Genomic DNA, 56,461 nt, shown 5'->3' on the forward strand with positions numbered 1-56,461 from the left:
TGGCGTGGGTCGCCACGATCGTCATGTTCTGGTACGTGACCTCGTTCAACGTGCGCAACGGGTTCCTGCCCGCGCCGACGTGGCTGCGGTCGTTCTTCGTTGAGTTCACGTGGGTCCTGCCTGTGCTGCACGTCGGGATCATCGGGATGCTGATCCTGACCCGCTGGTGGGACTTCTGGACCACCTGATACACACATCGGCCGAATACACCGGGCGGGGGAATTTTGCACTGATACCACCTGCCCGGTCGTTACTCCTTTCGCGGTGAACAAGTACCGCGAAGCCCGAAAGGATCCGTGTCCGACATGAAGTCAACTGCCAGAGGGACGCTCGCTGTACTGGCCGGCTGCCTCGCCGCCGTGGGCGCGGGCGCCGCTCCCGCCGCCGCGGGCGAGCAGGTGCCCGTAGCGGTTCCGCTGAACGGTGTGGAGAACGCGTTGCACGTGAAGGCGCCCGAGCTGTCGACCGGGGCGCCGATCCCGCTGCCGGGCAGGCACGACGCCCCGCGCTTCGTGGCCGGGCGGATGCTTCCCGAGCCGCTGCTGCCGGCGGTTCCGCTCAGCAGCGAGCTGCCCGACACGCGGGTCAAGGCGCCGCTTTCCCAGGTGACGGGAGATCACAAGATCGATCACCTGGGCCTGACCACCGCGGGATCCGACGTGCGGACGGCCACCCCCGGGGCGTCGGTGAACCCGCCGCTCACCGGCCCGATCGGCGACCGGTTCGGGCTGCCGGACGTGGCACCGCCCGAGGCCGCTCTCGTCACGCCGCTTCTGACGACGGCGCCGGGAGCGGCGCTCGACATCGCGTGACCCGCACGCGGAGATCCTGAGGTCCGGAAGAGGAGACGCCAGTGGAAGCCGGTACCCCGCCTGTCGGTCTCGGTCCCGCCGGCCGGGGGCTCGTGACGCGCCGGACCGTGATGCGGCGGCTGATCGGGGTCGCACTCGCCGCCGCCGCCGTGCCGGCCGCCGCCCTCGTCGGCCGGGCCTTCCGCCAGCAGGACGACCTGAAGGACGCGGCCGGCGTGGACTTCGAGGAGACCTACCGCGGCCGTCACATCCGCGGGACGCGAGGGCAGGGCTCGATGATGCGCGCGCACATCGGGCAGCGGTCCGGGCGCTGGGACGTCACGGTGGACGGCCGGCCGCTGCATCTGATGCGCCGCGCCGACGGCAGTTATCTGACCATGGTCGACCACTACCAGTCGTATCCCACCCCCCAGGCCGCGGCGAGGGGGGCCGTGGACGAGCTCGGCGACCAGATGCTGCGCCGGCGCGCACTCCGAGCGCCGCGGCACAGCCGAAGTTGAAAGGAGGGGGACGGCGTTGGTCTACACGCGGCAGAACCAGAACGCGCTCACTGCGGCGCAGAAGAAGCGGTTCGTGTCCGCGCTGCTCGCGGTCAAACGCAAGGGGCAGTACGACGAATTCGTGCGCATGCACATGGAGTTCTACGCCGGTGACGGTGACGGCGAGCGGCGGGTCGCGCACATGGCGCCGACATTTCTGCCCTGGCACCGGCAGTTCCTCCTCGAGTTCGAAGGCGCGCTGCAGCGAGTGGATCCCGGAGTCTCCGTCCCCTACTGGGACTGGACGGTGGACCGCTCCCCGACGTCGTCGCTGTGGGGCGAGGGATTCCTCGGCGGGAACGGCCGACGCTCCGACCGAAGGGTGATGACGGGCCCTTTCGCCTACGGGAGCGGGCACTGGCCCATCAAGGAGGGCGTGGCTGAGGGTGAGTTCCTGACCCGGGACTTCGGCCGCCCCCACGATCCGATCAAGCTGCCCACGAAGGACGAACTGGCCTGGGCGATGCGGGATTCGCTGTACGACTCCGCGCCGTGGAACTCGACGTCATCGCGCGGGTTCCGCAACAAGGTCGAGGGCTGGACGTCGGGGGTGGGGAACGCCAAGTTCCGTAACCACAACCGGGTACACCGGTGGGTCGGCGGGCACATGCTCGGGGCGGACTCCGTGAACGATCCGGTCTTCTGGTTCAACCACGCGTTCGTCGATCTGCTCTGGTCACGCTGGCACCGGAAATACCCCGACTCGGCCCCCTATTTGCCGGCCGGAGGGGCGACGGGGACGGGGCGTGTCGTGACTCTTGACGAACCGATGCCGCCCTGGAAAGCGAAGCCGAGTTCGGTGATCGAGCACGAGCATTTGTATCGGTACGCATAATCCGCGTCACTCATGAGAAAAGGCCCCCGCGCATCCGCACCGGGGGCCTTTGTCGGGGTGTCAGCCGCCGTAGCCGCCGTCGTGACCCCCGTCGTGGCCCCCGTCGTGGCCCCCAACGATGGCGCAGGCGTTGCCGAAGGCCGGGTTCAGCAGACCGATGACGTCCACGGTGTCGCCGCAGACGTTGACCGGGACGTGGACCGGGACCTGGACGGCGTCGCCCGAGACGACGCCGGGCGAACCGGCAGCCTCACCCTGGGCGCCGGCGTCGGCCATGGCCAGGCCGGCACCGCTGATCATCACGGCGCCGGTGCCGAGCGCGACAGCGGCGGCCTTCGCGATGCGAGACATCACGTTCTCCTCTTGCTGGACGGATACGGCCGCAAGAACGCGTCCGCATACCGGTTCAACGGACTCGCCCCGCCCAGGTAACGGCTTTAACGGCACGCATCCGACGGACCGCGATTTATGGGGATTACGGCGGAATAGGGCGGCCGAGTTCTGTTGTACACGGCTGCCTGTGCCGAAAACCGTCGGCAATTCGTGGCGCGGATTATGACGGGCGGAGGGCACGAATGGTGGCGCGGTGCCGGACGGATCTTCGTGGCGGTGGCGCAGGAGAAGCATCGCCGCGTCGTCGTGCGGGCCTCCGCCACCGCCGACGGGTACGACACCGCCACCCGCAGCAAGCCGGCGCTGCGCGGCACCGGGCGCAGCAGTACGCGCCGGCCCTTCGCCTCGGTCATACGTCACCCGGCGTGACCAACGGCCCGGTGCAGTGGCGAAAGTTCCCGCAACGGCCTCGCAAAGGGAGGCAAAACCCGGCATCAACGAACAGTAAAGATTGCCGGGATATGGCAATGCGCGCGCTCCGTTCGTGGTGCGAGGATGTGGCCATCACCGAAGGGGGCGGCCGGTACGGGTACGGCCGGAAGGGGGATGCGGTGACGGTTTTTCTGGGGCTCGGCATCGCGGGGCTCGTTCTGCTGGCGCTCGCTCTCGTCTTCGACGGCGTGCTCGAAGGGCTCTTCGGCGGCGCCGGATTCCTCGACGGGCTCTTCGACGGGCTGCTCTCGCTGCCGGTCGTCGCCGGGTTCGTCTCGATGCTCGGCTTCGGGGGCGCGCTCGTGCTCGGCACCACCGGCCTCGGGGCCGGGCCCGCCACCGCCGTGGGGGCCGGCGCGGGCGTCGCTGCCGGGTGGCTGACCTGGCGGCTGAGCCGGGCCCTGATGCGCGATCAGGACGGGGCCGCCCCGCGCGGCGACGACCTCGTCGGCACGGCGGGTTCCGTCGTCACGGCGATCCCGGCGGACGGCTACGGCGAGGTGCTGCTGCGGCTCGCCGGGCAGCCGGTGAAGCTCGCGGCGAAGAGCGCGGGGGCGACGGCCATGGCGCGGGGCAGCGAGATCTGGGTCGAGGAGTCGCTCTCGCCCACGTCGGTCGCCGTGCGGCCCGTCCAACGCTGAGCGTCACCGCCGTCCGCACCCGGTCGGCCGGCGCCATGCGTGGAGCCGTCCACACGTAGCCGCCGGGGCCATCCATACGTAATCGATCCACCCGTCCCCCAGGGGGCAGGAGGGGGGAATCACCATGAGTCCAGTGCTCATCTCCGTCATCGGAGTCGTCGTACTCGTCGTGCTGCTCGCACTCGTCGTCGTGACCCGCTACAAGGTGGCCGGGCCCAGCGAGGCGTTCATCGTCACCGGGCGGCGCGGCAAGAAGGCCACCGACCCGGAGACCGGCCGGGTGTTCACCGACAACAGCGGCCAGAAGGTCGTGGTCGGCGGCGGCGTCTTCGTCGTCCCGTTCGTCCAGCAGAAGTTCACCCTCGACCTGTCGTCGCGGCACATCCCCATCGCCGTGCGCGGCGCGGTCACGCTGCGCGGCGTGAAGGCCAACCTCGAGGGCGTCGCCATCGTCAAGGTCGGCGGCACCGAGGACTCGATCCGGGCCGCGGCCCAGCGCTTCCTCGCCCAGCAGGGCGGCATCGTCGGCTTCACGCAGGAGGTGCTCTCGGGCGCCCTGCGCTCCATCGTCGGCCGGATGTCGGTCGAGGACATCATCCGTGACCGGGCCGCGTTCGCCGGGCAGGTCGCCGAGGAGGCGGAGGCCAGCCTGTCCGGGCAGGGCCTCGTCCTCGACGCCTTCCAGATCCAGGACATCACCACCGAGGGCTCGTACCTGGAGGACCTCGGCCGGCCCGAGGCCGCCCGCGCCAAGCAGGAGGCCGACATCGCCGAGGCGGTCGCGCGGCGCGCCGCCGAGCAGGCCCGTCTGAAGGCGGAGGAAGAGATCGCCATCGCGCAGCGGACCTTCTACCTGAAGCAGGCCGAGATCAAGGCCGAGACCGACGAGGCCGCGGCGCGTGCGGGGGCCGCCGGTCCGCTGGCCGAGGCCGCGCGCCGGCAGGAGGTGCTCGCCGAGCAGGAGAAGGTCGCCCAGCACCAGGCCGCCCTGACCGACCGCGAGCTGGACACCCAGGTCCGTAAGCCGGCCGACGCCGCTCGCTACCGGGCCGAGCAGGAGGCGGAGGCCCGCCGCATCGGACTGGTCAAGCAGGCCAGAGGCCGACGCCGAGCGGGCGCGGTTGACCGGTGAGGGAGAGAAGGCGCACCGTGCGGCGCTCGCCGACGCCGTCCGCCTTGAGGGTGAGGCCGAGGCGGCCGCGATCGGCGCGAAGGGTGCGGCCGAGGCGGAGGCCATGCACAAGAAGGCCGACGCGTTCGCACGGTACGGCGACGCCGCGGTGCTCCAGATGGTCGTCGAGGTGCTGCCGAGCGTCGTCGCGAAGGCGTCCGAGCCGCTGAGCGCCGTGGACAAGATGACGGTGATCTCGACGGACGGCGCGAGCCAGCTGTCGCGTACGGTCGCCGACAACGTCGCTCAGGGCGTCGAACTCCTCAGTTCCACCACCGGGGTCGACCTGGCGTCGCTCCTGAAGGGGCTCACGTCGGGGTCGGGGGCTTCGGCCAAGGGGCAGGTGCCTGCTCCTGTGTCCGCGGCCGGTTCCGCGTCAGCCGCGGAGAACAACGGGCGGATCGAGGTCGCCGGGGAGTAACTCCGCCGGCAACGACATCAGCAGGGCGGCGTCCGCCGTATGCAGGCCCGCGGGGTTCCGGCCTTAAGGATTCCGGTCCTCGGGCGGGTCTACGTCTACGGGTATGGGGCGCTGCCCTGTTTCGTCGCGCCCCTCCCCGTCACCGTGTCGACAGCAGGGGCCGTAGGCGGGTCGTTCTCAGGCGGTCCACCTGTGGGGCGGCCCGGGTCGCGAGTGGGGTGAGCAGGAGGGCCAGGGTGGCGCCCACGGCCAGGCCCACCGCCACGTCGTGCGGGTAGTGCACGCCGATCCACACCCGGGAGGCGCCCATGAGGACCGCCGCCGGGACCGCGATCAGGCCGATCCGGCGGTCGGCGAGCAGCAGCGTGACGGCCGCCGCGGCGGCGATCACCGCGTGGTTGCTGGGGAACGACCAGTCCCCGAGTGCCGGGCACGCCTCCACGGTGGCCATGTGGAGCGTGCGGCACGGGCGCTGTTCGTCGACGACCGACTTGAGTGCGGAGTTCGCGGCGTAGGCGACCACGACGATGACCGGGGACGCGAGGACCCGGGCCATCCGGACGCCGCCCTCGCCTCTCGCGCGCCACCACGCCGCGATCATCAGCACGGCGAAGAGCGCGAGCCCGTAGTCCGACCAGCCGGACACGACGGCGTTCACCGCGTGCGGAGTGCTGTGCGCCAGGTCGGTCACCCACGTGTAGAGACCGCCGTCCACGGACGCGCCGCCGAAGGCGAGAGGTGCGGTCATGATGTGCCCTCCTCCGCGGCGCGGCGCTCGCGTGACCTGGCGCGGGAGCGCCCCACCTCCAGGGCCAGCGGGATCAGGGAGACGATGACGACGAGGGCGACGATCGGCAGGAGGTAACGGTCGACGTTCGGTACCGACGAGCCGAGTCCGTAGCCCGCGAGGACCAGGCCGACCGTCCAGACGAGGCCGCCGACGATCTGCCACACCGTGAAGACCCGCGCCGGCACCCCGAGCGCTCCGGCCAGCGGGTTGAGCACCGTACGGACGACGGGGACGAAGCGGGCCAGGACGATCGCCTTGGCATGCCCGTACCGATCGAGCAGCTCCTCGGCGCGGGCCGCCCCCTCGTGCAGCCGCTTGGCTCTGCTGCGGGCGAGGAGCGCGCGGCCGCCGCGCCGCCCGATCCAGTACCCCGCCTGCGCCCCGGCCAGCGCGCCCACGACGGCGGCGGCCAGGACCTGCGACAGTGAGAGGTGGACGGGCCCGTGCGGGCCGCCGGCGCACAGCAGGCCGGCCGTGAAGAGCAGCGAGTCGCCCGGCAGGAAGAACCCGACGAGCAGTCCGGTCTCCGCGAACAGGACGACGGCCACGCCGAGGGCGCCGAAGGCGCCCAGGAGGGAACCCGCGTCCAGCACGTTCACCGCTTGGGCGGCGGCGAGGACGTCTACGGCCATGGGGCCGCTCCTCTCTCAGTCGTCTCATAATGGGCTGAACGGCGGCCGCGAGTCGGCGCACCGACTGTATGACTACAGTCATGTAGACGGTCTACTCAACTGTAGACGAAGAAGAGCGGAGGATCGTTCCCATGGCCGAGGAGCAGGAACGGCGTCCCGCGGGCGAGCTCGAGGCGAGCGTCCTCGCCGCGCTCTGGGCCGCCGAGACACCGCTCACCCCGGGCGAGGTGCAGCGGGCGCTCGCCGACGGCCTGGCCCGCACCACCGTGACCACGATCCTGACCCGGCTCCACGCCAAGGGGACGGTCACCCGTGACCGCGCGGGCCGCGGCTACGCGTACCGGCCCGCCCAGGACTCGCACGGGCTCACGGCCCGCCGCATGCACGCCGAGCTCGACAAGGACGAGGACCGCGGCACGGTCCTGGCCCGATTCGTCTCCGAGCTGAGCACCGAGGACGAGCAGATGCTGCGCACGCTGCTCGAGGGCGGAGCCGACAGCGGCGCCGAGGGCGGTGCGGACGACGACCGCGGAGGTACCGGCCGATGATCTTCGCCGTCTGGATCCCGCTGCTCATGCCGCTGCTCGCCGTGCCCGCCGCGCGCCGCGCCGCCGAGTGGCTGCCGCCCCGCGCGGCGGCCTGGACGCTGGCGGGCTTCTCCGTCGTCCTCGCCGGATCCAGCACGGCCGCGCTCGGCCTCCTGGCCTCCGCCGGGGCGCTGCGGCTGCCTCCCGTGGCCGCCCTCGGGCATCTGTCGCCACCGCTCCTCGGCGACGGCTCCCCGGTGCTCGTTCCCGCGTCGGTCCTCGCCGCGCTCGCGCTGGCGGCGGGCGCGTTCGCGCTGGTCCGTACGGGGCTGCGGCAGCGGCGCGAGATGCGGGCGGCCCGCGCCGGGTCCGCCGCCGACGAACTCTCCGTACGCCCGGACGAACTCCCGTACGCCTACGCCCTTCCGGGGCGTCCGGACCGGATCGTCGTGACGACGGGGATGCTGCGGGCCCTCGACGCGCGGGAGCGCGAGGTGCTCTTCGCACACGAGCGCGCGCACCTCGCGGGCCGCCACCATCTGTTCCTCGCGACGGCCGAACTGGCCGTCACCCTGCACCCGATGCTGCGCGGACTGCGCGAACCGCTCGCCTACGCGCTCGAGCGCTGGGCGGACGAGTCCGCCGCCACCGCGACGGGCGACCGGGCGCTGACCGCGCGGGCGATCGGCCGGGCCGCCCTCGCCGCGGCCCGCGCCCCGGGGGCCGGGTCACGGCCCCGTACGGCGCTCGCCGTCACGGCGGGTCCTGTGCCACGCCGCGTCACCGCCCTGCTGACCACGAGTGCGGCGGCGGCCCGTCCGCGCAGGGCGCTGCGTCGCGCGCTGGCCGCCGCGCTCCTGGTGTGCGCGGCGCTCTCGGCCGGCGCGGTCGCCGACGCGGCCCACGACCTGCACGCGGGCGTGGAGGTCGCGCAGGGCGAGACCGGCCGCTGAACCGGCCCCCACGCGCGCGGCCGTCACTTGCCCGTCTTCACCGTCCAGCTGACGCTGTTGGACGCCGCCCGGATCGCGGCCGGGTCCCGTAGCGACGCGCTGTTGTCGACGGCGGTCGCGGTGACGGTGTGCGTGCCCTTGCGCGCGCCGAGCTCCTTGCCGGTGACGGTGCGCTCGGCGGCGGCGCGGCGCACCTCGACCCCGTCGACGTACCAGTGCACGCGCACGTCGGACAGACCCTTGGCGAGCGGTGCGAGGTCCACGCGGATGCGGTCCTGGGGGCGCATGGTGCGGGTGGTGGGGGTGCGGGCCGTGAGCACGTCGGCGTCGCGGTAGAAGCCGGCGATCATCGCCTCGCGGCCCACGAGGTTGAACTGCTCGGTGTCCAGGGCGCGCATGATCGAGTTCTGGGTCGGGCGGTAGATCCCGTACTCGTAGTAGCCGCCGCCCTCGTACGCGCCCACGGTCCCACCCGCCGGGTCGCTCTCGCCGAGCCAGCGGTACCACTTGGCCTTGGCGCCGGACATGCCGTCCGCCGTCAGGATGCTGGTGTTGGGCTCGACGGGCTCCGCGCCGGGGTACCTGCCGTAACCCGCGTACTGGTACTCGTCGGCCAGCAGGCCTATGGAGTGGCCCAGTTCGTGGGCACCGATCAGGTACGAGCGGTCGTTGTCGGAGGACATCGTGGCGATGCCGGTGTGCCCGGCGGTCGACTGGACGCCGCTGTAACCGGCGCCGCCGTACTTCGTGGCGTTCGAGACGACGAAGACGATGTCGGAGTCCGGGGCCTGCTGCGCGTACGAGTCGACCTTCTTCTCGTCGATGCAGAGCAGCCGCTCGACGTCGTCGCAGAAGAAGTAACTACTGAGCGCGGTGTCCTTGACGACGTCCTGGGTGGGGTCTCCGGAGACACCCGATTCGTTCGAGACCGTGTTGACGAGCCAGAAGTTGAAGAGGCCCTTGTAGCTCTTGTACGGCTCGATCGCGAAGATCGAGGCGAGCTTGGACTCGGCGTCCTGCCTGAAGTCCTCCTGCTGGTCCGCCGTATAGCCGTCGCCCATGATCACGAGGTCGAGGCGACCCTCTGACGGGCCCGTCTTCTGCAGCGCGGTGACCTCGCCGTCCGGGGCGGCGGTCGCGGGCGCGCGCTTCTCCTTGCGGATCTCCGCCGGTACGGCTGCGGGGACCTGGACGTGCCGGCCCTCTCCGTGGGAGTCGGCGAAGTACTCGACCGTACGGGTCCCCGTGTCGGACCCGCCCGCGGCTTCGGCGGCGTCGGCGTGACCGGCGAGGCCCGCGCCACCGAGGGCGGCGGCCGCGAGTACACCGGCGAGGAGCGCGGCGGGCAGGGGACGACGCGGGGACTTGGGTATCGGCACGAGGACCTCGGGTACTCAAGTAGGAGACATAAGTGCTGGGTTAATCAGACTTAATCGGTTGATCAACCTAGGGGGTGGCGTGACGGCTGACAAGAGGTGAGACTCAAGTGCCCTGCGGCGAGCGACAGTTGCGGGAGCGGGACCACGGAGCGGGACAGGAAGGGCGGCGCGCCGCACGATGACGCACGACAGCACCCCGGAGGCGGGTGGCCCCGGCCCCGTACCGGACGCAGAACCGGGCCTCGTACCCGACGCCGAGCCCGCCGAGTCGACCGGGCCGGCCGACGAACCCATAGGCCGCCGCGTCCTCCGCCTGCGCACCGAACGTGGCTTGACTCAGCGTCAGGTCGCCGAGCCCGCCTACACGCCCGCCTACATCTCCACCCTGGAAGCGGGCCGCGTCCGCCCCTCCGAGGCCGCCCTGCGGCACGTCGCCGAGCGGCTCGGCGTGACGTACGAGGAGCTCACGACAGGGCAGCCCGCCCACCTCGCCACCCGGCTGCGCATGCGCCTCACCGAGGCCCAGCGCGGGCTCACGACGGGCGCCGCCGAGGAGGCCGCCGTCCTGTACGAGAAGGTGCGCGCCGAAGCGGAACGGCACGGCCTCGCCACCGAACAGGCCGCCGCCGAACTCGGCCTCGGCGAGTGCGCCCTGGAGACCGGCGAACTTCCCGAAGCCCACCGCCACTTCGAAGCCGCCGAGGCGCTGCTCGTCGCGGCCGGCGCGCCACTCCCCCAGCGCGCCCCCGTCGTACGCGCGCGTGCCGTCGCGCACTACCTCTCGGGAGAACTGCGGTACGCGTGCTACCTCCTGGAGTCCGCGCTCGACGAGCTGAACACCAGCGGCCTGCACGATCCGGACGCCCTGCTGCTGCTCTACACGGCGACCATCGCCCCGTACATGGACATGGGCGCCCACGCGCGCGCCGCGCAGGCCGCCGAGCTCGCGCTGTCGCTGGCCCCGCAGGCCGGGGACCCCGTGCTCGTCGCCAAGATGCACCGCTCGGTGGCCCGCACACTGCTCGCCGAGGGCCGCGCCGCGGAGGCCGACGCGTCCCTGAGCAAGGCCGCCGAGCTGTACCAGCGGCTCCAGATCCGCACCGAACTCGCGCACTGCCACTGGATGCGCGGTTACGTCCACGCCCAGGACGGCCGACTCGCCGATGCGGAAAGGGAGTTGAGGACCGCGCGCGACATGCTGTCGGCCAAGCGGGCGGTGCTCTACACGACGCAGGTCGAGGTGGAGCTGGCCGACGTATTGCGCCGCAGGGGCAGCAGCGACGAGGCGGCCGCGCTGCTGCGGGCCCTGCTCGGCGACCTGAATCCGGAGCGCGGCGCCGTCCACGCGGCGGGCGCGCACCGGCTGCTCGGCATCATCGCGGAGGAGTCGGAGGCCGCGGGCACCCCCGAGGAAACGGCGGCGGCCGAGGCCGCGGAGGAGCACTATGTCACCGCGCTGAGCCTGCTCGAACGGGCGGGCGCGGCGGGCGACCTCGCCGACCTGTGCCGCCTGCTCGGCGACCTCTACCGCCGCACGGGCCGTATCGACGCCGCCCTCGACACGTACCGCACGGGCCTCGGACACCGCGCCGCGCCCGGCACCACGACCCTCGGCCCGGCCCCTGCCGAGCCGCCCGTGTGACGGGTCAGGTCTTCGTCGCCGTTGTCGCCCTGAGGGAGTACACGGCCGGGAAGTTATCCACAGGCTGGGGAACCTCGCCGGCGGATTGTCGGCCGGTGGAGGCACTATGGGGCCATGACTGAGAGCAACGGGGCCCCTCGGGGGGCGGGCGGCGGATCCATGCCGGACTGGGAGAAGCGCTTCCGTGCGCCGCGGGTGTCCCTGCCCGACTGGGCGGAGGACGCGCCGGACCGCTCCCTGTTCGTGTCGAACGCGACGGGGACGTACGAGCTGTACGCGTGGGACAGGGCGACGGGCGAGCAGCGCAGAGCGACGGACCGGCCGAACGGGACGACGGACGGCGTCCTGTCCCCCGACGGCGAGTGGATCTGGTGGTTCAGCGACAAGGACGGGGACGAGTTCGGGGTGTGGCTGCGCCAGCCCTTCGGCGGGGGCGACGACGTCCCCGCGGTGGACGGGCTCGAAGCCTCGTACCCGGCGGGCCTGGCCATCGGGAGGGACGGCTCGACGGCGGTCGTGGGCCGCTCCACGGACGAGGACGGCACGACGATCCATGTCGTCCGCGGCGGCGGCGCGCCCCAGGAGATCTACCGGCACCGCGAGTCGGCCGGCGTCGGCGACCTCTCGCATGACGGCACCCTCATCGCCATCGAGCACACGGAGCACGGCGACGCCATGCACTCGGCGCTGCGTGTGGTGCGGCCCGACGGGACGACGGTCGCCGAGCTCGACGACACCAAGGGCGGCTCGCAGGAGCTGGGCCTGGAAGTCCTGGGCTTCGCTCCGGTGGACGGGGACACCCGGCTCCTCGTCGGGCATCAGCGGCGCGGGCGCTGGGAGCCGATGGTGTGGGACGTGGCGTCGGGCGAGGAGACCGATCTCGCCCTCGACCTGCCCGGTGACGTCTCCGCCGAGTGGTATCCGGACGGCTCGGCGCTCCTGGTCGCGCACAGCTTCGAGGCCCGCAGCGACCTGTGGCGTTACGAGTTCGGCTCGGGCGCGACGACCCGCGTCGAGACGCCGCCGGGCACGGTGTCGGGGGCGACGGCGCGGCCCGACGGCAGTGTGGAGTACCTGTGGTCGTCGGCCGCCGAGCCGTCGGTCGTCCGGTCCACGTCGGGCGGCGTGGTCCTCGATCCGCCCGGGCTCAGGGCGCCGTTGTCCGTGCCGGTGGAGGACGTGTGGGTCGAGGGGCCCGGCGGCCGCATCCACGCCCTCGTCCAGAAGCCGGCGGGGGCCACGGGGCCGCTGCCCACCGTGTTCGAGGTGCACGGGGGGCCGACCTGGCACGACAGCGACTCGTTCGCGGCGGGACCGGCGGCCTGGGTGGACCACGGGTACGCCGTGGTCCGGGTCAACTACCGGGGCTCGACCGGATACGGGCGCGAGTGGACGGACGCGCTCAAGCACCGCGTCGGCCTCATCGAGCTGGAGGACGTCTCGGCGGTCCGCGAGTGGGCCGTGTCGTCCGGGCTCGCCGACCCGGACCGGCTCGTCCTCGCGGGCGGCTCGTGGGGCGGGTACCTCACGCTCCTCGGCGTCGGCACCCAGCCGGACGTCTGGGCGGTGGGCCTCGCGGCCGTGCCCGTCGCGGACTACGTCACGGCGTACCACGACGAGATGGAGGCCCTCAAGGCGCTGGACCGCACGCTGTTCGGCGGCACCCCGGAAGAGGTCCCCGACCGCTTCACCGCGTCGTCCCCGCTGACGTACGTGAACGAGGTGAAGGCCCCGGTCTACATCTCGGCGGGGGTCAACGACCCGCGGTGCCCGATCCGCCAGATCGACAACTATGTGGACCGGCTCGTGGCGCGCGGCGCCACGCACGAGGTGTACCGGTACGACGCGGGACACGGTTCACTCGTCGTGGAGGAGCGGATCAAGCAGGTGCGGCTGGAGCTGGACTTCGCGGCGCGGCATCTGAGCTGACGGACACGGCGGTGCTCCCGCGCGGGACCCGGCCCACCCCGCGGCCCGGGTCCTCGTGCGGGAGCCGTACCGTGGGGAGGGTGTACCGGTTCCTCCTGACCCCCCGGTGGTGGGGGATCAACGTGTTCGTCGTGCTCGCCATCCCCTTCTGCATCTTCATGGGCTCCTGGCAGCTCGGCCGCTTCGAGGACCGGGTGCAGGGCCACAAGGACGCCTCGGCGCAGTCGACGGCGAACGAGAAGGCCGCGCCCCGGCCGCTCGGCTCCCTGCTGCCCGTGGACCAGAAGACGTCCGGCAAGCGGGCCGCCGCGACCGGGCACTACGGCAAGCAGCTCCTGGTCCCCGACCGTGAACTCGACGGCAGGACCGGCTTCTACGTGGTGACGCTGCTGCGCACGGAGGGGGGCGCCGGCAAGGCGCTGCCCGTCGTGCGTGGGTGGGTGCCCGGTGCGGCGAGCGCCGCGAAGGCTCCCGCGGCGCCCCGGGGTGAGGTCACCGTCACCGGTGCGCTCCAGGCCTCCGAGAGCCCGGGCTCGGGCGGGGCGTCCGCCGCGGGGGGCCTGCCGGCCGGACAGCTCGGCGCGATCAGCGCGGCGTCCCTGGTGAACCTCGTCCCGTACGACGTCTACGACGCGTGGGTCACGCTCGACAAGGCGGACTCGGGGATGACGGCGGTACCGGCGACGGCGCCGCAGGGCAGCGGTCTCGACCTGAAGGCGTTCCAGAACCTGGGCTACACCGGCGAGTGGTTCGTCTTCGCGGGCTTCGTGATCTTCATGTGGTTCCGCCTGCTGCGCCGCGAGGCGGAGTTCGAGCGGGACGCTGCGCTGGGGCTCACGGAATCCGATTCAACCGGCACGGCCCCGGACGCCCGGGACGCGGCAGACTCCCCGGAGCCCGCGAGCCCCGAGACGGCCCGAGGCTAGTCCGCACCGCCGGGAAGAGCCGTCGCGGCTGATCACCGCTGCGGCTGATCACCGTCGCGGCGGGAGGGGGAGGCCCCCAGCGCCTCCCCGCGTCTCCTCGTATCTCGCCGCACCGGCATGAACGGGTCCGCCCCTAAGACGCGGGCAAGACCCCCGTGCGGTACACCGTTCCCGCGCACGCGTTGGGGATCGTCGTGCTGGACGAGGCCGTGCCCGGTTCCGCTGTGTGGGAGACCGCGACGCTGCCGTCGGCCGTGGGGCCCTCCGCCTCCAGCTGCGTGGACAGGCCGCTCTGGTCCGGGTTCGAGCCCGTCGCGTCGCCCGTGGTGCCGCCGGACGGGGTCGGGCTGGGCGACGGGTCGCCACCGCCTCCCGTGGTCGGGCACTCCGCGGACGGGACCCATGCGAAGCGGACCTCGTACGACATGCCCGGTTCGAGGATCAGCTGGCTGGGCTCCGTCGACGGGTCGGGCAGCCCGGTCGCGGCGTCGCCCGCCGTGTGATCGACGACGTTGACCTTGGTCGGGTCGGCAGCGCCCTGGGCGAGGACGGAGACGGCGCCGGGGGCGTCCACGGAGCAGTTCGCCTGGGAGGTGTTCGTGACGCGGAAGGAACCGTAGACCTTGCCACTCGCGTCGGCCGCGCCGAGGCTCGCCGAGGGGCTGCCGAGGTCGGTCGCCCCGCAGACCGGGGAGCTCGCGGCCGCCGTGCTCGCGGGATCAGGGCCGCCGGTGGCACCACCGCCCGCGCCCTTGCCCTTGTCACCGGGCTTGCCCTTCTTGCCGTCCTTGTCCTTGGACTTGGACTTGCCCGAGGGGCTCCCCGTGCCGCTCTCGCCGCCGTCGGGCCCCTTCCCGGAACCCGTACCGCCGCGCGTCGCCTCGCTGCTGCCGGCGATGGACGGCCGGTCGTTCGACCCGCTCTGGCTCGTCACATGGACGAGCGCGGGGATCGCCGTGCCGATGAACAGGGCCGCGGCCGCCACACCGACGACGGCCTGCCGCTTGCGGGCCCGCCGGGCGGGCACGGCGCGACGCAGATGGTCGAGCGTCCCGTTCTTCGGCTCGATCTCCTCCACGGCCTGGTGCAACAGGCGCCGCAGCGCCAGCTCGTCACCGCCGAGGGAGTCCAGGGGGTCGGGAGAGTCCGGGCCGCCCGCGGAGTCCGGGCGGCCGAAGGGATCCTCGGGACCGCCGAAAAGGTCGTCGTCCTGGCCGGGGCCGTGATTCACAGTTTCATCCCCGGATCCCACATGCCTGTTCTGCTCATCCCGATCATTGCGGTGCTTGTCGCTGCTCATGCGGGGGCCTCCATGGCGACGCGGAGCGCCGCTATGCCCCGGGATCCGTACGCCTTCACGGAACCGAGGGAGATGCCCAGTGCGTCCGCCACCTGCGCCTCGGTCATGTCCGCGAAGTAGCGCAGGACGAGGACCTCGCGCTGGCGGCGCTGGAGCCCGCGCAACGCCTTCTTCAGCTCGTCGCGCTCCAGCAGGTCGTACGCGCCCTCCTCCGCGCTCGCCATGTCGGGCATCGGCTTCGTCAGAAGCTTCAGGCCGAGGATGCGGCGGCGCAGGGCGGAACGCGAGAGGTTCACGACCGTCTGTCGCAGATACGCGAGCGTCTTCTCGGGATCGCGCACTCTCTTGCGCGCGGAGTGGACCCTGATGAACGCCTCCTGCACGACGTCCTCGCAGGAGGCCGTGTCGTCCAGGAGCAGGGCCGCGAGACCGAGGAGCGACCGGTAGTGGGCGCGATAGGTCTCGGTCAGATGGTCGACTGTGGTGCCTGCTGCCATCGTCTCCTCAGCGCCTTCGCGCTGAGCGGGTATGCGGGCAGGCCGCGCTGCTGGCATGGGGGCGATCACCGGCATGCCGCCGGACGAACCGGACATCCGGGGACGCCGGGGCGGGCGAAGGGCTGCACCCCTCGCCTGAACCGCTGTGAATTCGAGTACCTCTGCCACGCCTGTTGGACACGCTTCCCCCCGTCAGGGTTGTACGCGGCAGGCGTCCTGTTTGCGGCAGGCATCATCCATGACGCTGCGTCAAGTGCCCTCATGCGTACCCGCTCTTCCCCTATGCCCCAGTTTCCCCTGGCGCCCCTAGGCCCTACGCCCCCGAAAGGCGATCGCAAAGACGCTCCCCGTCCCGTGCGCGGTTGCACGGAACGGGGAGGGATCTTCGACGAATCTTCGGGCGCGCGGACCGGCGCGTTCAAGTGGTTAGACCACCGATCGCCCACCGGTCCTTCACGGATCCTATAAAGCGCGCCGGATAAAAGAAGACCATGTCCGGTTTCCGGACGGTGAAGAGGCCGAACTCACGCGGCGGGCGGGAACTCCTGGGCCACCAGCTCGGCGATCTGCGCGGTGTTGAGGGCCGCACCCTTGCGCAGATTGTCCCCGCACACGAAGAACTCGAGCCCGGCCGGGTCGTCGAGGGAGCGCCGGACGCGGCCAACCCAGGTCGGGTCGGTGCCCACCACATCCGCGGGCGTGGGGAACTCACCGGCGGCCGGGTTGTCGAAGAGCACGACCCCGGGCGCGGTCGCCAGGATCTCGCGCGCCTTGTCGACCGTGACCTCGCTCTGGAAGCGGGCGTGGACGGTGAGGGAGTGCGTGGTGACGACGGGGACGCGTACGCACGTCACCGCGACCTTGAGGTCCGGCAGGCCGAGGATCTTGCGGGACTCGTCCCGCACCTTCATCTCCTCGGAGGACCAGCCGTCCTCGCGCAGGGACCCGGCCCACGGCACGACGTTGAGCGCCACGGGCTCAGCGAAGGGGCCGGTGTTGTCGCCGACGGCGCGCCGTACGTCGCCGGGGTGCGTCCCGAGCTCCGTACCGGCCACGAGCGACATCTGCTGGCGCAGGGTGTCGATACCGGCGCGGCCGGCCCCGCTGACGGCCTGATAGCTGGAGACGACCAGCTCGCGCAGCCCGAACTCGGCATGCAGCGCCCCGACGGCGACGATCATCGACAGGGTCGTGCAGTTGGGGTTGGCGACGATGCCGCGGGGCCGCACGCGCGCGGCATGCGGATTGACCTCGGGCACGACGAGCGGCACGTCCGGGTCCATGCGGAAGGCGGCCGAGTTGTCGACGACGACCGCACCCTTGGAGGCGGCGACGGGCGCCCACTGCGCGGAGATCTCGTCGGGTACGTCGAACATCGCGACGTCGACGCCGTCGAAGGCTTCCTCACTCAGGGCCATGACCTCGACCTCCTCCCCGCGCACGGCCAGCTTGCGGCCGGCCGAGCGCGGGGAGGCGATCAGACGGATCTCGCCCCAGATGTCCGCGTGCTGCGAAAGGATCTGGAGCATGACCGCGCCGACGGCCCCGGTCGCTCCCACGACCGCGAGTGTCGGCCTGTCGGTCCGAGCCATCAGCGGCCGGTGCCTCCGTAGACCACGGCCTCGTCGGAGTCCGAGTCGAGTCCGAAGGCGGTGTGCACGGCGCGCACGGCCTCGTTCACATCGTCTGCGCGCGTGACGACCGAGATGCGGATCTCGGAGGTCGAGATGAGCTCGATGTTGACGCCCGCGTCGCTGAGCGCCTCGAAGAACCCGGCCGTGACACCCGGGTTCGTCTTCATACCGGCGCCCACGAGGGAGATCTTGGCGATCTGGTCGTCGTAGCGCAGGGACTCGAAGCCGACCGCGGTCTTCGTCTTCTCCAGGGCGTCGATGGCCTTGCGGCCCTCGGTCTTCGGGAGAGTGAAGGAGATGTCCGTCAGACCGGTCGAGGCCGCGGACACGTTCTGCACGATCATGTCGATGTTGACCTGGGAGTCCGCGATGGCCCGGAAGATGTTCGCGGCCTCCCCGGGCTTGTCCGGGACACCGACGACGGTGATCTTCGCCTCGGAGGTGTCGTGAGCGACACCGGAGATGATGGCCTGCTCCACCTTCTGGTCCCCTTGATCGATGTGCGGTTCGTTGCTGACCCAGGTGCCCTGCAGTCCCGAGAAGGACGAGCGGACGTGGATCGGGATGTTGTAGCGGCGCGCGTACTCCACACAGCGGTGGAGCAGCACCTTGGACCCGGAGCTGGCGAGCTCCAGCATGTCCTCGAAGGAGATCCAGTCGATCTTCCGCGCCTTCTTCACGACGCGCGGGTCGGCGGTGAACACGCCGTCGACGTCGGTGTAGATCTCGCACACCTCGGCGTCGAGGGCCGCGGCGAGGGCGACGGCGGTCGTGTCGGACCCGCCACGGCCGAGCGTGGTGATGTCCTTCTTGTCCTGGCTGACGCCCTGGAACCCGGCGACGATGGCGATGTTGCCCTCGTCGAGCGCCGTCCTGATCCGTCCCGGGGTCACATCGATGATCCGGGCTTTGTTGTGGACCGAGTCGGTGATGACGCCGGCCTGACTGCCCGTGAACGACTGGGCCTCGTGGCCCAGGTTTTTGATCGCCATGGCCAGCAGGGCCATGGAGATCCGCTCTCCGGCGGTCAGCAGCATGTCGAATTCTCGCCCGGCAGGGATCGGGGATACCTGCCCGGCGAGATCGATCAACTCATCCGTCGTGTCGCCCATCGCTGACACCACGACAACCACCTGGTTGCCGTTCTTCTTGGCGTCGACGATTCGCTTGGCGACCCGCTTGATGCCTTCGGCATCGGCTACGGAGGAGCCTCCGTACTTCTGCACGACAAGGCCCACGTGCGCTCCTCGCTCAGTTTGTCTCGGTCGGCTCAGTCTAACGAGCGGCCGAAATCAGCCCCGGGAATACCACATCCTGAGATGTCCCGCTCAGAAGGTGATCACCGGGCACAGGGACCCGGTGGGGGCTTCACGCTCCGGCCGCTCGGACAGGCGCATGCCCGCGCCCCGGCCCGGCAACCGGAAAAGTGGGGTGGGTCACTTCACCGGCCGGTTCATTTCACCGGCGAGCACCCACGGGGCGGGGGTCATTTCACCGTGCGGAGCCCCAGCGGGCCCGCGATCTCCTCCGCCATGACCTTGCCGGCGGCCTCGGCGAGGGCTTCCTCGGCGAGGTCCTCGTCGGTGTCGAGGCCGTCCAGGTCGTCCAGCGGCTGGTTGAGGCGGACGTGCGCGACCAGGGACTGGAGCGCGCGCAGGGCGCCGGAGGCCGTGGAGCCCCAGTTCGAGAAGTAGGAGAACTGCCACCACCACAGGGCCTCGGTGGTGCGGCCCGCGCGGTAGTGGGCCATGCCGTGGCGCAGGTCGGCCATGACGTCGGCCAGGTCGTCCGAGATCCGGCAGGCGACCGGCGCCTTGCGGGGCTCGTACGGGTCGAAGACCTCGGAGTAGACGTCGATCGGCTCCAGGAGCGCGGCGAGCTTCTGGCGCAGGTCGTCGACGTCCGGCTCGGGGCCGAGATCGGGCTCGTAGCGCTCGTCGGGGACGATGTCCTCGTGCGCGCCGAGCCGGCCGCCCGCGAGAAGCAGCTGGGAGACCTCGAGGAGCAGGAAGGGCACGGCCGAGTCCGGCTCGTCGCCCTTCGCCACCTCGGCGACCGCGACGAGGAACGACTCGATCTGGTCCGAGATCTGGACCGCGAAGTCGTCCGGATCGTCCTTGACGGTGTTCAGCGTGACGTCAGACATCTAGGAGTCGTCTCCCCTCGAAGGCGCGGCCGAGTGTGACCTCGTCCGCGTATTCCAGGTCGCCCCCCACCGGGAGCCCGCTGGCCAGGCGGGTGACCTTGAGGCCCATCGGCTTGATCATGCGGGCGAGGTACGTCGCCGTGGCCTCGCCCTCCAGGTTCGGGTCCGTGGCCAGGATCAGCTCGGTGACCGTGCCGTCGGCGAGGCGGGTGAGGAGTTCCCTTATCCGCAGGTCGTCCGGGCCGACGCCCTCGATGGGGCTGATCGCCCCGCCGAGCACGTGGTACTTACCCCGGAACTCTCGGGTCCGCTCGACCGCGACGACGTCCTTGGGCTCCTCGACGACGCAGATCACCGTCAGGTCGCGGCGCGGGTCGCGGCAGATGTTGCACAGCTCCTCCTGCGCCACATTGCCGCAGGTCGCGCAGAAGCGGACCTTCGCCTTGACCTCCATCAGGGCCTGCGCGAGACGCCGTACGTCCGTCGGCTCCGCCTGCAGGATGTGGAAGGCGATCCGCTGCGCGCTCTTGGGACCGACGCCCGGCAGCCTGCCGAGCTCGTCGATGAGGTCCTGGACCACGCCTTCGTACACGGAGTGCCTTCCGACTTCTGCTTGATGGTGCTGTGCCGCTGAGCATGCCAGCCGCTGAGTAGTACGTACGTTAGTTGCGGTGGGTCTTCCTTAGAAGGGAAGCCCCGGGATGCCTCCGCCGCCCAGGCCCTGGGCCAGCGGGCCGAGCTTCTGCTGCTGGAGCGTCTGCGCGTTCTCGTTCGCCGCCTGGACCGCTGCGACGACCAGGTCGGCGAGAGTCTCGGTGTCCTCGGGGTCGACCGCCTTCGGGTCGATGACGAGGCCGCGCAGCTCGCCGGAGCCGGTCACCGTCGCCCTGACCAGACCGCCGCCGGCCTGACCCTCGACCTCGGTCCGGGCCAGCTCTTCCTGGGCCTCGGCGAGGTCCTGCTGCATCTTCTGGGCCTGCTGGAGCAGCTGCTGCATATTGGGCTGGCCACCACCGGGAATCACGATCAGCTCCTGTTGCGTCCTGTTTCGACCTGCGACCACGGGCGGGTTCTCCGCCTTGGAACGAGCCTACGTGGTCGGGGTGTCGCCCGCCCCGGCACCTTTCGCTCCACTCTTTCGAGTGAGACGGACTGCCTGCCTATACCTGATCAAGACCCACTTCCGGGCGGAAATACCGCGAAAACGGGTCCCTGGCCACCCATTGGGCGGTAGGAAGATGCTCTGCACATGAGCCCCATCCGTGACCAGGACCAGTCGTAGGGAGTGCCGGGTGAGCCAGCCGGAGATGCAGCCCGAGGGACCGCCGCAGGAGGAGCGGGGCGCCCGGGGCGAGCGCGGTGACGGCACGGGTGACGCGGTGCGGCCGGGCGACCTGACCGGGCGGACGTTCCCCGTCGGCGACTGGGGCGAGCCCGCCGAGCGGCTCGACGAGCTCTACCGGTGGGTGGAACGCGGGGCGCTCGACACGGCGTACTGGTACCTCGTCGACCGGGTGTGGAAGCGGCGCGGGGCGCGGGTGCTGCGCGGCGGTGCGGTCGCCGGGGCCGTGTCGGGGGCGGCGCTGCCGCTGCTCGATCTGACCGGGGCGCTCGGCGGGGTCGCGCCCTGGGGGTATCTGGCGCTGCTGCTCGCGGTGGCGTGCGTGGCCTGCGACCGGTACTTCGGGCTCACGTCGGGCTGGATAAGGGACGTGGCCACGGCCCAGGCGGTGCAGCGGCGGCTTCAGGCTCTCCAGTTCGACTGGGCGTCGGAGAGCGTGCGGGAGGTGCTCGGCCCGACGGAGGGCACGGCCAGTGAGGCCGCCGAGCGGTGTCTGTCGGTGCTGCGGCGCTTCACGGACGACGTGACGGAGCTGGTGCGGTCGGAGACGGCGGACTGGATGGTGGAGTTCCGCTCGGGTCCCGCGCCGCTGGTGATGCAGTCCTCCGTCGCCCCGGGCACCCGCCCCGTGGAGCTGCCGCCGGGCCGCTTCCCGCTCCCCCCGGGCGCCCGCCCGAACATGCCCCGCCAGCGCCCGCCCGAGCCGCGCTGACCGCTCCGCGTCCTACCTGGGGCGGTGCGATCGCGCGGGCCCGTGGCGGGGCGCCGTTCGGGCGGGGGGCTCCGGGTCAGCTGAAGATGATCATGGAACCTTGGGCCAGGCTCCGGGTCGCGGCCGCGTGCAGGCCGAGCCAGACATGGCGTTCGCGGGCGAAGGGGCTGTCGTCGAGGGGGGCCGGAGCCGCCGGTTCCTCCAGGGCCGTGGGGCCCTCCGGCGGGACCGGGGGCGCCGGCGGGTTGGCCGGGTCTATGCCGATCGACCGGGCCACGTACTCCAGTTCCCGCAGGAGCACGTGGGAGGAGCCGAGAGGGCCGCCGCCGGCGAGGAGTTCGTCGTTGGACAACGGGCTCGGGAAGTCCACGGGCACGTACGCGCCCGCGTGGTCGTAGTGCCAGACCAGGTGCGACTGCTGGGCCGTCGTCTCGAACATCTCCAGGAGCTGCTCGTAGTCGCCGCCCAGTTCATCGACCGGCGTGACGGCGAGGCCGCACATCTGGAGGAGGTACGCACGGCGCAGGAAGTGCAGCGCGTCGTAGTCGAAGCCGGCGACGGGGGCCACGTCACCGGAGAGTCCCGGCATGTACGAGTAGACCGGCACCGGTGGCAGTCCTGCCTCGTGCAACGCCTTGTCGTAGAGCGCGAGTTCCTCGGCGAAGGGGTTGTCGGGGCTGTGGCACAGCACGTCGACGAGCGGGACCAGCCACAGGTCACAGGCCAAGGCGACTCCTCCGGTGGTGAAGGCCGTAATGAAAGGCGGAAAGGCAGCGTAATGCGCGGGGAGCCGGTTCAGCTCCCCCTCTGCACATTGCTCAGATCCCAGATCCATACGCCTCCGGTCCACGTGCCGGCCTTCCCGACCAGCTGGTCGACCGTCGCCCGCAGCACCCCGTCGTTCTGCTGGGGGGCGAGCACGAGGACGCCGGCGTGCCAGTACGCGAAGTCGCGGCGGGCCTGGGCGCGCCACGCGTCGGTGATCTCGGGGGCCCGGCCCGAGTAGCGGATGTCGCGCAGCAGGTTGGAGGTCCAGCGGGGCGAGGCTCCGTAGATGCCGACGTGGTCGGGGCCGTAGGGGCCGTTGAAGTAGCCGCCCGGGAGGCGGAAGCCGAGGCCGGCCTCGGTCTGCCAGTGCAGGGCCTCCGCGTTGCCCGGGTCGGGCAGCGGCACCGGCACGAGGCTCTCGCCGGGGCCGACGTACCGCTCCCAGGCGCCGTCGGCGACGAACGCCGGGACGTCGGCCCGGTCGACCGCCCTGAGCGGCGCCGGGACGATCGGCACGAGCGCCGCGGCGACCGCCGCGAAGCCGACGAGCCGGAACGGGACCCGCGCCGCGGCGAGCCGGTCAAGCGCGAGGGCGAGCAGCATCCCGAGCGCGGGCGCGCACACCATCGCCACCCGCGACTCGATGACCGACTCGAACAGGGGCCGGTGGGCGAGCAGCGCCCAGGGGCCCGGCAGCACGACGTCGGTCAGCGGAATGCGGAACTTCGGGCCGAGCGAGAGCAGCGCCGCGGCGACCGCGGTGAACGCGAGCGCCTTCACGGCGGCGCTGCGCCACAGCCGTACGACGATCGCGAAGGCGAGCGCGACGAGCGGCCAGCCGTAGAAGGCGTTCTGCTCGGTCGGGTTGAGGGCGAGCGCCGCGGCGCGCTCGCGGGTGCCGGCGAGGGAGCGCTCGGCGAAGGAGAGGAGGGCGAGGGGGCTGTTGCCCGCGTTGTCGCCGTGCAGCACGCTCTTGTAGCTCTGCGGGCCGAGGAACTGCCAGTACAGGGGGAAGGCGACGAGCGGCAGCGCGACCGCGGCGGCGACCCCGAGCCCGCGCAGGAGCGGGCGCCACACGGCCTTCGCCACGTCCCTGCGCACGACGGCGTAGGCGAGCGCGAACAGCACCATGCCCATGACGGCGAGCAGGAGCGGTTCCTCGCCGAGGAAGATCTGGTACGTCGCGAAGAGGCCGAGGACGACGCCGTCGCGCACCACGCGCTTGCCTTCGCACAGCCGCAGCGCCCGCTCGATGATCAGCGGGATCATGAAGAGGACGACGAAGTTCGGGTGCGCGTGCGCGTGGCTGACCATCGGTGGCGCGAACGCGGCGAGGAGCGCGCCGGTCGCGGCGGCCCACCGGGTCCGCACGAGCCGTTTCAGGATCAGCCGGTACCAGGCGAACGCGGTGGCGGCGAGGCCGCCCGTCATCGCCACGTTCAGGGCGACGGCGGGGCCGAAGAGCCAGGTCACGGGGGCGAGCGGGACGGACAGGCCCAGCATCGCGGTGTTGGCCATCAGGTTCACGCCGTCCGGGAAGCCCTGGAACGTCGTGAACAAGGGGTTGTGGAGGTGGCGGACGCTGTCCGCGGTCACCGCGAAGAACCACTCCCACTGGTTCTGGTCCTGGAGGGAGTCGGGGAGGTAGCGGTGTGCGGGCGCCGCCCAGCGGCCCGAGTACAGGGCGACGGACAGGACGAGGAAGAGGGCCGCCACGAGGAGGTGGCCCTTCGGCACCGCCCGTGCCCTGAGCGTCACCAGTTCGGCCAGGACCCGTATGTAGTCGAAGGGGCGGACCTTCGAGCCCGCCTGGTGCGACCACCGCACGGGCACCTCGGCGACCGGCCAACCGGAGCGGCGGAAGTACATCAGTATCTCTACGTCGATGCCCCAGCCGTCCAGGCGTGCCGCGGCGAACGCGGCGCGGGCCCGGTCGCCGTCGAAGAGCTTGAAGCCGCACTGGGTGTCCCTGATGCCGGGGACGCTCGTCGCGCGGATCAGGAAGTTGCCGGTGCGGCCGAGGAGTTCGCGCAGCCGGTGCTGGTGGCGGGCGATCGTCGCGCCGGGCTTGGCGCGGGAGCCGATCGCCGCCGCGTGGCCCTCGCCGAGCGCCTTGTCGAGGGCTTCCAGCTCCTCGATGGGCGCGGCGAGGTCGGCGTCGGTGACCAGGACGCGGCGGCCACGGGAGGCGAGGACGCCCTGGCGCAGGGCGTGGCCCTTGCCGCGGTTGCGGGGGCTCTCGACGAGCCGGATGCGAGGGGTGCGGCCGGGGCCCTCCGGGGCGGCGGCGACCGCGCGCTCCGCGATCTCGCGGGTGCGGTCGGTGGAGCCGTCGTCGACGACGACGATCTCCCAGTCACCCCACCGGTTCCCGCCGTCCCCGTCGTTCAGGTACGCGGTGACCGCGTCCAGCGTGGGGCCGAGCCGGCGCTCCTCGTTGTACGCGGGGACGACGACGGTGAGGTCCACGACGTCCGCGCGCGCGGCGACGGGACGGCCGGTCCGCTCCGTGCTCACCGCTCGGCCAGCCGCTCGACGAGGGCGAGGGAGTCGGCGTTGTACGCGGTGACGATGTCCTGCGCGGCGCGGGCGTCCCGGTCCGCGAGCGCGTCGACGAGGCCGCAGTGCCCGGACCAGAGGTGGCCCCTGAGGTCGTCCACGCGGCGCAGATACGGGACCGCGCACATCCACGACTGGACGCGCAGGCGGTGGAAGAAGTCGGAGAGGTAAGGGTTCCCGAACAGGGCGCTGAGTTCGCGCCAGAACCGCAGGTCGTAGCCGATCAGCACGTTCAGGTCGCCGGCTGCGGCCGCGCGGGCGGCCTCCTCGCCGCGGCGGCGGACCCCGGCGAGGGCGGCGGGGGTGGCGTGGTGCGCGTCGGCGTTCGCGGCGAGGCCGCGGAAGATGCCGTCCGTGACGAGGCTGCGGGCCTCGATCATGCCGCGGTAGTCGGCGAGCGAGTACTCGTGGACCGCGAAGCCGCGGTGCTGTGCGGAGTCCAGGAGCCCCTGCCCGGACAGGTCGACCAGGGCCTCGCGGACCGGGGTCGCGGAGACGCCGTACTGCTCGGCGATCTCCTTGACCGTGAACTCCTGGCCCGGCTCGAGCCGCCCCGCGAGGATCTCGTCGCGCAGGGCGTCGGCGATCTGCTGGCGCAGCGTGCTGCGCTGGACGGCAGCTCCGCCGTCGATTCCGGGCACGTGGTGTCCCTCCCCCGTAGTGCGTCGTCAGCTGGTGAGGCTGTTCCTGGTCAGCTGGTCAGCCTACGCACTACGGGGAGCGACACGGAGTACCTGTTTCCTTACGTCGTGTAGCCGTCCGCCACGGTCAGCGCCTCGTCGAGAGCGGCGAGGCCCTCCTTGGCCTCGGCCTCCGTGACGTTGCACGGCGGGACCACGTGGGTGCGGTTCATGTTGATGAAGGGCCACAGGCCGTTCTTCTTGGCGGCGGCGCCGAAGGCGGCCATCGGCGCGTTCGCCGCACCCGCCGCGTTGTACGGGGTCAGCGGCTCGCGGGTCGCCTTGTCCTTCACCAGCTCCAGGGCCCAGAACATGCCGAGTCCGCGGACCTCGCCCACCGACGGGTGGCGCTCGGCCAGCTCACGCAGCGCCGGGCCGATCAGCGTCTCGCCGAGGTGGGCGGCGTTCTCGACGACACGCTCCTCCTCCATGACGTTGATGGTGGCGACGGCCGCGGCGCAGGCCAGCGGGTGCCCGGAGTAGGTGAGGCCGCCCGGGTAGGGGCGCTTGCCGAACGTGTCGGCGATGGCGCCGGAGATGGCGACGCCGCCGAGCGGGACGTAGCCCGAGTTCACGCCCTTGGCGAAGGTCATCAGGTCGGGCACGACGTCGTAGTGGTCCGCGGCGAACCACTTGCCGGTGCGCCCGAAGCCCGCCATGACCTCGTCGAGTATGAAGACGATGCCGTGCCGGTCGCACAGCTCGCGCACGCCCTGGAGGTAGCCGGGCGGCGGCGTCATGATGCCGGCGGTGCCGGGCACGGTCTCCAGGATGATCGCGGCGATCGTGGCCGGGCCCTCGAAGACAATGGTGTCCTCGAGGTGCTGGAGCGCGCGCTCACACTCCTGCTGCTCGGTCTCCGAGTAGAACGCGGAGCGGTACAGGAACGGCGCCCAGAAGTGGACGACGCCCGCCGCGCCCTGGTCGCTCGGCCAGCGGCGCGGGTCGCCGGTCAGGTTGATCGCGGTGGAGGTGGCGCCGTGGTACGAGCGGTAGGCGGAGAGCACCTTGTGGCGGCCCGTGTGCAGACGGGCCATGCGGGTGGCGTTCTCCACCGCCTCGGCGCCGCCGTTGGTGAAGAAGATCTTGTCCAGGTCACCCGGGGTCCGCTCGGCGATGAGGCGTGCGGCCTCGGAGCGGGCCTCGACGGCGAACGCGGGCGCGAAGGTCGTGAGGGAGGCGGCCTGCTCCTGGATCGCGGCGACGACCTTCGGGTGCTGGTACCCGATGTTCGTGAAGACGAGGCCGGAGGTGAAGTCGAGGTAGCGGTTGCCGTCGTAGTCCCAGAAGTACGAGCCTTCGGCGCCGGCGACGGCGAGCGGGTCGATGAGCTCCTGTGCGGACCAGGAGTGGAACACGTGCGCACGGTCCGCGGCCTTGACGGCGGCGCCGACCTGGGGATTCGGCTGAGGGGTCATGGGCCCGAGGGTAAATGTCCGCATGGTGGAAGGACCATCGGCGTCCTGTCTGTGGGACGGCCGCTAACGCGACACACTGTCGCCCTCGCTCGGAGGCACCGCCCCGGGAAACAGGGTCCGCACCGCGTCTTTCCACGGTCCGGCCGCCAGCTCGGGCCGCAGCGCGGCGAGTCCCCCGCAGTACTTGCCGAACGCGACGGGCGCCACCCCGAACCGGGCAAGGAGCCGGTCCGCGTCCGTCGGCCGCCCCGGCGCTCCCGCCTTGGTCTCCACGAGCACGGACCCGCCGTCCGCCCGCACCGCGCGCCCCCGCCCCGCGTCGCGCACGACGAGCCCCGCGTCGCAGGTGAGCCGCTGCCCGTCGGCCACGAACGTCGCGCGCCGGTATTCGGTGACGACGCGGGCGGCCAGCTCCTGCGGCGCCCCGATGCCGTACGTACCGCGCAGGAGACCGGTGACGAAGGCGCGCCGGGTGTCGTCGAGGGGGTGGTCGCCCTCGCCCAGAAGGGTCCGGTGCTTGACCGTCCCGCCGTCCGCGCAGCGCACCTTGAGCTCCAACTGCCGCTTCCCGCTGTCCTCGTAGAGCCGCTCCCTGATGCCGAAGCGGGGCGCGCGTTCCTGCGCGTGGTCGTGGAAGCTGCGCAGGGCGGGGGTGTCGTAGTGCGTCGAGCGGTATCCGAACCAGCGGCGGCCGCCGACGGACAGGGCGCGGTAGGGGCCGCCCGGCCTGCGGGGGTCGGTGAGCAGGGCGGCGAAGTCCTGGAAGAGCTCGACGGGGACGAGATAGCTGTGTCCGTGGTGGCGCAGCAGCGGGGCCTCGGTGTCGGTCCCGTCGAGTCCGACGGGGCGGGCGGCGAGCGCGGCGCGCGCGAGGGCGCGGACGGCGACTGGCGTCCTGTTCAGCACACGGTCTCCTCGGTCTGGGGAGGTCGTAGACGTGAAGGGGTACGTCGTGACGTGGTCGTCGTGGTTCGTCGTGAAGTAGTACGTACCGGATCGCAAGATCGTTCCGATTGACGGAAACAAATTTCCACGAAATGGTCGGCCGCATGGAGCGGAATTGACAGCACACTGTCGTAATGGCAGCATGCTGTCATAGGCACTAGGCAGTGACAGGTACCCGAGGTTCTGGAGGACACCATGACCGCCGGCCGCACCGAGAAGCCCGTACACCTCGCCGTCTACGACACGCTCGCCGACTGGGAGTCGGGGCACGCCACCGCACACCTGGCCCGCGGCGGTTACGGGATCCGCACCGTCGCGCTCGACGCCGGACGGGCCGTCACCACCATCGGCGGCGTACGCATCCAGCCCGACCTGGCCCTCGACGACCTGCGCCCCGAGGACAGCTCGCTGCTGATCCTCACCGGCGCCGACCTCTGGGACACCGGTGACGGCCTCGCACCCTTCGCCCGCAAGGCCCGCGCCTTCCTCGACGCGGGTGTGCCGGTCGCCGCGATCTGCGGCGCCACCGCCGGACTCGCCCGCGAGGGTCTGCTCGACGACCGGGCGCACACCAGCGCCGTCCCCGTGTACCTCGACGCCACCGGCTACAAGGGCGGCGAGCACTACGTCGACGCGGACGCCGTGCCGGACGGCGGCCTGATCACCGCCGGGCCGACCGAACCGGTCGCGTTCGCGCGCGAAGTCCTCGGCGGGCTCGGGGTGTTCGAGGGCGAGCTGCTCGACGCCTGGTACCGCCTGTTCCACAACTCGGACGTGACGGCGTACGAAACCCTCCAGGGAGCGCAGGAGTGAGCAGGGCGCGCCAGGACCTGCTGAGCCGGACCGCGCTCGGCGTCTTCCGGCTCAACGGCCAGTTCCTGTCCGTCTCCGAGGAGCTGTCACGGCCCGCGGGGCTCACCGCCGCCCGGTGGCAGGTGCTCGGCGCGGTCCTGCCCGAGCCGCTGCCCGTCGCCGGCATCGCGCGCGTCATGGGCATCACCCGCCAGAGCGTGCAGCGCGTCGCCGACCTGCTCGTCACCCAGGGCCTCGCCGCGTACGAGCCGAACCCGGCCCACCGGCGCGCCAAGCTCCTGGCCCCCACCGGGGAGGGCCGCGCGGCGATCGCGCGGATCGGCCCCGGCCACGCGGCCCTCGCGGACCGGCTCGCGGCGGCGCTCGGCGAGGACGAACTCGCCGCGACGGTGCGGACGCTCGAACGGCTGTCGGCGGCACTGGACGAGGTGACGGATCACCCCAGGGATCACCCGACGGCCCACCCCGCGGCCCACCCTGTTACGGAACCGTAGACGCCGCCCCGTCCCCAGTGTCACAACCTCCCACTATTCTCGGGATGTTGGTCACATATGGGGGAGGGTGGCGCGACATGGAGAAGCTGGGGGCGGGAGATCCGCAGCGCATCGGTGCGTACCGGCTGCTGGCGCGGCTCGGGGCGGGCGGGATGGGCCAGGTCTATCTGGCACGCTCGGACCGCGGTCGCACGGTGGCGGTCAAACTGGTGCGCCAGGAGCTCGCCGAGCAGGAGGAGTTCAGGAATCGGTTCCGGCTCGAGGTGCGGGCCGCGCGGCAGGTCGGCGGGGAGTGGACCGCGCCGGTCCTCGACGCGGACACCGAGGCGGACATCCCCTGGGTGGCCACGGGTTACGTGGCGGGGCCCTCGCTCCAGACGGTCGTCTCGCACGACCACGGCGCGCTGCCCGAGCGCTCCGTGCGGATCCTCGCGGCGGGCCTCACGCACGCGCTCAAGGACATCCACACCGCGGGCCTCATCCACCGCGACCTGAAGCCGTCGAACGTCCTGGTGACGATCGACGGACCCCGCGTCATCGACTTCGGCATCGCCCGCGCCCTGGAGACCGTGACGGACGGCGGCCTCACGAGAACGGGCGCCCTCGTGGGCTCGCCCGGCTTCATGGCTCCGGAGCAGGTGCGCGGCGACCGGATCACCCCGGCCTGCGACGTGTTCTGCCTCGGCTCGGTCCTCGCCTACGCGGCGTCGGGCGCACTGCCGTTCGGCACGGCCAACAGCGGGGTGCACGCCCTGATGTTCCGTATCGCCCAGGAGGAACCCGACCTCGAAGGTCTCCCGGAGGGCCTCCAGGAGCTCGTACGGGACTGTCTGCACAAGGACCCCTCGTCCCGCCCGACCCTGGAACAGCTTCTGGAGCGGACCGGTGCCGAGGACACGCTCGGCGACGGCGGACGCACGCGTGACCCGTGGCTGCCGGGGGCTCTGGTGGCCCAACTGGGGCGGCACGCCGTGCAGTTGCTGGACACGGAGGACCCCGACGGCGCGACCGGGGCGACCTCCGGGAAGCCGCCCAGCCTCTCCAAGGAGACGCCCTCACCCGCCACGCCCGCCGCGCCCGCAGAGACCGGCGACGGCGGGCCGACCCCTCCCCCGCCCGGCAAGCCCGGCGCCGCCCCCGTCAACCACCTTCCGACGATGATCTCCCCCTCCGGCCCGTCGGCCCCCGCGCTCCCGCCGGCGGCTCCGCCCGCCTCCGCCGCGTACGGGTACCCGCACCCGCACCCCCAGGCACCCGTCTACGGCTATCCGCAGCAGGGCGGCTGGGGTGGCGGGACCCCGCCCTACGGCCCCGCCGCCACGCCCCCGTACGGGCCCGGCGTCGTCCCCATCGGCGCGCCGCAGCCGGAACCGCGGCGCAGCGGGCGCTCCACGGCGGCGCTGATCGTGGTGGCACTCGTCGTGGCGCTCGGCGCGGGCGGATCGGTGTACGCGCTGATGAAGGACGACGGCAAGTCGGCCTCCCAGAGCGAGGACCCCAAGCAGCCGACGTCCGGCGGGCCCACGAGCCAGGGACCCTCGACGAGCGGCCCCAGTTCGCAGGACCCCGCGACCTCGCAGCCGCCCGAGTCCTCCGAACCGCCCGCGGGCGGGGACGTGCCCACCGAGTTCCTCGGCACCTGGTCCGCCTCGATCGACAACGCCACGGGCCACAACACCCGCCGTCTGGACATCCAGCAGGGCAGCCCCGGGGACACGGTCCTGTCGATGACGGCGGACGGACCGCTCCAGGGCGGCAGCACGTACCACTGCGTGTTCCAGGGCACGCTGGTGTCGGCCTCCGGCGGGACGCTGCGCATCGGCGCCACCGACGTCGTCTCCGGCCCCGCCGGTTCGTGCAGTCCGGGCAAGCCGAGCACGGTCGAGGTGCTCTCGTCGGGCGAACTGCGCCGCACGATGAACAACGGCGACGAGCTGACGTACACGAAGGGCGGCTGAACACCCCGCCCGCTGGGCCGAGTTGAACGGAAGGGTTTCGTCCGGCGAACATCCGTCGACGGGCCCGCCGTTCCGCCCCCGGCCCGCCGCCCGCTTCGTACGGTGACCGCACAATCAAGTCGGTCACCCGTGCGAGGGGCTCATGAGCTGGTTCGATGTCGACGTCGTCATGGGTGGCGCCGGTGTGCTCATCGGCATCGCGTCCATCGCCGCGCCCGTGTGGATCGACCGCCGCGCGCCGCGTCGCAAACGCATCGGCTACCGCAAGCAGATGGACACGGTCATAGGCGGCAGCAACCGCGCCGGGGCCAGCAACGTACGGCTCGGACTCTTCGACGAGATGCCCGAGATGTCCGACGCGACGCTCGTCCTCCTGCGCATCGAGAACGACGGCTCGGTGCCCATCGGCCGGGACGACTACACGGACTCGTCACCGCACCACGGCCTGACCGCCGTGTTCGAGGACCGCACCGTCCGGGGTGTGGCCGTCACGCTGCCGCCCGAGGCGGAGCACCTGATGGGCCATTTCCACCAGGGTCCGGGACTGGTCAGTTCTGGCAGCGCGCTGCGCATCCCGCGGGTGCCGCTCAACCCCGGCGCGTACTACAAGCTCCTCGTCCTGCTCACCGGCGGACCGGTCGACAGCGACACCACCGTCCAAGGCGATGTCGAGGGCGGTGAGCTGCACGAGAACCACAGCGTCACGCCCGACGAGAAGCCCCCCGTGTTCGGCTTCTGGGCACGCCGGGTGACCGGCCTCCTGAGCGCCTCCGTCATCGCACTCGCGGCCCTCGCCCTGTGGCCCGACACCCCGCCGCCGCCCGACTACTGCGAGAAGGGCACGCTCACGGTCACCGGCTCGACGGCGTTCGCGCCGGTCGCCGAGGAGCTGAAGCAGAAGTACGAGGAGCACTGCCCGGATGTGACGATCACGGTCAGCGCCCACGGCAGCCAGACCGGCGTACGGGAACTCGCCCTCGGCGGCGCGCAGGGATCGGGGGCCGCCGGACAGCCGGCCAAGGGATCACCGGCCGTGGTCGCCTTCTCCGACGGGCCGCGCCCCGCGAGCTACACCCAGCTCAGCGAGAACCACGTCGCCGTCTCCCTCTTCACCCTCGTCGTCAACGACCGGGTCCGGCTCAGGAACCTGCGGGTCGCCGACGTACGCCGCCTCTACCGCGGTGAGATCCGCTCCTGGGCCCAGCTCGGCGGACCCGACCTGCCCGTCGTCCTGGTCAGCCGCACCTCGGGCTCCGGCACCCGCCGCGCGCTCCAGGACCGGGTCCTCGCCGGCGGCGAGGAGCCCCGCACCTCGTCGGACGACTGCACCGACAGGACGGTGCGGTCGGTGCCCGTACTGCGCTGCGAACTCGACTCCACCGACCAGGTCCTGGACGCCGTCGCCCGCATCCCCGGGGCGCTCGGCTACAGCGAACTGCGCGCCGCCACCGAGCTGAAGGGCCTGCACCGCCTCTCCCTCGACGGCCACGCGCCGGACATCGACCACATCGAGTCGAGCGGCTACCCGTACCGCGAGATCGAGTTCGCCTACACCTATGGCCGCCCGCCCGCCGACTCCCTCGCCTCCAGCTTCCTGGCCTACGCGATCCGTGGCCCCGGCCAGGACGTGATCCGCACCCACGGCCATCTGCCGTGCGGGACGCCGGTGGGGCTGCGGATCTGCGGAAAGGAGTGACGGCCCCGCTCCACGGAACTCCCCCCAGAAAAAGGCCCGATGGCGCCTACAACCTTCGGCCTCCGGCACGGGTCTCCTGATCACCAAAACCGCCATGCCGAGCCGCCGCAGGAGAATCCGCCATGCCGAAGCACAAGCGCACCCCCGCCGTCAGACCGGGCCGTGGCCGCATCGCGGCCGCGACGGCCGCCGCGGCCGCACTCACCGGAGGCCTCGTCTCCCTGTCGGCAGGCGCCGCGTCGGCGACGCCCGGCGCCTCCGCGACCCAGCCGCACGAGGCCGACTTCAACCTCGACGGCTACCCGGACGTCGCCGTCTCCTCTCCCGAGGCATCCGTCGACGGCCACGCGAAGGCCGGGCAGATCACGGTGTTCTACGGCTCGGCGAACGGGATCAGCGCCGCGAAGCGCGCCACCCTCACCCAGAGTTCCACGGGCGTGCCGGGCACTGCCGAGTCCGGCGACCTCTTCGGATACGTCACCTCACCGGGCGACTTCAACCGTGACGGCTTCACCGACCTCGCCGTAGGTACCCCCTACGAGGACATGCCCGGCGACACCGACGGCGGGACCGTCACCATCCTGTGGGGCTCCTCCGGAGGGCTGAAGGGCGGCACCACCATCGCGGACCCGGCGCCCTCGAGCCACGACCGGTTCGGCTTCGACGTCGCGGCGGGCGACTTCGACGGCGACGGGAAGACCGACCTCGTGACGGCGGACAGCAGCAAGTCCGTCCGCGTCTTCAAGAGCGGCATCGCCAAGTCGGGCACGGTCGGCTCGGTCACCGCCGTCACCACCCCGGTGCGGGCGACCAGCCCGTACCACCTGCGCAAGCTCACGGCCGGCGACGTGAACGCCGACGGCAAGGACGACCTCGTCGTCAGCGGCAACAACGCCACCAGCGACGGCGACTACCTCGCCAACTACTACCTGCCCGGCACCGCGTCCGGCCCGTCCGCCAGCGCCACCGCGCTGCCGGGCGGCGTGATCAGCGACATCGGGGACATCAACGGCGACGGTTTCGGCGACGTGGTCACCGGCCTGACCTCGGACGCCTCCAACTCCGAAGAGCAGCCCGGCACGTCCACCGGTGGCGACATCCACGTCACGTACGGCTCCGCCACCGGACCGGACGGTGGCACCACCGTGATCTCCCAGGACACCGCGGGCGTCCCTGGCACCGGTGAGGCGTCGGACCTGTTCGGCTGGGAGGTGAGCGTCGGCGACATCAACGGCGACGGCCTCTCCGACATCGCCGTCGGCACCATCGCCGAGGACGGCGCGGCCTCGGGAACGGGCGACAGCGGCGCCGTGACCGTCCTGTACGGCTCGGCCTCGGGCGTCACGGGAACCGGCGCCCAGACCTTCACCCAGGACACGGCGGGCGTCCCGGGCACCAGCGAGTACAAGGACGCGTTCGGCACCGACGTCCTGCTGTCGGACTTCAACGCCGACGGCAGGTCGGACCTGGCCATCGGTGCCGGCGGCGAGAACGAGGGCAACGGCGCGGTCACCGTCCTCAAGTCCAGCGGCGGCAGGATCACCACGACGGGCGCGGTGTCGCTCTCGCCCTCGGCGGTGGGCGTGTCCACGTCCGGCACACCGCAGTTCGGCTCGGTCTTCGGAGGCTGACCGCACATGCGAAGGCGCCCCGGCCCGCCGAAGCGGACCGGGGCGCCTGCTGTTCCGGGGCGCGGGGCCTAGAGGAAGGAGTTGACCTCGATGGTCTCGGTGCGGCCGGGGCCGACGCCGATCGCGGAGATCGGGGCGCCCGACATCTCCTCCAGGGCCTTCACGTACGCCTGCGCGTTCTTCGGCAGGTCGGAGAAGGTCTTGGCCTTGGTGATGTCCTCGGACCAGCCCGGCAGGTACTCGTAGACCGGCTTCGCGTGGTGGAAGTCGCTCTGGGAGTACGGGAGTTCCTCGACGCGCTTGCCGTCGATCTCGTACGCGACGCAGACGGGGATCTGCTCCCAGCCCGTGAGCACGTCCAGCTTCGTGAGGAAGAAGTCCGTCAGGCCGTTCACGCGGGTCGCGTAGCGGGCGATGACCGCGTCGAACCAGCCGCAGCGGCGGTCACGGCCGGTGGTGACACCGCGCTCGCCGCCGATGCGGCGCAGCGCCTCGCCGTCCTCGTCGAACAGCTCGGTCGGGAACGGGCCCGCGCCGACACGGGTCGTGTACGCCTTGAGGATGCCGATGACGCGGCTGATCTTCGTCGGGCCGACGCCCGCACCCGTGCAGGCGCCGCCCGCGGTCGGGTTCGACGACGTCACGAAGGGATACGTGCCGTGGTCGATGTCGAGCAGCGTGCCCTGGCCACCCTCGAAGAGGACGACCTTGTCGTCGTCGAGGGCCTTGTTCAGGATCAGGGTGGTGTCGGCGACGTAGCCCTTGATCTGCTCCGCGTAGCCGAGCAGCTCCTCGACGACCTGCTCCGCCTCGATGGCGCGCCGGTTGAAGACCTTGGTGAGGAGCTGGTTCTTGCCCTCGAGCGCCGCTTCGACCTTCTGGGTGAGGATCGACTCGTCGTAGAGGTCCTGGACGCGGATGCCGACGCGGTTGATCTTGTCCGCGTACGTCGGGCCGATACCGCGGCCGGTGGTGCCGATCTTGCGCTTGCCGAGGAAGCGTTCCGTCACCTTGTCGACGGTCACGTTGTACGGCGTGATGATGTGCGCGTTGCCGCTGAGCAGCAGCTTCGACGTGTCGACGCCGCGCTCGTTCAGTCCACTCAGCTCGGAGAGCAGGACCGACGGGTCGACGACGACACCGTTTCCGATGACCGGCGTGCACTCCGGCGAGAGGATCCCGGAAGGGAGGAGGTGGAGCGCATACTTCTGGTCGCCTACGACGACCGTGTGACCGGCGTTGTTGCCGCCCTGGTAGCGCACCACATAGTCCACGGATCCACCGAGCAGGTCGGTGGCCTTTCCCTTGCCTTCGTCACCCCACTGAGCACCGAGCAGCACAAGTGCGGGCACAGGCGTACACCCCTTCCGGGCGGGGCAAGACCAAGGTCAGGGGCCGTAGCCGCCTGTATGGGTGTGCCTTGGTGTGCCCCGGAATAGACCAAGCCCCTGGCGCAATAGCGCAAGGGGCTCTTGCACCAAGATGCTACCCGAGGAAGCGAGGCAGGACCGAGGTGGCGGCTTTTGACCAGCTACTGGTGGTCGTCGATCCGGTCGCCCGGCGTGCGGACGGCGAGTCGGTACGCATCGCGAAGGACGTGCTCGGCGCCGGTGCGACGGTGAAGATATGCCTGCCGGACGGACCGGAGGAATTCGCGAAGGCGCTGGTCAGAAGGGGTTCCCGGCGGCCGGTGGTGATCGGGGACGACCGGGCGCTGCTGCGCGCGGTGGCCCTGCTGCACCGCGAGCGCGAGCTGGCGGGTTCCGTCATCTCGTTCGTTCCGGTCGGGGCGAGTCTCTCGCTGGCGCGCTCCCTCGGCGTGCCGACCGACGCGGTGGCGGCGGCACGGGCGGCCCTGGAGGGCGTCGCGCGGCGGCTCGATCTGCTCGTCGACGACTCCGACGGGGTGGTGCTCGGGGATCTGCGGATCCCGCCCGTGGCGCACCCGGCGGCCCTGGGTTCCGACCCCGCGCACCACTGGCTGCGCACCTGCCAGTCCCTCGTCCGCACGCTCGCGGCGCGACCGCCGCGTATGACGGCGCCCGCGGCGGGGCCGCAGCGGCTGCGGGTCGAGGCGGACGGGGTGACGCTGGTCGATCTGGACCGGCCGGTCGAGGGCGTGAGCGTGGCCCCGGACGCGGCGGGCCGGGCCAGCGTCGAGGTCAGGCCGTCCTCGGTGGGCGCGGAGGCGGGGCCCCTGCGGGTCCTCGCGCACTCGGTGACGGTGTCGGGCCCCGACTTCCGCTACCGCGCGGACCAGGTGGTGGGCGGCCCCGTACGCACCCGCACGTGGACGGTACGGGCGGATGCGTGGGGGCTGACACTGCCGAAGTGACGTGACGGTCAGTTCGACAGGTCCCGGCGGCGCAGGCCCGTCAGGCCCGCCGCGACGAGCACCACCGCGATCACCAGCAGGGTCAGGACCGGGGTCCACGCCATCTCGCCGCCCGGCAGCTTCGGCAGGTGGCCGAACGGGGAGAGGTTCATGACCGGCTGCGGGAGGTCGAACGCCGGGCCGATCCAGCCGATCAGAAGGGCGATGCCCGCGACGGCCCAGGCCGCCACCGCCGCCCTCGGGAACACCCCGAACAGCAGCACGGCAAGGCCGCCGATGACCCAGATCGCGGCGAGCTGCGTGAGGCAGGCGCCCAGGACGGGGCCGACGTTCTTGCCGTAGCCGATCCCGAGGCCGAGGCCGCCGAGCACCATGATCAGCGCGGCGCCGCCGAAGGCGATGGCCAGATGGCCCGCCGCCCACCGCAGTCGGCCGACCGCGGCCGCGAGGACCGGCTCGGCGCGCTGCGAGGTCTCCTCGCCGCTGAGGCGGAGCACCGACGAGACGATGTAGAGCGCGGCGACCATGCCGAGCATGCCGACCATCGTGGCGAGGAACGCGTCCGTGACACCGGACTGGCCGCCCATCCGCTCGATGATGTCGCGCGTCTTCTGGTTGTCGCCGACGAGATCCGTCGCGCCCTGCGTCATCCCGCCGAACGCGATGCCGGCGACGAGGAACCCGGCGCTCCACCCGAACACGCTGCCGCGCTGGAGCCGCCAGGCGAGCGCGCCCGCCGTGCCGAGCCGGCCCGAGGCGGGTCCGGGGCGGCTCGGCAGGAAGCTCATCCCGATGTCGCGCCGCCCGGCGAGCCCGTACGCGGCCGCCCCCTGCGCGGCGACGCCCGCCACGAACAGGAGCAGCACCCACCAGCGTTCGTCCGCGAACGCCCGTGTGTTCTCCAGCCAGCCGAGCGGCGACAGCCAGGTCAGAACCGACGAACGGTCCGCTGTCCCCGCGTCCCCGGCCGCGCGCAGCACGAACGCGAGGCCGAGCACCGCCGACGTGAGGCCCTTGGCGAGGCGCGCGCTCTCCGTGAGCTGCGCGACGATCGCCGCCATCGTGGCGAACACCATGCCGGTCGCCGCGATCGCGAGCCCCAACGCCAGCGCTCCTCCGCCGCCTTGGGAGGCGAGGCCCCCCGCGACCAGCAGGGCGGTGGCCGCGTTGGCGACGAGCGCCGCGAGCAGCGCGGCGGTCAGCGGGGCGCGCCGCCCCACCATCGCCGACGACACCAGCTCCTGCCGCCCGCTCTCCTCCTCGTCCCGGGTGTGCCGTACGACGATGAGCAGGCTCATGATGGCGGCGAACAGCCCGCCGTAGACCCCGATGCGCCACGCGGTGAGTCCGCCGATCGAGTCGGCGAAGACCGGCCCGTACAAGGCGCGCATCGAGCTGTTCGTGGCCATCGACTGTGCGATGTCGGCGCGCTCGGCGGCGGTGCTGTACACGCTCTTCAGCGAGCCCGGCATCGACAGGACCATCATGAGGACGACGGCGACCCAGACGGGGATCATGACGCGGTCGCGGCGCAGGGCGAGCCTCAACAGGGTTCCCGTGCCCGCGAGTTGGCGAGCCCCGGCGGCGCGGGGGGCGAATCGCGTGTCGGCCACGGCGGCGGTCATCGCGACACCGCCCCTTCGGCGGCGCGGGCGCCCTCGGCCCCCTCCGCACCATCATCCTGGTAGTGCCGCAGGAACAGCTCCTCCAGCGTGGGCGGGGTGCTGGCGAGCGACCGTACGCCGGAGCCGGTGAGCGAGCGGAGCACCGCGTCGAGCTTGTCGCTGTCGACCTGGAGCTTGACGCGCAGGCCCTGGATGTCCAGGTCGTGCACGCCGGGGAGGTGGGCGAGTCCGTTGGGCGCGGAGGCGAGTTCGGCGGTGACGCTGGTGCGGGTCAGGTGCCGCAGCTCGCTGAGCGACCCGGTCTCGACGGTCCGGCCCTTGCGGATGATGCTGATCCGGTCGCAGAGCGACTCGACCTCGCTGAGGATGTGCGACGACAGCAGCACGGTCTGGCCCCGCTCGCGGGCGGCCTCCTTGACGCACTCCTGGAAGACCTCCTCCATCAGCGGGTCGAGGCCGGAGGTCGGCTCGTCGAGGATGAGGACGTCCACGTCGGACGCGAACGCGGCGACCAGGGCGACCTTCTGCCGGTTGCCCTTGGAGTAGGTGCGGCCCTTCTTGGTCGGGTCGAGCTCGAACCGCTCGATCAGGTCCGCCCGGCGCGCCTTGTCGAGGCCGCCCGCCCGTCGCCCGCCATGCAGCCGCCCGTAGAGGTCGATGACCTCGCCGCCGCTGAGGTTGCGCCACAGCGTGACGTCGCCCGGCACGTACGCGACCTTGCGGTGCAGGGCGACGGCATCGGCCCAGGGGTCGCCGCCGAGCAGCTGCACCGCGCCGGAGTCGGCGCGCAGCAGGCCGAGCAGGACGCGGATGGTGGTGGACTTCCCGGCGCCGTTGGGGCCGAGGAAGCCGTGCACCTCGCCGGCCTCGACGTCCAGGTCGAGGCCGTCCAGAGCGTGCATCTTGCCGAACGACTTGTGCAGTCCGGAGACGGTCATTGCCTTCGTCATGTTTCAGAACGTACGCTACTTTCACAAACTTGTGAAGTTAAGGAAGCGTATAAACTCGAGGCTGCACGTCACCCAGGGGAGATGATCGGGACATGAGCGCGACGAAGGACGGCGACAGCGGCACCGGGGCGGGCCGGGACGGCGGCGAGGCGGCGGTGTCACGCTTCGTGGAGCGATTCGCCGCGGAGATGACCGAGGCCGGGATGCAGCGGATGGCCTCCCGCGTCTTCGCGTCGCTGCTCGCCTCCGACGAGAGCGCGCTGACCTCCGCCGAGCTCTCCGAGCGGCTGCAGATCAGCCCGGCGGCGGTGTCCGGGGCGGTGCGCTATCTGACGCAGGCGGGCATGGTCGGCCGCGAGCGGGAGCCCGGCTCGCGGCGCGACCGCTACCGGCTCCACAACGACCTGTGGTTCGAGACGTTCACCCGCCGCGACCAGCTCCTCGCGCGCTGGGAGAAGGTCCTGCGCGACGGGGTGGAATCACTGGGCCCGGACAGCCCCGCGGGCCTGCGGCTCGCCGAGACGGCTGCGTTCATGCAGTTCCTGGACGGCGAGCTGAAGGGCCTGATGACGCGGTGGCACGCGCACCGCGAGACGCTCGACCTCGGCCCCCGGACTTGACCGGCCCCCTTGCCTGCGCCGACTGCCTGCCCCGGCCACCTGCGCCGACTGCCTACGCGGGCCTGACCAGCCGCGCCTCGTACGCGAAGACCGCTGCCTGGGTGCGGTCGCGCAGGCCCAGCTTCACGAGGACCCGGCTGACGTGGGTCTTGATGGTCGACTCGGCGACGACCAGCCGTCCGGCGATCTCCGCGTTCGACAGGCCCTGGGCGATCAGGACCAGCACCTCCGTCTCGCGCTCCGTCAGTTCACCGAACGCCTCCGGGTTCGCCACCGCCGGCAGCTTCGGGATCTCGGACAGCTTGGAGAACTCCGTGATCAGGCGGCGGGTGACCGAGGGGGCGAGGAGCGCCTCGCCCTGGGCCACCACCCTTACGCCGTCGGCCAGTTGGCGGGCCGAGGCGTCCTTGAGGAGGAAGCCGGAGGCGCCGGCGCGCAGGGCCTGGTAGACGTACTCGTCGAGGTCGAAGGTGGTCAGGACGAGCACCTTCGCGCTGCCGTCCATCGCGGCGATCTCGCGGGTGGCCTCGATGCCGTTCAGCTCCGGCATGCGGATGTCCATGAGGACGACGTCCGGGGAGAGCTCACGGACCCGGGCGATGGCCTCGCGGCCGTTGACCGCCTCGCCGACGACCTCGATGTCGGGCATCGCGTTGAGCAGCACCGAGAAGCCCTCGCGGACCATCATCTGGTCGTCGGCGATCAGTACGCGGATGGTCATGCGGGGTCTCCCGGTTCCAGTACGCGGATGGTCATGCGGGATCTCCCGACCGGTCCGTCGCCGTCGTCGCTTCCGGCTCCGGCCTGGGCTCCGGCGCGGCCACCGGCACGAACGCCGCCACCTCGTAGCCGCCGTCCGCCGTGGGGCCCGCCGTCATCTCGCCGCTCAGCATCGCGATGCGCTCCCGCATGCCCGTGATCCCGTGGCCCGCGCCCGGCGAGGGCTTGACCAGACCCGTCGGCGGGCCGTTCACGATGCGCAGGCCCAGCCCCCCGAGGACGTACGACACCTCGACGCGCGCCTCGGCGCCGGGCGCGTGCCGCAGCGCGTTGCTCAGCGCCTCCTGCACGATGCGGTACGCCGACAGCTCGACGCCCTGCGGCAGGTCGCGGACCGCGCCGGTGACCGTCTGCCCGACCCGGAGCCCGGCCTCCCGCACGTTCTCCAGGAGCCTGCCGAGGTCGGCGAGCGTCGGCTGCGGGGCGTCGGGCGCCTCGTAGTCCTCTGCCCGTACGACGCCGAGGACCCGGCGCAGCTCGGTCAGCGCCGCCACCGCGTTCTCGCGGATCGTGACGAACGCCTGCTCCAGCTCCGGGGGCGGGTTCTCCACGCGGTAGGGCGCGGCCTCCGCCTGGATCGCGACGACCGACATGTGGTGCGCGACCACGTCGTGCAGCTCGCGGGCGATGTTCGTGCGCTCCTCCAGGAGCGTGCGCTTGTCCCGCTCCACCGCCGTGACCTGGCGCTGCGCGGTCATCTCCACCTTCGCCTCGCGCCTGATGTGCACCGACGTGGTGACGAGGAGCGCGAGCGCGGAGACGAAGAGCATCGGCGCGGTGTCCGGGTCCATGCTGTACCAGAAGACCGACGCGAAGAAGCCGAAGGCGGCCGTGCCCGCCCACATCCAGGCCGCCGTGCGGGGCCGGGTCCTGGCCGCGACCACTGTCATCACGACGAGGTGCGCGAAGAACCCGGCGGGCGCCCACGGAGCGCCGAATCCGTCCCCTCCCATGATCGCGACGAACGGCGTCGACACGAGGGATATCCACCACGCCCCGACCGGTCTGATCAGCGTCATCGCCACGGCGAGTGCCGGGACGAGCCCGGACAGCGCGTGGATCACGCCGCCGCCCATCGAGTCGCCGACGGCGAACGCGATCAGCAGCGTGAACAGGGCGGCGCCCAGGACCACGGCGTGCGGTGTCCACACCGCGTAGCGGCGCACCCGATCCGGCAGCCGCCCGACCAGCGGGCCGTCCGGCGACCACGGCGGCAGCGGACGGTAGGCGAAGGGATCTTTGAACAGGTCCTGCCGCAGGCCGCTCAGCGCGCCGGCGGCGAGACGGTACTCGGGGCTGCGGCTCTTGGCCGCCGTAGGCATCGTCCGGGTCTGGGTCTGGGTCTCGGTCACGTACAGCACCGTAAGCGGCGGCCCGTCCCGAAGGCGTCCCACGGGAGGAGGGTCCTGGGCCCTCCGTCGCAGGTACTACATGCTCCCGCCAGGGCCGGGCGCCGTCACCACGCCAGCTGGGCGATCTCCTCCGCCACCACGGCGCACGCGTCCGCGGCGGGGTCGATCAGCGGGAAGTGACCGATGTCCTCCAGGAGGGTGAGCCCCACGACCTCGCCCGCCTTCGCCGCCGCGTCCGCGTAGGCCTCCGCGACCGCGTAGGGCACCGTCGTGTCCGCCCGCCCCTGCACCAGCGTCGTCGCGATGCCCGTGGGCAGCAGCGCGGCGGGGTCCGCGTACGGCAGCCGCTCCTCGAACACGGCCTCGCCGCCCAGGAATTGGGCGGGTGCGCCCGAGCAGACGTCGAGGTCGCGGGCCGTCACGAAGTCGGCGATCGGGGCGAGCGCGACGACGCCGCGCAGCGGTGCGGGGGCGGCGGTGTGCCAGGGCGCGTCCTCGGGCAGCAGATGCCGTGCGGCGGCCCACAGGGCCAGCTGCCCTCCGGCGGAGTGCCCCACGACGACGGTACGCCGCGGGTCACCTTGCGGCAGCACTTCCCTTACGAGGCGGGGGAGGGCGTCGAGGGCGGCGGCGATGTCGTCGAACGTCTCGGGCCAGCGCCCCGCCACCGGACCCGTGCCGCCCTGCTGGGGCAGTGAACTCCCGCGCCGGTACTCGATGTTGGCGACCGCGAAACCGCGCCGTGCCAGGAAGTCGGCGAACGGCGTGAGGTGCTGCCGGTCGTAGGGGGCGCGCCACGCACCGCCGTGCAGGACCACCACCAGGGGCGCGGAATCCGCGCCGTCACGGGGCGCGTAGAAGTCGACGACCTGGTCCGGGTGATCCCCGTACGCGGCGGTGACGTCGGGCGGGACCACTGGGTGCGAGAAGGCCGATGCCTCTTCGGCCTCGTCGCGGGCGGCGGCGTCGTCCGGCATGCTCCAACCTCTCAGCGTCACGGCGGAATTGGAAAGTATGCGGACGCTACCAGGCCGGTGACGTGGGCGGACACACACCGTAACCGGATAAACGGTTCCCTTGTGCCGTTACCCTGACCGTATGCCCGAACAAGCAGAGCCCGGGACCGCCTCGTCGGCCCCCGGCACCGTGCAGGCGGAGCCCGGCACCGTCCGTCCCGGTGGGCGCACGGCACGGGTCCGCACCGCCGTCCTCGACGCCGCCGGTGACGTGCTCGCCGAACAGGGCTTCGCCCATCTCGACCTGGCGGACGTCGCGCGGCGCGCGGAGGTCGGCAAGACGACGGTGTACCGGCGCTGGGGCTCGGTCACGGGGCTCGTCGCCGATCTCCTCGCCGACATGGCCGAGCAGTCGCTGCCGCGCACCGACACCGGCACCCTGCGCGGCGACCTGCGGGCCAACGCCCGCCTGGTGCGGCGCACGCTGGCCGACCCCCGCCAGGGCGCCCTGTTCCGAGCCGTCATCGCCGCCGCCACCTGCGACGACAGGACGTCGGCGGCCCTGCGCCGCTTCTACGAGGTGCGGGTCGCCGAGTGGGCGCCGTGCGTGGAACAGGCCGTGCAGCGCGGCGAGTTGAGGCCCGGCACGGACCCGGCCGCCGTCGTACGCGCCGTGTCCGCACCCCTCTACTACCAGCTCCTGACGGCCGGATCCGCGCCGACCGAAGCCGACGCGGACCAGGCCGCCGACGCCGCCGTCGCGGCGGCGGAAGCGGGCGTCTACACCGCCTGAGGCGTCCCTACACCGCCGCGGCCGCCAGCTGATCCGCGAGGACCCGCGCGGCCCGCTCCACCTCGGCGAACCCGAGGTACAGCGGGGTGAAGCCGAACCGCAGCACGTCAGGGGCGCGGTAGTCGCCGACGACACCCGCGGAGATCAGCCGCCCCATGACGGCCCCGGCGTCGTCGGCGCGCAGCGCCACCTGGCTGCCGCGCTCGGCGTGCGCCGACGGCGTCACCGACTCGACCCGCCCCGCGGGCACATACGCCTCGACGCACTCCAGGAAGAAGTCCGTCAGCGCGAGCGACTTGGCGCGCACCGCGTCGACCGGCACCCCGTCCCAGACGTCGAGCGCCGCCTCCAGGGCGAGCATGGACAGGATGTCGGGAGTGCCGACCCTGCCCCGCACCGCCCCGTCCCCGGCCTCGTAGGAGGGCCGCATCCCGAACGGCTCGGCGTGCGAGTTCCACCCCGGCAGCGGCGAGTCGAAGCGGCTCTGGAGATCACTGCGCACATACAGGTACGCGGGTGAACCGGGGCCGCCGTTCAGGTACTTGTAGGTGCAGCCGATCGCGAGGTCGACCCCGTGCTCGTCGAGCCCGACCGGCAGGGCGCCCGCGCTGTGGCACAGGTCCCAGACGGACACGGCGCCCGCGCGGCGCACCGCGGCGGTCAGCGCGGGCAGGTCGTGCAGGCGGCCCGTGCGGTAGTCGACGTGGTTGAGGAGCACCGCGGCCGTACGGTCGCCGAGCGCGCCCGGGACCTCCGCGGGGGTCAGCGGACGCAGCGTGCAGCCCGTCATCCGGGCGGCGGACTCGGCGATGTACCCGTCGGTGGGGAACGTCGTCGCGTCGACGAGGATCTCGTCGCGCCCCTCACCGGCCAACCGCACCGCGCCCACCAGCGCCTTGAACACATTGACGCTGGTCGAGTCGCCGACGACGATCTGCCCCTCGGCGGCACCGACGAGGGGCGCGATCCGGTCGCCGATCCGCTCGGGCGCCGTCCACCAGCCCGACTCGGTCCAGGAACGGATGCGCAGCTCGCCCCACTGCCGGCGCACGACGTCCTCGACGCGCCCCGGCACATGCGCGGGGAGCGCGCCGAGCGAGTTGCCGTCGAGGTACACGGTGTCGCCGGCGTCGTCCAGGACGAACCGCTCGCGCAGCTTGCCCAGCTCGTCGGCGGCGTCCAGCTCCAGGGCCTTACCGGCCAGGGCGGTCACGTCGGAGGCGGTCACGTCAGACATGGGACCTCGCTGTCCACAGCTCGGGGAACACGTTCTTCTGCGCGCGCTTCTCCAGCCAGGCCACGCCCGCGGAGCCGCCCGTGCCCGTCTTGGCGCCCATCGCCCTGCGGGTCGCCACCAGATGGTCGTTGCGCCATCGCCACACCAGCTCGGCGACGTCGGTGAGGGCCTCGCCGAGGCGGGCGAGCTCGTCGCCCTCGTCACCGGCGTACAGCGCGGTCCACACGGCCTCGACCTCGGGGGACGGCACGTACTTCTGTGCCACGTCCCGCTTGAGCACGGCCTCGGGGACGGCGTGGCCGCGGCGGGCGAGCAGCCGCAGCACCTCGTCGTACAGGCTCGGCTCCTCCAGCGCCTTCTCCAGCTCCGCGTACACGCGCGGCGCGCCCCGGTGCGGGACGAGCATGGAGGCGGACTTCTCGCCGAGCAGGAACTCCATGCGCCGGTACATCGCCGACTGGAAGCCGGAGCCCTCGCCGAGAGCGGCCCGGTAGGAGTTGAACTGCGCGGGGGTCAGCTGGCCGAGCGGGCGCCACGACGCGTTCAGCGCGTCCAGCTCGCGCACGGAGCGCTTCAGGGCGGCCACCGCGGTCGGCACGTCGTCGCCGCGCAGGGCCCGCGATGCGGTCTCCCACTCGTGGACGATGACCGTGAACCACAGCTCCATCACCTGGGTCGTGACCAGGAAGACCATCTCTCCGGGGTCGTCGGAGCGGGTGTGCTGGAGGTGGGTGAGGACGTCGGCCTGGACATAGTCCTCGTAAGGCGTGGTCCCCGCAAAGTCGAGATACGGCGTCTCTGGCTCGTTCGACTCGTGAGCCTCGTGGGACATCGCTGTCTCCTTGAACGTACTCCGGGTAGCGGTCCGCCCCTGCCGAATTCCGGCACGGGGGCCCCGGTCCCCACGGGCATCCTCCGCAATCGTCCCCCGAAACGGCAAGGCCCGCCCGGTCACATCGTCACGGGCGGGCCTGGAGAAAGTGCGGGAATCTAGCCCAGGGTCTGGGCCGCGGCGGGCGAGGAGTCCTTGAGGAACTGCGCGCAGCGCTCGTACTCCGCCTGCTCGCCGATGGACTGCGCGGCGCGCGCGAGGGCGTGCAGGGCACGCAGGAAGCCGCGGTTCGGCTCGTGCTCCCACGGCACCGGGCCGTGGCCCTTCCAGCCCGCGCGGCGCAGGGAGTCCAGGCCGCGGTGGTAGCCGGTGCGGGCGTACGCGTACGACTCGACGACGCTGCCGCGCTCGTACGCCTCGTCGGCGAGACGCGCCCAGGCGAGGGAGGAGGTCGGGTACTTCGCGGCGACATCGGCGGGCGCCGTACCGCTCGCGAGCAGCTCGCGCGGCTCCGGGTCGTCGGGCAGCTCGGTCGGGGGCGGTCCCCCGAGAAGGTTCTCGTGAAGGCTCATGGGTTCCAGTCTGCGCCATGACCGGCGGTGCGTTCCATGCCGGTGATCGCGAGCCTGCCCAGCGCCCGCACCAGCGCGTCCGCGCCCGCCTCGGCCTTGGCGCGCGGGCAGCCGACGTTCAGGCGGACGAATCCGGGTGCCCCATAGGTGGCGCCCGGCATGATCGCCACGCGCTCCCGCTCGACGAGCTCCCGCTGGAGCGCGTCGTCGTCGACGCCGAGGGGACGCAGATCGATCCAGGCGAGATAGCCGGCCTGCGGCGGCCGCCACCCGAGCCCGGGGAACGCGGCGTCCAGCCGCTCCGCGAGCATCGCCAGGTTCCCGTGCGTGTACTCCCGTACGCCGTCCAGCCACGCCCCGCCCTCGCGGTACGCGGCGATGTGCGCGGTCAGCGACAGGACGGCCGGCGAGGCGAGGCCCTCGGCGGTGTCCATGCGCCGCACGAACTCGGCATGGTCGTCCGGATCGCCGACGAAGCCGTAACTCCCGCTCAGGGCAGGGAAGTTGAAGGCCTTGGTGGCAGAGGTGACGAGCGCCCAGCGCAGGCCCTCGCCGTACGGCGTCCACGGGCGGTGGACGTGGCCGGTGTGCGTGAGGTCGGCGTGGATCTCGTCGCTGATGACGGCGACTCCGTGGCGCCGGGCGAGGTCCGCGATCCGGATCAGCTCCGCGTCCGTCCACACCTTGCCCGTGGGGTTGTGCGGCGAGCACAGGATCAGGACCCGGCTGTCGGGCCGCGCCAGCTCCCGCTCCAGACCCGCCCAGTCGTCGACACCGGCGGTGCGCATCTCGCGGCCGAGCCCGGTGACCGCCTTGCGGAAGCCGTCGTACGTGGGGGTGTGCACGACGACGCCGTCGCCGGGGCGCGTCCACATGCGCAGGAGCTGGGCCATCTGATTGAGCACGGACGGGGCGTACACGAGCCCGTCCACGTCGACCTCGGTGCCGTACCGGGTCGCGAACCAGTCGCGCACGGCGCCACGGAAGTCGTCGTGCCGCCAGTCCGTGTACCCGAACACGCCGTGCGCGAGCCGGGACCCGAGCGCCGCGAGGACCTCGGGGGCGCACGCGAAGTCCATGTCGGAAATGGTGAACGGCAGCAGATCGGGCACCGCGAACCGGTCCGCGACCCCGTCCCACTGGACGCACCACGTGCCGCGCCGGTCGACCGGGGTGTCGAAGTCGTAGCGCACAGTCATCTCCCTCCGGGAACGCCGGAGGCCCGGCACCCCAGGAAGAGGAGTGCCGGGCCCCGACGTCGTACGCGAATGCCTACTTGAGCTTCGTGCCCGTGGAGCGCAGGTTCGCGCAGGCCTCGGAGACGCGCTTGGCCATGCCCGCCTCGGCGGACTTGCCCCAGGTGCGCGGGTCGTACTGCGACTTCACGCCGACCTCGCCGTCGACCTTCAGGACGCCGTCGTAGTTGCGGAACATGTGGTCCGCGACCGGACGTGTGAAGGCGTACTGGGTGTCGGTGTCGAGGTTCATCTTCACGACGCCGTTCTCCAGCGCCGTCGCGATCTCCTGCTCGGTGGAGCCGGAGCCGCCGTGGAAGACGAAGTCGAACGGCTGCGACCCGGCCTTGCCGTACTTGGCGCCGACGCCCTCCTGGAGGTCCTTGAGGAGCTCCGGACGCAGGACGACGTTGCCCGGCTTGTACACGCCGTGCACGTTGCCGAAGGACGCGGCGAGCAGGTAGCGGCCCTTCTCGCCCAGGCCCAGGGCCTCGGCGGTGCGGATCGCGTCGTCGACGGTCGTGTACAGCTCGTCGTTGATCTCGTGGCTGACGCCGTCCTCCTCGCCACCGGTCGGGGTGATCTCGACCTCGAGGATGATCTTCGCGGCGGCGGCCTTCGCGAGCAGCTCCTGGCCGATGGCCAGGTTGTCGGCGAGGGTCTCCGCGGAGCCGTCCCACATGTGGGACTGGAACAGCGGGTTGCGGCCGGCCTTGACGCGCTCGGCGGAGATGTCGAGCAGCGGGCGCACATAGCCGTCCAGCTTGCCCTTGGGGCAGTGGTCGGTGTGCAGCGCGACGGTGACGTCGTACTTCTCGGCGATGATGTGCGCGTACTCGGCGAGGGCCACGGCGCCCGTCACCATGTCCTTGTTGTACTGGCCGCCCAGGAACTCCGCACCACCGGTGGAGATCTGGATGATGCCGTCGCTCTCGGCCTCCGCGAAGCCGCGCAGCGCAGCGTTCAGGGTCTGCGAGGAGGTCACGTTGATGGCCGGGTAGGCGAACTTGCCGGCCTTCGCCCGGTCCAGCATCTCGGCGTAGACCTCGGGGGTTGCGATGGGCATGTGTCCGCTCCTTGGGATGTGCGGGTGTGTGCTGTCAGACCCTGACCTGGGGCCTCTCGTCTGGATCGGCCCCGGATGGCGACGTCATCGTCGCCCCCATCTTTCCAGACTTGCCGGACAGCTCCAGCCCTGGTCGCCTACTGGGTCCGGCCTGTTATCGACCGGCCTCAGTCGAGGCCCAGCTCGTCCTTGCCGAACGCGAACAGGTACGGGACCCCGGCGCCCTCGGTGATCTTCTCGGCGGCGCCGGTGGCGCGGTCCACGATCGTGGCGACGCCGACGACCTCGGCACCGGCCTCGCGCACGGCCTCCACGGCGGCGAGCGGGGAGCCGCCGGTGGTGGACGTGTCCTCGACGACGAGGACGCGACGGCCCTTGATGTCCGGGCCCTCGACGCGGCGCTGCATGCCGTGCGCCTTGGCGGCCTTGCGGACCACGAACGCGTCGAGGCGCTCGCCCCGGGCGGCGGCCGCGTGCAGCATGGCGCCGGCGACCGGGTCGGCGCCCATCGTCAGGCCGCCCACGGCGTCGAAGTCGAGGTCGGCGGTCAGGTCGAGGAGCACCTGGCCGACCAGCGGGGCGGCCTCGCCGTCGAGGGTGATGCGGCGCAGGTCGATGTAGTAGTCCGCCTCCAGACCGGAGGAGAGCGTCACCTTGCCGTGCACCACGGCCTTGTCCTTGATCTGCTGGAGAAGCGCGTCACGCACGTCGTTCGTCATGGCTACGAGCTTAAGGCTCCGGCTCAGAGCGCTCGCCACGTCCAGGTGGTCGTCGCCTCCAGGGGGTCCACCGGGGTGACGAGGCGCGGCAGCGTGTTCAGGCCGTCCGGCGGGCCGGTCTGCGGCTCCACGCACACGGCCGCCTCCTGCTCGTCGTAGACCACGACCCACTGCTCCCGGCTCGCGACCTTGACCTCGAGCCGCTGCGGCCAGGACAGGGTCACGTCGACGCCGTCGGGCATCCCGAAACAGTCGTCCCAGGGGCCGTCCGTGCGGTCGACCCGCTTGCCCGTGGGGAGGTGGTCGTCGCCACGCTCCTCCTGCCAGGCCGGGGAGAAGTCGACGCGCACGCCGTCGGTGGAGCCGTCTAGGGCCCGGTTGAACCAGGGGTGCCAGCCGGCCTGCGCGGGGAACGAATCGCCGTACGTCTCGATGCCGAGCGTCAGCGTGAGCGAGTCCTCGGTGAGGCGCACCATCTGGGTGACCCGGCCGGGCCAGGGCCAGGGCTCGGCGAGGTCGTACGTGAAGACGGCCTCGTCGGCGCTCGCGCGGGCGGTCGTCCACTCGGCGTCGCGGGCGAAGCCGTGGATGGCGTGCGGCGGCGAGTTCAGGGGCATCTGGTACATCTGCCCGCCGTCCCGGAACCTGCCGTCCCTGACGCGGCCGCACCACGGCACCATCGGGAAGCAGCCGTACCGCTCCCCCTGCCGGAGGAGTTCGGTGCCGCCGATACGCAGGCTGCTCACGCGGCAGCCGTTGCCCGGCTGCACGGTCACTTCCGCGTCACCCGCGGTCAGCGTCGTTTCCTGGGTAGTCACGGGCCGACCTTACTTTTCGATCAGCGCCGGCGCCGCAGTACCCGGCCGACGACGATCGCGGACGCGACCACGACGGCGGCGGCGGGCGCGGCCCAGCGCAGCGTGGCGGTGGCCGCCGTGGACTCGGGCGCGGGCACCGGGGCGTAGCGGCCGCGCGGCGGCGCGTGGTCGACCTCCTCGGCGCTGCGGCCGATCATGGTGCGGCGGGCGTGGGCGGCCTCGGCGGGCGGCACGTCGGCGTCGAACCCGGCGTCTTCGCCGGCCGCGTCGGCTCCGGGTTCCGGCCCCGCGAAGGGGGCGAGCGAGGGTGGCGGGATCTCGGTCTCGAAGACGGAGGTGTGGGAGTCGTCGGTGGCGTCCTCCGCGTCCTCGCTGTCCTCGGTGTCCGAGGTACGGGTCACGTCCTCCGCCCCCGGGTCCGTCCCCGGCTCCGCCGCCGTGCCGAGTGCCTCCGCGAAGCGGGTCAGGAGGCGGCGGACCGCGGACTGCACGGCGTCGTCGGGGAGTTCGGCGACCCGGCCGTCCCCGCTGCCCGACGCCACGAACATGACCTTCGAGCCGCCGGACACCGCCGCGACCCGTACCGTCACCGCGAACTTCACGGAGCCGGTCCCCCGTGCCTCGGTGCCGTCGCCCTCGACCGCGAACGCCCCGGTCTCCGTCTCGGTGACGCGCAGGGAGCCACGGTAGGTGATGGTGTGGCCACCGATGCGGAGCTTCAGCCGGCCGCCGTCGCCGGAGGCCTCCCGCTGAAGTCCGGGCACCGCCCTCGCCACCAACTCGGGGGCCGCCAGCGCGCCCCTCAACGACTCCGCCGGAACCGGAACGAACACCTCATGCTCCATGCCGCCCGAGCCTACCCACGCCCGGCCCCACGCGTCCCGCGTTCGGCCCGTACTCAGTCGGCGTACCGCGGATGCACCAAGGTCGACGGAACGAGTCCGGTGATCCTCGAACGCTCCGCGGCCCGCACCCGCTCGCGCGGCACCGCCCCCTGCGGCAGCGGCCGGGGGCCCGCGAGCACGAACCCCCAGTCGCTCGGCGCCCGCGTCCCGTCGAGGGTCCGGTCGGGCCCGTCGGCGATCCCGGTGAGCCGGTCCCACGCCCCGTGCCGCCGCCCGGCCGGGGCCGGCGGTTCGCCCGCGCCCACCCAGTACGGCACCGTCCGCAGGCCCGCCGCGCGCAGCGTCGTGTCGACCGTCCAGAACACGCGGGGCCGCGACGACAGCGACCCGGCGTGCACGGCGAGCCGCCCGTCCGGGGCGAGGACCTGCGCCGCCAGGCCGTAGAACTCCTGCGAGTACAGCTTCGTGGCGGCCGTGATCCCGGGGTCGGGCAGATCGGAGATCACCACGTCGTACGGGGTGTGCGGGTCGCGCAGCCAGCGGAAGGCGTCCGCGGTCACGGCCCGCACGCGCGGATCCTCGTAGACGTGCCCGTTGAGCGCGCTGAGCGGCGGATCGTTTCTCGCGAGGCGGACGACGCCCGGGTCGATCTCGACGATGTCCACGTGCCGCACCCCGGGGAAGCGCAGGACCTCGCGGGCGGCGAGGCCGTCACCGCCGCCGAGGATGAGCACGCGCGCGTGCGGTCCGGCCATCGCGGGCCGCACCAGGGCCTCGTGGTAGCGCTGCTCGTCATGGCCGCTGACCCGCAGGCGCCCGTCGAGGTACAGGTTGAGCGGCTCGTGCTTCCCCCCGGTGAGGACGATCTCCTGTACGCCGGTCTGGACGGCGACCCGTACGTCCTTGCCGTACATGGCCTCCCGGGCGGCCCGCTCGAAGTCGTCGACGTGGGCCGCGGCACAGGCGAGCAGGCCGAGCACGACGACGTTCGCCACGAGGAGCGTCCAGCGGCCGCGGCGCGTGAGGTCCCTGCGGAACAGGCCGAGCACGAGGGCGCCGCCTGCGAGCGCGTTGACCGCGCCGGTCAGCAGCGCGCCCGTCAGCTGCCCGAGCATCGGCAGCAGCAGGAAGGGGAAGGCGAGCCCGCCGACGAGCGCGCCCACATAGTCGGCGGCGAACAGGTCGGCGACGGCGCCGCCGGGGTCCTGCCGTCTGATCCGCTGGATGAGCACCATCAGGAGGGGGACTTCGGCGCCGATGAGCACGCCGATGGCGAGGGAGAACCCGACGACGAGGTAGCGCGAGCCGCCCGCCCAGGATCCGCCCCAGTCGCCGGTCCAGGCGAACGCCGCGTACAGCGCCATCGCGCTGCACCCGCCGACCAGCGCGAGGGCGGCCTCGACCGCGCCGAACCCGGCGGCGGCCCGCAGCCGCAGCCGCTTGGCCCCGAGCGAGCCGATGCCCATGGCGAAGACCATCACGGACAGGACGACGGACGCCTGGGTGACCGAGTCGCCGATCAGGTACGAGGCGAGCGCGACCAGTTCGAGTTCGTACACGAGTCCGCAGGCCGCGCAGAGGAAGACGCCCGCGAGCACGAGGAACCGCCCCGTCGCCTGCTTCACGGGGAGAGGGGCCACGGGAAGGGGTGCCCTGCCCTCCCCGCTCCGGGCGCGCGGGACGCCGGGCGGGAGGGGGGTGCGCGGCTCGATCACGTTGCGAACGCTACGTCACCGCGCAACTCCGTCCAGTCACCCACACGTGTGGAAGTGGGCCCGTGCGCGCATAGGTTGCGGCCCATGGCGTCACAGCATCGCGGCCGGGGTCCGCACGCCCACCCGGGTCCGGGTGACGACAAGTTGACCCTCCTGCGGATAGGCGTGCCAGGTGCGCCAGCGCACCTGCCCCTCCTGCCGGTGGGCGAGCAGTGCGGTGAAGGCGTGCGGGCTGCCGGGGAACACCCCGGCGAGACCGTTGGGATGGTCGGACACCAGCGCGATGAGTTCCTGTGCGCGGCCCGCGAACGAGCCCTCGGAGAGGGTTTCGACGTGTGCCGCGAATTCGTACTCCCAGTCGCCCATGCGCTTGGCGACGCCGAGCGGCAGCGGGGTGCTGCTGCCCGGGATACAGGCGACGGTCTCGGAGCAGCTGCCCTGCTCCTCCTCCAGGAGTACCTGGTGCGAGGCACCGAGGAGCCTCAGCTGGAGCTTGGCACCGGCGAGTTCGAGGTCGAGCGTGGCGAGCGCGGGCAGCGGTTCGCGGCCGAGAGCCCAGGCCAGGTCGTCCGCGCGAGTGTCGGTGTAGGCGGTGTTCAGGGTCGTGAGCATGGGTCGGCTCCGCTAACACGCAAAAGGAGGTGAGGCCGGCGCTGAGGGGGGAGGGCCGGCACGTGCCCACGAGAACGTACGAGGGCCGCTTTGACGGTTAAGAGGGAATCATGAACGGTGGCGCCGCCACAGCGTTTTTACCCAACTTCGCCGGGTTTCCATCCCCTTCGGGGACCCCACAGCTCAACTGTTCAACTTCTCCGGGCAACTTGCGTACCGTTCCCGCGCAACAGACCATTCCAGACGCATATGGCGCCCTGACCGTCACACGCTTCTCCCGCCGTCCCCCGCATACGTACGGCCCACGCGGACCGGCTGCCCCGTGTCAGCCGCCTCCCTGTGGGCCGTACGTGTCCTGGTGGCGCGGTCAGCTTCCGCCGCCGCACCCGCCCCCGCCGCCGCAGGAGGACCCGCCTCCGCAGGAGCTTCCGCCCCCGCACGAGGATCCGCCGCCGCAGGAGTGCCCGTGGTGTCCGCCGGAGCTGCCCGACGAGCAGGAGGACCCGCCCACGGCACCGCCGCCGCCGGCCCACCAGCTGCTGCTGGAGCGGCCCGAACGACCCTTGCTCAGTGACGTCTTCCCGCTCCGTGCCTTGCCCGAGCCGCCCGCGGACGACACGGCCACGACGATGCCCACGATCACAAGTCCAAAGATGATGGCTCCGATGATCACGGCCCTCACCTTCCTCTCATTCCCCCGAGAACGCCCCCGTCGGGCGTGACTCGGGGATTCCCGGACCCGCGCCCCGTCAAAGCAGAGTTGAGGAACTCCAGAGGTTCGGCGCAGGATGGCGGCCATGACCTCCAGCGCGCGCCCCCTGCTCAACCGCCGTCTCGCCGAGTTCGGGACCACGATCTTCGCGGAGATGTCCGCGCTGGCCACGGCGACCGGCTCGATCAACCTCGGCCAGGGCTTCCCCGACACGGACGGCCCCGAGGAGATCCGCGAGGCGGCCGTACGGGCGCTGCGCGACGGCCGCGGCAACCAGTACCCGCCGGGCCCCGGCGTCCCCGAGCTGCGCACCGCGATCGCCGCCCACCAGGAGCACCGCTACGGCCTGTCCTTCGACCCGGACCGCGAGGTCCTCGTCACGGCCGGCGCCACCGAGGCCATCGCCGCCTCGCTGCTCGCCCTGGTCGAACCCGGCGACGAGGTCGTCGCGCTGGAGCCGTACTACGACTCGTACGCGGCCAGCATCGCGCTGGCGGGCGGCACCCGCGTCCCCGTCACCCTGCGCCCCGACAGTGGGGCCTTCCGGCTCGATCTGGACGAGCTGCGCGCCGCGGTCACCGACCGCACCCGCCTCCTGCTGATCAACACCCCGCACAACCCCACCGGCACCGTCCTCACGCGCGAGGAACTCACCGCGATCGCGGCACTCGCCGTCGAACGCGACCTCCTGGTGATCACGGACGAGGTGTACGAGCACCTGACGTTCGGCGACGCCGGGCACATCCCGCTCGCCACGCTCCCCGGCATGCGCGAGCGCACGGTGACCATCGGGTCCGCCGGCAAGACCTTCTCGTTCACGGGCTGGAAGGTCGGCTGGGTGACCGCGTCACCCGAGCTGGTCACCGCGGTCCGCTCGGCCAAGCAGTTCCTCACCTACGTCGCGTCCGGCCCCTTCCAGTACGCGGTCGCCGAGGCACTCGCCCTGCCCGACTCGTACTACGACGCCTTCCGCGCCGACATGAGCGCCAGGCGCGACCTCCTCGCGGACGGTCTCGCGGCGGCCGGCTTCGAGGTCTTCCGGCCCGCGGGCACGTACTTCGTCACCACCGACATCCGCCCGCTCGGCGAGAGCGACGGCTTCGCGTTCTGCCGCGCGCTGCCCGAACGCGCGGGTGTCGTCGCCATCCCGAACGCGGTGTTCTACGACCACCGCGAGGCGGGCGCCCCCTTCGTACGGTTCGCGTTCTGCAAGCGGATCCCGGTGCTCGAAGAGGCGGTCGACCGCCTCAAGAAGCTCGCCTGAGACCCGGGTCCCGAGCGGTACCCCGATGAACGCGTGATCCAAATGGGACGGTTGCGACCGTACCCACACGCGGCTCTTCGTCATACCCTTGCTGGCTCGGGCAGCGACAGTACGACCGCTGCCGCGGGACGCGTGAGGGGGACACGTGGAAGTGGCTCGACCGACTGCGGACATCTATCCGGCGGATGCCACCCGGTGGCGCAACCGCCGAGACGGCCATGCCTGAGCGCCCGTCCCCGTACCCGGCCTTTCCCGCGAGCGAAGAGCAGCTCGTGGAGGCGCTGATGCGGGTGTCCGTCATGGAGGACCGGCGCAGCCGCCGGATGTGCGTGGACCGGGCGCTGCACCGGCTCGGACAGCGCCTGTCCGTGACCGAGTTCGGCGACAAGAAGCCGCACATCGTCGAAATGGTGCGGGTGTTCGGCGCGGTGCCCCAGGGCTGGCTGCGGCTGGTGGAGGCCGTCCGCTATCTGGCGGACGACGATCTGGCCTCGCTCCAGGCGTCCGCCCTCGTGGAGTCGCCGCTGCCGCCGGCCGGCGACCCGGCGCAGCGGGCCGCGCTCGACCCGCTCCTGAGCGGCCTGGACCGCGGCTCCGTGCCGGACCTCGCCGACCTGTTCCGTCATGTGGCCGGGGACAGCTTCGGGCCGCTGCCGAGGACGACCCGCACGGCACGCGAGGCGTACGAGCTCCTGGAGCAGTGCAACGTTCCCTCGGACGGGATACCGAGGAGCGTGCGCTTCCTGCACGAGCTGGCCTATCTGGTCGGCCCGGAGCGCGGCGACCCGCTCAGGGTCTGGCTCAGCCG

General features: G+C 72.1%; 53 protein-coding genes and 2 pseudogenes (1 of these 55 cut by a window edge). 23 read left to right on the forward strand and 32 right to left on the reverse strand.

Annotated features, from left to right (window positions below; genetic code table 11):
* From ACWFR4_RS42300 to ACWFR4_RS42315, 4 genes and pseudogenes are all read left to right on the forward strand, one after another.
* Positions 1-188, forward strand: a pseudogene (locus ACWFR4_RS42300) (vitamin K epoxide reductase family protein); the annotation flags it as partial.
* A 117-nt stretch (positions 189-305) separates the two neighbouring features.
* A complete protein-coding gene (locus tag ACWFR4_RS42305) occupies positions 306-812 on the forward strand; it encodes a hypothetical protein (RefSeq protein ID WP_453467653.1) in 507 nt (168 codons plus the stop codon).
* A 41-nt stretch (positions 813-853) separates the two neighbouring features.
* Positions 854-1,312 carry a tyrosinase family oxidase copper chaperone gene (locus ACWFR4_RS42310; protein ID WP_453656839.1) on the forward strand — a complete coding sequence of 153 codons (459 nt, stop codon included), beginning with the start codon at positions 854-856 and terminating at the stop codon, positions 1,310-1,312.
* Positions 1,313-1,328: 16 nt separating this feature from the next.
* Entirely contained in the window at positions 1,329-2,186 is an 858-nt protein-coding gene (locus tag ACWFR4_RS42315) for a tyrosinase family protein (protein WP_453656840.1), read from the forward strand.
* A 60-nt stretch (positions 2,187-2,246) separates the two neighbouring features.
* Here the strand turns inward: ACWFR4_RS42315 and ACWFR4_RS42320 are convergent, their stop codons facing one another.
* Positions 2,247-2,537, reverse strand: coding sequence for a chaplin (locus tag ACWFR4_RS42320; protein ID WP_453467648.1), 291 nt, complete (start codon positions 2,535-2,537; stop codon positions 2,247-2,249).
* 258 nt (positions 2,538-2,795) lie between these two features.
* Between ACWFR4_RS42320 and ACWFR4_RS42325 the strand changes: the two genes are divergently transcribed.
* The 3 genes and pseudogenes from ACWFR4_RS42325 (at position 2,796) to ACWFR4_RS42335 (ending at position 5,244) form a co-directional block, all read left to right on the forward strand.
* Positions 2,796-2,948 (forward strand): hypothetical protein, encoded by a 153-nt coding sequence (locus tag ACWFR4_RS42325; protein WP_453467655.1) that lies wholly within the window; start codon positions 2,796-2,798, stop codon positions 2,946-2,948.
* Between the two features lie 182 nt (positions 2,949-3,130).
* Positions 3,131-3,652: a hypothetical protein gene (locus ACWFR4_RS42330; protein WP_453467646.1), complete on the forward strand. Its 522-nt coding sequence runs from the start codon at positions 3,131-3,133 to the stop codon at positions 3,650-3,652.
* A 124-nt stretch (positions 3,653-3,776) separates the two neighbouring features.
* Positions 3,777-5,244 (forward strand): annotated as a pseudogene (locus tag ACWFR4_RS42335) (flotillin family protein).
* 139 nt (positions 5,245-5,383) lie between these two features.
* Here ACWFR4_RS42335 and ACWFR4_RS42340 read toward each other — a convergent pair.
* Together ACWFR4_RS42340 and ACWFR4_RS42345 are read right to left on the reverse strand one after the other, a co-directional pair.
* A complete protein-coding gene (locus ACWFR4_RS42340) occupies positions 5,384-5,992 on the reverse strand; it encodes a phosphatase PAP2 family protein (RefSeq protein ID WP_453467642.1) in 609 nt (202 codons plus the stop codon).
* The gene (locus ACWFR4_RS42345) at positions 5,989-6,666 is read right to left on the reverse strand and encodes a DedA family protein (protein ID WP_453656841.1); all 678 of its coding nucleotides are present in this window, start codon (positions 6,664-6,666) and stop codon (positions 5,989-5,991) included. Before ACWFR4_RS42345 ends, ACWFR4_RS42340 begins: the two co-directional genes overlap by 4 nt.
* A gap of 131 nt (positions 6,667-6,797) precedes the next feature.
* On the opposite strand from ACWFR4_RS42345, the gene ACWFR4_RS42350 reads away from it, so the two are divergent.
* Both ACWFR4_RS42350 and ACWFR4_RS42355 read left to right on the forward strand, forming a co-directional pair.
* A complete protein-coding gene (locus ACWFR4_RS42350) occupies positions 6,798-7,214 on the forward strand; it encodes a BlaI/MecI/CopY family transcriptional regulator (protein ID WP_453467638.1) in 417 nt (138 codons plus the stop codon).
* Positions 7,211-8,146, forward strand: a complete 936-nt coding sequence (locus ACWFR4_RS42355) for a M56 family metallopeptidase (protein ID WP_453467636.1) — start codon at positions 7,211-7,213, stop codon at positions 8,144-8,146. The genes ACWFR4_RS42350 and ACWFR4_RS42355 overlap by 4 nt, the downstream gene beginning before the upstream one ends.
* A 23-nt stretch (positions 8,147-8,169) precedes the next feature.
* Here the strand turns inward: ACWFR4_RS42355 and ACWFR4_RS42360 are convergent, their stop codons facing one another.
* Complete coding sequence (locus tag ACWFR4_RS42360) at positions 8,170-9,525, reverse strand: M64 family metallopeptidase (RefSeq protein ID WP_453656842.1); 1,356 nt, start codon at positions 9,523-9,525, stop codon at positions 8,170-8,172.
* 178 nt (positions 9,526-9,703) lie between these two features.
* On the opposite strand from ACWFR4_RS42360, the gene ACWFR4_RS42365 reads away from it, so the two are divergent.
* From ACWFR4_RS42365 to ACWFR4_RS42375, 3 genes are all read left to right on the forward strand, one after another.
* A complete protein-coding gene (locus ACWFR4_RS42365; RefSeq protein ID WP_453656843.1) occupies positions 9,704-11,167 on the forward strand; it encodes a helix-turn-helix domain-containing protein in 1,464 nt (487 codons plus the stop codon).
* A 114-nt stretch (positions 11,168-11,281) separates the two neighbouring features.
* A complete protein-coding gene (locus tag ACWFR4_RS42370) occupies positions 11,282-13,096 on the forward strand; it encodes a prolyl oligopeptidase family serine peptidase (RefSeq protein WP_453656844.1) in 1,815 nt (604 codons plus the stop codon).
* 80 nt (positions 13,097-13,176) lie between these two features.
* Positions 13,177-14,022: an SURF1 family protein gene (locus ACWFR4_RS42375; protein WP_453656845.1), complete on the forward strand. Its 846-nt coding sequence runs from the start codon at positions 13,177-13,179 to the stop codon at positions 14,020-14,022.
* A 133-nt stretch (positions 14,023-14,155) separates the two neighbouring features.
* Here the strand turns inward: ACWFR4_RS42375 and ACWFR4_RS42380 are convergent, their stop codons facing one another.
* The 7 genes from ACWFR4_RS42380 to ACWFR4_RS42410 form a co-directional block, all read right to left on the reverse strand.
* A complete protein-coding gene (locus ACWFR4_RS42380) occupies positions 14,156-15,253 on the reverse strand; it encodes a hypothetical protein (RefSeq protein WP_453469128.1) in 1,098 nt (365 codons plus the stop codon).
* Positions 15,254-15,318: 65 nt separating this feature from the next.
* Positions 15,319-15,987, reverse strand: coding sequence for a SigE family RNA polymerase sigma factor (locus ACWFR4_RS42385; RefSeq protein ID WP_453469127.1), 669 nt, complete (start codon positions 15,985-15,987; stop codon positions 15,319-15,321).
* Between the two features lie 356 nt (positions 15,988-16,343).
* Positions 16,344-17,411 carry an aspartate-semialdehyde dehydrogenase gene (locus ACWFR4_RS42390; protein ID WP_453656846.1) on the reverse strand — a complete coding sequence of 356 codons (1,068 nt, stop codon included), beginning with the start codon at positions 17,409-17,411 and terminating at the stop codon, positions 16,344-16,346.
* Positions 17,411-18,691: an aspartate kinase gene (locus ACWFR4_RS42395; RefSeq protein WP_453466516.1), complete on the reverse strand. Its 1,281-nt coding sequence runs from the start codon at positions 18,689-18,691 to the stop codon at positions 17,411-17,413. Before ACWFR4_RS42395 ends, ACWFR4_RS42390 begins: the two co-directional genes overlap by 1 nt.
* Positions 18,692-18,939: 248 nt before the next feature.
* Positions 18,940-19,599, reverse strand: a complete 660-nt coding sequence (locus tag ACWFR4_RS42400) for a DUF5063 domain-containing protein (RefSeq protein ID WP_453466514.1) — start codon at positions 19,597-19,599, stop codon at positions 18,940-18,942.
* A complete protein-coding gene (gene recR, locus ACWFR4_RS42405) occupies positions 19,592-20,191 on the reverse strand; it encodes a recombination mediator RecR (RefSeq protein ID WP_453656847.1) in 600 nt (199 codons plus the stop codon). Before recR ends, ACWFR4_RS42400 begins: the two co-directional genes overlap by 8 nt.
* Before the next feature lie 90 nt (positions 20,192-20,281).
* Positions 20,282-20,623 carry a YbaB/EbfC family nucleoid-associated protein gene (locus ACWFR4_RS42410; protein ID WP_453466513.1) on the reverse strand — a complete coding sequence of 114 codons (342 nt, stop codon included), beginning with the start codon at positions 20,621-20,623 and terminating at the stop codon, positions 20,282-20,284.
* Between the two features lie 268 nt (positions 20,624-20,891).
* Between ACWFR4_RS42410 and ACWFR4_RS42415 the strand changes: the two genes are divergently transcribed.
* A complete protein-coding gene (locus ACWFR4_RS42415; protein WP_453466511.1) occupies positions 20,892-21,653 on the forward strand; it encodes an SLATT domain-containing protein in 762 nt (253 codons plus the stop codon).
* 76 nt (positions 21,654-21,729) lie between these two features.
* Here ACWFR4_RS42415 and ACWFR4_RS42420 read toward each other — a convergent pair whose 3' ends face one another.
* From ACWFR4_RS42420 to ACWFR4_RS42440, 5 genes are all read right to left on the reverse strand, one after another.
* Complete coding sequence (locus ACWFR4_RS42420; RefSeq protein ID WP_453656848.1) at positions 21,730-22,380, reverse strand: hypothetical protein; 651 nt, start codon at positions 22,378-22,380, stop codon at positions 21,730-21,732.
* A 68-nt stretch (positions 22,381-22,448) separates the two neighbouring features.
* The gene (locus tag ACWFR4_RS42425; protein ID WP_453466509.1) at positions 22,449-24,938 is read right to left on the reverse strand and encodes a dolichyl-phosphate beta-glucosyltransferase; all 2,490 of its coding nucleotides are present in this window, start codon (positions 24,936-24,938) and stop codon (positions 22,449-22,451) included.
* Positions 24,935-25,621 carry a GntR family transcriptional regulator gene (locus ACWFR4_RS42430; RefSeq protein WP_453466507.1) on the reverse strand — a complete coding sequence of 229 codons (687 nt, stop codon included), beginning with the start codon at positions 25,619-25,621 and terminating at the stop codon, positions 24,935-24,937. Before ACWFR4_RS42430 ends, ACWFR4_RS42425 begins: the two co-directional genes overlap by 4 nt.
* Positions 25,622-25,722: 101 nt before the next feature.
* Positions 25,723-27,078 carry an aminotransferase class III-fold pyridoxal phosphate-dependent enzyme gene (locus ACWFR4_RS42435; RefSeq protein ID WP_453466506.1) on the reverse strand — a complete coding sequence of 452 codons (1,356 nt, stop codon included), beginning with the start codon at positions 27,076-27,078 and terminating at the stop codon, positions 25,723-25,725.
* 63 nt (positions 27,079-27,141) lie between these two features.
* The gene (locus ACWFR4_RS42440; protein WP_453466504.1) at positions 27,142-27,984 is read right to left on the reverse strand and encodes a VTC domain-containing protein; all 843 of its coding nucleotides are present in this window, start codon (positions 27,982-27,984) and stop codon (positions 27,142-27,144) included.
* Between the two features lie 234 nt (positions 27,985-28,218).
* Between ACWFR4_RS42440 and ACWFR4_RS42445 the strand changes: the two genes are divergently transcribed.
* The 5 genes from ACWFR4_RS42445 to ACWFR4_RS42465 all read left to right on the forward strand — a co-directional run bounded on the left by ACWFR4_RS42445 (position 28,219) and on the right by ACWFR4_RS42465 (position 34,615).
* Positions 28,219-28,836 (forward strand): DJ-1/PfpI family protein, encoded by a 618-nt coding sequence (locus ACWFR4_RS42445; protein ID WP_453656849.1) that lies wholly within the window; start codon positions 28,219-28,221, stop codon positions 28,834-28,836.
* A complete protein-coding gene (locus ACWFR4_RS42450) occupies positions 28,833-29,330 on the forward strand; it encodes a MarR family winged helix-turn-helix transcriptional regulator (protein ID WP_453656850.1) in 498 nt (165 codons plus the stop codon). The genes ACWFR4_RS42445 and ACWFR4_RS42450 overlap by 4 nt, the downstream gene beginning before the upstream one ends.
* Positions 29,331-29,407: 77 nt before the next feature.
* Entirely contained in the window at positions 29,408-31,288 is a 1,881-nt protein-coding gene (locus ACWFR4_RS42455) for a protein kinase domain-containing protein (RefSeq protein ID WP_453656851.1), read from the forward strand.
* A 142-nt stretch (positions 31,289-31,430) separates the two neighbouring features.
* The gene (locus ACWFR4_RS42460) at positions 31,431-32,984 is read left to right on the forward strand and encodes a substrate-binding domain-containing protein (RefSeq protein ID WP_453656852.1); all 1,554 of its coding nucleotides are present in this window, start codon (positions 31,431-31,433) and stop codon (positions 32,982-32,984) included.
* 122 nt (positions 32,985-33,106) lie between these two features.
* The gene (locus ACWFR4_RS42465) at positions 33,107-34,615 is read left to right on the forward strand and encodes an FG-GAP and VCBS repeat-containing protein (protein ID WP_453466495.1); all 1,509 of its coding nucleotides are present in this window, start codon (positions 33,107-33,109) and stop codon (positions 34,613-34,615) included.
* Between the two features lie 68 nt (positions 34,616-34,683).
* Here ACWFR4_RS42465 and ACWFR4_RS42470 read toward each other — a convergent pair whose 3' ends face one another.
* Positions 34,684-35,967 (reverse strand): adenylosuccinate synthase, encoded by a 1,284-nt coding sequence (locus ACWFR4_RS42470; protein ID WP_266672685.1) that lies wholly within the window; start codon positions 35,965-35,967, stop codon positions 34,684-34,686.
* 161 nt (positions 35,968-36,128) lie between these two features.
* On the opposite strand from ACWFR4_RS42470, the gene ACWFR4_RS42475 reads away from it, so the two are divergent.
* On the forward strand, positions 36,129-36,950 hold the full coding sequence (locus ACWFR4_RS42475) for a diacylglycerol kinase (RefSeq protein WP_453462786.1): 822 nt from the start codon (positions 36,129-36,131) through the stop codon (positions 36,948-36,950).
* An 8-nt stretch (positions 36,951-36,958) separates the two neighbouring features.
* Here ACWFR4_RS42475 and ACWFR4_RS42480 read toward each other — a convergent pair whose 3' ends face one another.
* A complete protein-coding gene (locus ACWFR4_RS42480) occupies positions 36,959-38,575 on the reverse strand; it encodes an ABC transporter permease (RefSeq protein ID WP_453462783.1) in 1,617 nt (538 codons plus the stop codon).
* Positions 38,572-39,525 carry an ABC transporter ATP-binding protein gene (locus tag ACWFR4_RS42485; protein ID WP_453656853.1) on the reverse strand — a complete coding sequence of 318 codons (954 nt, stop codon included), beginning with the start codon at positions 39,523-39,525 and terminating at the stop codon, positions 38,572-38,574. Before ACWFR4_RS42485 ends, ACWFR4_RS42480 begins: the two co-directional genes overlap by 4 nt.
* 92 nt (positions 39,526-39,617) lie before the next feature.
* On the opposite strand from ACWFR4_RS42485, the gene ACWFR4_RS42490 reads away from it, so the two are divergent.
* The gene (locus ACWFR4_RS42490; protein ID WP_453462777.1) at positions 39,618-40,145 is read left to right on the forward strand and encodes a GbsR/MarR family transcriptional regulator; all 528 of its coding nucleotides are present in this window, start codon (positions 39,618-39,620) and stop codon (positions 40,143-40,145) included.
* Positions 40,146-40,197: 52 nt separating this feature from the next.
* On the opposite strand, the gene ACWFR4_RS42495 is transcribed toward ACWFR4_RS42490, so the two are convergent.
* From ACWFR4_RS42495 to ACWFR4_RS42505, 3 genes are all read right to left on the reverse strand, one after another.
* A complete protein-coding gene (locus ACWFR4_RS42495) occupies positions 40,198-40,866 on the reverse strand; it encodes a response regulator (protein ID WP_453462775.1) in 669 nt (222 codons plus the stop codon).
* Between the two features lie 31 nt (positions 40,867-40,897).
* Positions 40,898-42,277: a sensor histidine kinase gene (locus tag ACWFR4_RS42500; RefSeq protein ID WP_453656854.1), complete on the reverse strand. Its 1,380-nt coding sequence runs from the start codon at positions 42,275-42,277 to the stop codon at positions 40,898-40,900.
* A 104-nt stretch (positions 42,278-42,381) separates the two neighbouring features.
* Entirely contained in the window at positions 42,382-43,254 is an 873-nt protein-coding gene (locus ACWFR4_RS42505) for an alpha/beta hydrolase (RefSeq protein WP_453462770.1), read from the reverse strand.
* A gap of 121 nt (positions 43,255-43,375) precedes the next feature.
* Here ACWFR4_RS42505 and ACWFR4_RS42510 point away from each other — a divergent pair, with 121 nt between their 5' ends.
* On the forward strand, positions 43,376-44,026 hold the full coding sequence (locus ACWFR4_RS42510) for a TetR/AcrR family transcriptional regulator (RefSeq protein ID WP_453656855.1): 651 nt from the start codon (positions 43,376-43,378) through the stop codon (positions 44,024-44,026).
* Positions 44,027-44,033: 7 nt separating this feature from the next.
* Here ACWFR4_RS42510 and kynU read toward each other — a convergent pair whose 3' ends face one another.
* From kynU to ACWFR4_RS42560, 10 genes are all read right to left on the reverse strand, one after another.
* Entirely contained in the window at positions 44,034-45,263 is a 1,230-nt protein-coding gene (gene kynU / locus ACWFR4_RS42515) for a kynureninase (protein ID WP_453462765.1), read from the reverse strand.
* The gene (locus tag ACWFR4_RS42520) at positions 45,256-46,095 is read right to left on the reverse strand and encodes a tryptophan 2,3-dioxygenase family protein (protein ID WP_453462762.1); all 840 of its coding nucleotides are present in this window, start codon (positions 46,093-46,095) and stop codon (positions 45,256-45,258) included. Before ACWFR4_RS42520 ends, kynU begins: the two co-directional genes overlap by 8 nt.
* A gap of 158 nt (positions 46,096-46,253) precedes the next feature.
* Positions 46,254-46,667: a DUF3151 domain-containing protein gene (locus ACWFR4_RS42525; protein WP_100596404.1), complete on the reverse strand. Its 414-nt coding sequence runs from the start codon at positions 46,665-46,667 to the stop codon at positions 46,254-46,256.
* On the reverse strand, positions 46,664-47,866 hold the full coding sequence (locus ACWFR4_RS42530; protein WP_453656856.1) for a MalY/PatB family protein: 1,203 nt from the start codon (positions 47,864-47,866) through the stop codon (positions 46,664-46,666). Before ACWFR4_RS42530 ends, ACWFR4_RS42525 begins: the two co-directional genes overlap by 4 nt.
* Positions 47,867-47,939: 73 nt before the next feature.
* Positions 47,940-48,968, reverse strand: coding sequence for a class II fructose-bisphosphate aldolase (fbaA, locus tag ACWFR4_RS42535; protein WP_375987306.1), 1,029 nt, complete (start codon positions 48,966-48,968; stop codon positions 47,940-47,942).
* Between the two features lie 167 nt (positions 48,969-49,135).
* A complete protein-coding gene (gene pyrE, locus ACWFR4_RS42540; RefSeq protein WP_116511810.1) occupies positions 49,136-49,687 on the reverse strand; it encodes an orotate phosphoribosyltransferase in 552 nt (183 codons plus the stop codon).
* A gap of 23 nt (positions 49,688-49,710) precedes the next feature.
* Entirely contained in the window at positions 49,711-50,505 is a 795-nt protein-coding gene (locus ACWFR4_RS42545) for an aldose epimerase family protein (RefSeq protein ID WP_453656857.1), read from the reverse strand.
* 20 nt (positions 50,506-50,525) lie between these two features.
* The gene (locus ACWFR4_RS42550) at positions 50,526-51,350 is read right to left on the reverse strand and encodes an SRPBCC domain-containing protein (RefSeq protein WP_453656858.1); all 825 of its coding nucleotides are present in this window, start codon (positions 51,348-51,350) and stop codon (positions 50,526-50,528) included.
* Positions 51,351-51,403: 53 nt separating this feature from the next.
* Entirely contained in the window at positions 51,404-53,065 is a 1,662-nt protein-coding gene (locus ACWFR4_RS42555) for a polyamine aminopropyltransferase (RefSeq protein WP_453656859.1), read from the reverse strand.
* A 90-nt stretch (positions 53,066-53,155) separates the two neighbouring features.
* The gene (locus tag ACWFR4_RS42560; protein WP_376255647.1) at positions 53,156-53,677 is read right to left on the reverse strand and encodes a DUF2617 family protein; all 522 of its coding nucleotides are present in this window, start codon (positions 53,675-53,677) and stop codon (positions 53,156-53,158) included.
* Between the two features lie 788 nt (positions 53,678-54,465).
* Here ACWFR4_RS42560 and ACWFR4_RS42565 point away from each other — a divergent pair.
* Positions 54,466-55,653 carry a pyridoxal phosphate-dependent aminotransferase gene (locus ACWFR4_RS42565; protein WP_453656860.1) on the forward strand — a complete coding sequence of 396 codons (1,188 nt, stop codon included), beginning with the start codon at positions 54,466-54,468 and terminating at the stop codon, positions 55,651-55,653.
* Positions 55,654-55,871: 218 nt separating this feature from the next.
* A protein-coding gene (locus ACWFR4_RS42570; protein ID WP_453462744.1) for a VMAP-C domain-containing protein crosses the window boundary here: on the forward strand, positions 55,872-56,461 show its beginning. The gene runs 913 nt beyond the window's last position; 590 of the gene's 1,503 nt are visible here — the first part of the coding sequence; the start codon lies at positions 55,872-55,874; the stop codon falls past the right edge of the window.

It is taken from the genome of Streptomyces sp. NPDC055140 (genome assembly GCF_053607285.1).

Bases quoted from the DNA above. Each gene is read 5' to 3' on its own strand.
- ACWFR4_RS42550 (WP_453656858.1), bottom strand. From the start codon at position 51,350: ATGGAGCATGAGGTGTTCGTTCCGGTTCCGGCGGAGTCGTTGAGGGGC.
- ACWFR4_RS42505 (WP_453462770.1), bottom strand. From the start codon at position 43,254: ATGCCGGACGACGCCGCCGCCCGCGACGAGGCCGAAGAGGCATCGGCC.
- ACWFR4_RS42485 (WP_453656853.1), bottom strand. From the start codon at position 39,525: ATGACGAAGGCAATGACCGTCTCCGGACTGCACAAGTCGTTCGGCAAG.
- ACWFR4_RS42520 (WP_453462762.1), bottom strand. From the start codon at position 46,095: ATGTCCCACGAGGCTCACGAGTCGAACGAGCCAGAGACGCCGTATCTC.
- ACWFR4_RS42365 (WP_453656843.1), top strand. From the start codon at position 9,704: ATGACGCACGACAGCACCCCGGAGGCGGGTGGCCCCGGCCCCGTACCG.
- ACWFR4_RS42390 (WP_453656846.1), bottom strand. From the start codon at position 17,411: ATGGCTCGGACCGACAGGCCGACACTCGCGGTCGTGGGAGCGACCGGG.
- ACWFR4_RS42510 (WP_453656855.1), top strand. From the start codon at position 43,376: ATGCCCGAACAAGCAGAGCCCGGGACCGCCTCGTCGGCCCCCGGCACC.
- ACWFR4_RS42400 (WP_453466514.1), bottom strand. From the start codon at position 19,599: ATGTCTGACGTCACGCTGAACACCGTCAAGGACGATCCGGACGACTTC.
- ACWFR4_RS42320 (WP_453467648.1), bottom strand. From the start codon at position 2,537: ATGTCTCGCATCGCGAAGGCCGCCGCTGTCGCGCTCGGCACCGGCGCC.
- fbaA (WP_375987306.1), bottom strand. From the start codon at position 48,968: ATGCCCATCGCAACCCCCGAGGTCTACGCCGAGATGCTGGACCGGGCG.
- ACWFR4_RS42495 (WP_453462775.1), bottom strand. From the start codon at position 40,866: ATGACCATCCGCGTACTGATCGCCGACGACCAGATGATGGTCCGCGAG.
- ACWFR4_RS42355 (WP_453467636.1), top strand. From the start codon at position 7,211: ATGATCTTCGCCGTCTGGATCCCGCTGCTCATGCCGCTGCTCGCCGTG.
- ACWFR4_RS42370 (WP_453656844.1), top strand. From the start codon at position 11,282: ATGACTGAGAGCAACGGGGCCCCTCGGGGGGCGGGCGGCGGATCCATG.
- ACWFR4_RS42350 (WP_453467638.1), top strand. From the start codon at position 6,798: ATGGCCGAGGAGCAGGAACGGCGTCCCGCGGGCGAGCTCGAGGCGAGC.
- kynU (WP_453462765.1), bottom strand. From the start codon at position 45,263: ATGTCTGACGTGACCGCCTCCGACGTGACCGCCCTGGCCGGTAAGGCC.
- ACWFR4_RS42525 (WP_100596404.1), bottom strand. From the start codon at position 46,667: ATGAGCCTTCACGAGAACCTTCTCGGGGGACCGCCCCCGACCGAGCTG.
- ACWFR4_RS42445 (WP_453656849.1), top strand. From the start codon at position 28,219: ATGACCGCCGGCCGCACCGAGAAGCCCGTACACCTCGCCGTCTACGAC.
- ACWFR4_RS42490 (WP_453462777.1), top strand. From the start codon at position 39,618: ATGAGCGCGACGAAGGACGGCGACAGCGGCACCGGGGCGGGCCGGGAC.
- ACWFR4_RS42465 (WP_453466495.1), top strand. From the start codon at position 33,107: ATGCCGAAGCACAAGCGCACCCCCGCCGTCAGACCGGGCCGTGGCCGC.
- ACWFR4_RS42435 (WP_453466506.1), bottom strand. From the start codon at position 27,078: ATGACCCCTCAGCCGAATCCCCAGGTCGGCGCCGCCGTCAAGGCCGCG.
- ACWFR4_RS42460 (WP_453656852.1), top strand. From the start codon at position 31,431: ATGAGCTGGTTCGATGTCGACGTCGTCATGGGTGGCGCCGGTGTGCTC.
- ACWFR4_RS42340 (WP_453467642.1), bottom strand. From the start codon at position 5,992: ATGACCGCACCTCTCGCCTTCGGCGGCGCGTCCGTGGACGGCGGTCTC.
- ACWFR4_RS42455 (WP_453656851.1), top strand. From the start codon at position 29,408: ATGGAGAAGCTGGGGGCGGGAGATCCGCAGCGCATCGGTGCGTACCGG.
- ACWFR4_RS42530 (WP_453656856.1), bottom strand. From the start codon at position 47,866: ATGACTGTGCGCTACGACTTCGACACCCCGGTCGACCGGCGCGGCACG.
- ACWFR4_RS42480 (WP_453462783.1), bottom strand. From the start codon at position 38,575: ATGACCGCCGCCGTGGCCGACACGCGATTCGCCCCCCGCGCCGCCGGG.
- ACWFR4_RS42565 (WP_453656860.1), top strand. From the start codon at position 54,466: ATGGCGGCCATGACCTCCAGCGCGCGCCCCCTGCTCAACCGCCGTCTC.
- ACWFR4_RS42305 (WP_453467653.1), top strand. From the start codon at position 306: ATGAAGTCAACTGCCAGAGGGACGCTCGCTGTACTGGCCGGCTGCCTC.
- pyrE (WP_116511810.1), bottom strand. From the start codon at position 49,687: ATGACGAACGACGTGCGTGACGCGCTTCTCCAGCAGATCAAGGACAAG.
- ACWFR4_RS42345 (WP_453656841.1), bottom strand. From the start codon at position 6,666: ATGGCCGTAGACGTCCTCGCCGCCGCCCAAGCGGTGAACGTGCTGGAC.
- ACWFR4_RS42560 (WP_376255647.1), bottom strand. From the start codon at position 53,677: ATGCTCACGACCCTGAACACCGCCTACACCGACACTCGCGCGGACGAC.